The sequence below is a fragment of the Rhodococcus sp. MurmanLake-1 genome (assembly GCF_056945715.1).
Window position 1 is genome coordinate 112,230 of the sequence record NZ_JBWZNF010000011.1, and the last position, 57,671, is coordinate 169,900.

At 62.5% G+C, this 57,671-nt stretch carries 52 protein-coding genes and 1 tRNA gene (1 of these 53 only partly in view); 38 read left to right on the forward strand and 15 right to left on the reverse strand.

What is annotated here, in order from left to right:
• Nucleotides 1-32 precede the first annotated feature (32 nt).
• The 6 genes from AC2ETI_RS25740 (at nt 33) to AC2ETI_RS25765 (ending at nt 5,542) form a co-directional block, all read left to right on the forward strand.
• Entirely contained in the window at nt 33-2,246 is a 2,214-nt protein-coding gene (locus AC2ETI_RS25740) for a bifunctional DNA primase/polymerase (protein ID WP_483634594.1), read from the forward strand.
• 516 nt (nt 2,247-2,762) lie between these two features.
• The gene (locus AC2ETI_RS25745; RefSeq protein ID WP_483634595.1) at nt 2,763-3,248 is read left to right on the forward strand and encodes a hypothetical protein; all 486 of its coding nucleotides are present in this window, start codon (nt 2,763-2,765) and stop codon (nt 3,246-3,248) included.
• 241 nt (nt 3,249-3,489) lie between these two features.
• Nucleotides 3,490-3,945 carry a recombinase family protein gene (locus AC2ETI_RS25750; RefSeq protein ID WP_483634596.1) on the forward strand — a complete coding sequence of 152 codons (456 nt, stop codon included), beginning with the start codon at nt 3,490-3,492 and terminating at the stop codon, nt 3,943-3,945.
• 29 nt (nt 3,946-3,974) lie between these two features.
• The gene (locus AC2ETI_RS25755; RefSeq protein ID WP_483634597.1) at nt 3,975-4,127 is read left to right on the forward strand and encodes a recombinase family protein; all 153 of its coding nucleotides are present in this window, start codon (nt 3,975-3,977) and stop codon (nt 4,125-4,127) included.
• Nucleotide 4,128: 1 nt separating this feature from the next.
• Nucleotides 4,129-5,037, forward strand: coding sequence for a tyrosine-type recombinase/integrase (locus AC2ETI_RS25760; protein ID WP_483634598.1), 909 nt, complete (start codon nt 4,129-4,131; stop codon nt 5,035-5,037).
• The gene (locus AC2ETI_RS25765) at nt 5,021-5,542 is read left to right on the forward strand and encodes a tyrosine-type recombinase/integrase (protein WP_483634599.1); all 522 of its coding nucleotides are present in this window, start codon (nt 5,021-5,023) and stop codon (nt 5,540-5,542) included. The genes AC2ETI_RS25760 and AC2ETI_RS25765 overlap by 17 nt, the downstream gene beginning before the upstream one ends.
• Nucleotides 5,543-5,548: 6 nt before the next feature.
• Here the strand turns inward: AC2ETI_RS25765 and AC2ETI_RS25770 are convergent, their stop codons facing one another.
• Both AC2ETI_RS25770 and AC2ETI_RS25775 read right to left on the reverse strand, forming a co-directional pair.
• Complete coding sequence (locus tag AC2ETI_RS25770) at nt 5,549-6,364, reverse strand: hypothetical protein (protein WP_483634600.1); 816 nt, start codon at nt 6,362-6,364, stop codon at nt 5,549-5,551.
• A gap of 159 nt (nt 6,365-6,523) precedes the next feature.
• Nucleotides 6,524-7,792: a hypothetical protein gene (locus tag AC2ETI_RS25775; protein ID WP_483634601.1), complete on the reverse strand. Its 1,269-nt coding sequence runs from the start codon at nt 7,790-7,792 to the stop codon at nt 6,524-6,526.
• A 380-nt stretch (nt 7,793-8,172) separates the two neighbouring features.
• On the opposite strand from AC2ETI_RS25775, the gene dcm reads away from it, so the two are divergent.
• Nucleotides 8,173-9,468: a DNA (cytosine-5-)-methyltransferase gene (gene dcm, locus AC2ETI_RS25780; protein ID WP_483634602.1), complete on the forward strand. Its 1,296-nt coding sequence runs from the start codon at nt 8,173-8,175 to the stop codon at nt 9,466-9,468.
• An 82-nt stretch (nt 9,469-9,550) separates the two neighbouring features.
• Here the strand turns inward: dcm and AC2ETI_RS25785 are convergent, their stop codons facing one another.
• Both AC2ETI_RS25785 and AC2ETI_RS25790 read right to left on the reverse strand, forming a co-directional pair.
• Nucleotides 9,551-9,676 carry a hypothetical protein gene (locus AC2ETI_RS25785; RefSeq protein WP_255246884.1) on the reverse strand — a complete coding sequence of 42 codons (126 nt, stop codon included), beginning with the start codon at nt 9,674-9,676 and terminating at the stop codon, nt 9,551-9,553.
• Between the two features lie 394 nt (nt 9,677-10,070).
• Nucleotides 10,071-10,718, reverse strand: coding sequence for a TetR/AcrR family transcriptional regulator (locus AC2ETI_RS25790; RefSeq protein ID WP_046378816.1), 648 nt, complete (start codon nt 10,716-10,718; stop codon nt 10,071-10,073).
• Nucleotides 10,719-10,815: 97 nt separating this feature from the next.
• On the opposite strand from AC2ETI_RS25790, the gene AC2ETI_RS25795 reads away from it, so the two are divergent.
• Entirely contained in the window at nt 10,816-12,606 is a 1,791-nt protein-coding gene (locus AC2ETI_RS25795; protein WP_483634603.1) for an N-acyl-D-amino-acid deacylase family protein, read from the forward strand.
• A complete protein-coding gene (locus tag AC2ETI_RS25800) occupies nt 12,603-13,448 on the forward strand; it encodes an alpha/beta fold hydrolase (RefSeq protein ID WP_019749200.1) in 846 nt (281 codons plus the stop codon). Before AC2ETI_RS25795 ends, AC2ETI_RS25800 begins: the two co-directional genes overlap by 4 nt.
• 85 nt (nt 13,449-13,533) lie before the next feature.
• Here AC2ETI_RS25800 and AC2ETI_RS25805 read toward each other — a convergent pair whose 3' ends face one another.
• From AC2ETI_RS25805 to AC2ETI_RS25815, 3 genes are read right to left on the reverse strand one after another with little or no spacing between them, the layout of a single operon-like run.
• The gene (locus tag AC2ETI_RS25805; protein WP_020908307.1) at nt 13,534-14,673 is read right to left on the reverse strand and encodes a sulfotransferase family protein; all 1,140 of its coding nucleotides are present in this window, start codon (nt 14,671-14,673) and stop codon (nt 13,534-13,536) included.
• Between the two features lie 7 nt (nt 14,674-14,680).
• Nucleotides 14,681-15,463, reverse strand: coding sequence for an SDR family oxidoreductase (locus AC2ETI_RS25810; RefSeq protein ID WP_007726165.1), 783 nt, complete (start codon nt 15,461-15,463; stop codon nt 14,681-14,683).
• 2 nt (nt 15,464-15,465) lie between these two features.
• Complete coding sequence (locus AC2ETI_RS25815) at nt 15,466-16,632, reverse strand: hypothetical protein (RefSeq protein WP_483634604.1); 1,167 nt, start codon at nt 16,630-16,632, stop codon at nt 15,466-15,468.
• A 116-nt stretch (nt 16,633-16,748) separates the two neighbouring features.
• Between AC2ETI_RS25815 and AC2ETI_RS25820 the strand changes: the two genes are divergently transcribed.
• From AC2ETI_RS25820 to AC2ETI_RS25840, 5 genes are all read left to right on the forward strand, one after another.
• Nucleotides 16,749-17,684, forward strand: coding sequence for a helix-turn-helix domain-containing protein (locus AC2ETI_RS25820; RefSeq protein ID WP_256065374.1), 936 nt, complete (start codon nt 16,749-16,751; stop codon nt 17,682-17,684).
• A 143-nt stretch (nt 17,685-17,827) separates the two neighbouring features.
• A complete protein-coding gene (gene cysD, locus AC2ETI_RS25825) occupies nt 17,828-18,754 on the forward strand; it encodes a sulfate adenylyltransferase subunit CysD (protein WP_019749195.1) in 927 nt (308 codons plus the stop codon).
• A complete protein-coding gene (gene cysC, locus AC2ETI_RS25830; RefSeq protein ID WP_483634605.1) occupies nt 18,754-20,598 on the forward strand; it encodes an adenylyl-sulfate kinase in 1,845 nt (614 codons plus the stop codon). Before cysD ends, cysC begins: the two co-directional genes overlap by 1 nt.
• Nucleotides 20,595-21,749: a 3'(2'),5'-bisphosphate nucleotidase CysQ gene (locus AC2ETI_RS25835; RefSeq protein ID WP_483634606.1), complete on the forward strand. Its 1,155-nt coding sequence runs from the start codon at nt 20,595-20,597 to the stop codon at nt 21,747-21,749. The genes cysC and AC2ETI_RS25835 overlap by 4 nt, the downstream gene beginning before the upstream one ends.
• Nucleotides 21,746-22,117: a nuclear transport factor 2 family protein gene (locus tag AC2ETI_RS25840; protein WP_007726173.1), complete on the forward strand. Its 372-nt coding sequence runs from the start codon at nt 21,746-21,748 to the stop codon at nt 22,115-22,117. Before AC2ETI_RS25835 ends, AC2ETI_RS25840 begins: the two co-directional genes overlap by 4 nt.
• 9 nt (nt 22,118-22,126) lie before the next feature.
• On the opposite strand, the gene AC2ETI_RS25845 is transcribed toward AC2ETI_RS25840, so the two are convergent.
• Together AC2ETI_RS25845 and AC2ETI_RS25850 are read right to left on the reverse strand one after the other, a co-directional pair.
• Nucleotides 22,127-23,278 carry a N(5)-(carboxyethyl)ornithine synthase gene (locus tag AC2ETI_RS25845; RefSeq protein WP_019749192.1) on the reverse strand — a complete coding sequence of 384 codons (1,152 nt, stop codon included), beginning with the start codon at nt 23,276-23,278 and terminating at the stop codon, nt 22,127-22,129.
• Nucleotides 23,279-23,511: 233 nt separating this feature from the next.
• Nucleotides 23,512-23,889, reverse strand: a complete 378-nt coding sequence (locus AC2ETI_RS25850; protein WP_019749191.1) for a MarR family winged helix-turn-helix transcriptional regulator — start codon at nt 23,887-23,889, stop codon at nt 23,512-23,514.
• Between the two features lie 85 nt (nt 23,890-23,974).
• Here AC2ETI_RS25850 and AC2ETI_RS25855 point away from each other — a divergent pair, with 85 nt between their 5' ends.
• On the forward strand, nt 23,975-25,504 hold the full coding sequence (locus tag AC2ETI_RS25855; protein ID WP_483634607.1) for an MFS transporter: 1,530 nt from the start codon (nt 23,975-23,977) through the stop codon (nt 25,502-25,504).
• A gap of 73 nt (nt 25,505-25,577) precedes the next feature.
• Here AC2ETI_RS25855 and AC2ETI_RS25860 read toward each other — a convergent pair whose 3' ends face one another.
• From AC2ETI_RS25860 to AC2ETI_RS25875, 4 genes are all read right to left on the reverse strand, one after another.
• The gene (locus tag AC2ETI_RS25860; protein WP_483634617.1) at nt 25,578-27,470 is read right to left on the reverse strand and encodes an FAD-dependent monooxygenase; all 1,893 of its coding nucleotides are present in this window, start codon (nt 27,468-27,470) and stop codon (nt 25,578-25,580) included.
• A gap of 2 nt (nt 27,471-27,472) precedes the next feature.
• Nucleotides 27,473-28,801, reverse strand: a complete 1,329-nt coding sequence (locus AC2ETI_RS25865) for an MFS transporter (protein ID WP_019749188.1) — start codon at nt 28,799-28,801, stop codon at nt 27,473-27,475.
• Between the two features lie 128 nt (nt 28,802-28,929).
• Nucleotides 28,930-29,856, reverse strand: a complete 927-nt coding sequence (locus AC2ETI_RS25870) for a LysR substrate-binding domain-containing protein (RefSeq protein ID WP_046378809.1) — start codon at nt 29,854-29,856, stop codon at nt 28,930-28,932.
• A gap of 89 nt (nt 29,857-29,945) precedes the next feature.
• Nucleotides 29,946-30,021 (reverse strand) — tRNA-Arg (locus AC2ETI_RS25875).
• Between the two features lie 243 nt (nt 30,022-30,264).
• Between AC2ETI_RS25875 and AC2ETI_RS25880 the strand changes: the two genes are divergently transcribed.
• Nucleotides 30,265-32,634, forward strand: coding sequence for a phosphoketolase family protein (locus tag AC2ETI_RS25880; protein ID WP_483634608.1), 2,370 nt, complete (start codon nt 30,265-30,267; stop codon nt 32,632-32,634).
• A gap of 75 nt (nt 32,635-32,709) precedes the next feature.
• Here the strand turns inward: AC2ETI_RS25880 and AC2ETI_RS25885 are convergent, their stop codons facing one another.
• Nucleotides 32,710-33,429: a DUF305 domain-containing protein gene (locus tag AC2ETI_RS25885; protein WP_019749185.1), complete on the reverse strand. Its 720-nt coding sequence runs from the start codon at nt 33,427-33,429 to the stop codon at nt 32,710-32,712.
• Nucleotides 33,430-33,433: 4 nt separating this feature from the next.
• Nucleotides 33,434-34,261 (reverse strand): thioredoxin-like domain-containing protein, encoded by an 828-nt coding sequence (locus AC2ETI_RS25890; protein WP_020908297.1) that lies wholly within the window; start codon nt 34,259-34,261, stop codon nt 33,434-33,436.
• A gap of 216 nt (nt 34,262-34,477) precedes the next feature.
• Between AC2ETI_RS25890 and argS the strand changes: the two genes are divergently transcribed.
• The 22 genes from argS to AC2ETI_RS26000 form a co-directional block, all read left to right on the forward strand.
• Nucleotides 34,478-36,130, forward strand: coding sequence for an arginine--tRNA ligase (argS, locus tag AC2ETI_RS25895; protein WP_019749183.1), 1,653 nt, complete (start codon nt 34,478-34,480; stop codon nt 36,128-36,130).
• Nucleotides 36,127-37,548 carry a diaminopimelate decarboxylase gene (lysA, locus tag AC2ETI_RS25900; RefSeq protein ID WP_070797117.1) on the forward strand — a complete coding sequence of 474 codons (1,422 nt, stop codon included), beginning with the start codon at nt 36,127-36,129 and terminating at the stop codon, nt 37,546-37,548. The genes argS and lysA overlap by 4 nt, the downstream gene beginning before the upstream one ends.
• Complete coding sequence (locus AC2ETI_RS25905; protein WP_007726192.1) at nt 37,545-38,858, forward strand: homoserine dehydrogenase; 1,314 nt, start codon at nt 37,545-37,547, stop codon at nt 38,856-38,858. Before lysA ends, AC2ETI_RS25905 begins: the two co-directional genes overlap by 4 nt.
• On the forward strand, nt 38,855-39,937 hold the full coding sequence (thrC, locus tag AC2ETI_RS25910) for a threonine synthase (RefSeq protein WP_003941280.1): 1,083 nt from the start codon (nt 38,855-38,857) through the stop codon (nt 39,935-39,937). The genes AC2ETI_RS25905 and thrC overlap by 4 nt, the downstream gene beginning before the upstream one ends.
• Before the next feature lie 44 nt (nt 39,938-39,981).
• The gene (gene thrB, locus AC2ETI_RS25915) at nt 39,982-40,926 is read left to right on the forward strand and encodes a homoserine kinase (protein WP_007726194.1); all 945 of its coding nucleotides are present in this window, start codon (nt 39,982-39,984) and stop codon (nt 40,924-40,926) included.
• A 503-nt stretch (nt 40,927-41,429) separates the two neighbouring features.
• The gene (rho, locus tag AC2ETI_RS25920; protein WP_047889191.1) at nt 41,430-43,568 is read left to right on the forward strand and encodes a transcription termination factor Rho; all 2,139 of its coding nucleotides are present in this window, start codon (nt 41,430-41,432) and stop codon (nt 43,566-43,568) included.
• Nucleotides 43,569-43,793: 225 nt separating this feature from the next.
• Nucleotides 43,794-44,030 carry a 50S ribosomal protein L31 gene (rpmE, locus tag AC2ETI_RS25925; RefSeq protein WP_483634609.1) on the forward strand — a complete coding sequence of 79 codons (237 nt, stop codon included), beginning with the start codon at nt 43,794-43,796 and terminating at the stop codon, nt 44,028-44,030.
• 146 nt (nt 44,031-44,176) lie between these two features.
• Nucleotides 44,177-45,256: a peptide chain release factor 1 gene (prfA, locus tag AC2ETI_RS25930; protein ID WP_003941341.1), complete on the forward strand. Its 1,080-nt coding sequence runs from the start codon at nt 44,177-44,179 to the stop codon at nt 45,254-45,256.
• Nucleotides 45,257-45,333: 77 nt separating this feature from the next.
• The gene (gene prmC, locus AC2ETI_RS25935; RefSeq protein WP_483634610.1) at nt 45,334-46,266 is read left to right on the forward strand and encodes a peptide chain release factor N(5)-glutamine methyltransferase; all 933 of its coding nucleotides are present in this window, start codon (nt 45,334-45,336) and stop codon (nt 46,264-46,266) included.
• Nucleotides 46,263-46,925, forward strand: coding sequence for an L-threonylcarbamoyladenylate synthase (locus tag AC2ETI_RS25940; RefSeq protein WP_003941345.1), 663 nt, complete (start codon nt 46,263-46,265; stop codon nt 46,923-46,925). The genes prmC and AC2ETI_RS25940 overlap by 4 nt, the downstream gene beginning before the upstream one ends.
• A 2-nt stretch (nt 46,926-46,927) precedes the next feature.
• Entirely contained in the window at nt 46,928-48,253 is a 1,326-nt protein-coding gene (locus AC2ETI_RS25945) for a serine hydroxymethyltransferase (protein ID WP_483634611.1), read from the forward strand.
• Nucleotides 48,250-49,437, forward strand: a complete 1,188-nt coding sequence (locus tag AC2ETI_RS25950) for a glycosyltransferase family 4 protein (protein WP_080945689.1) — start codon at nt 48,250-48,252, stop codon at nt 49,435-49,437. The genes AC2ETI_RS25945 and AC2ETI_RS25950 overlap by 4 nt, the downstream gene beginning before the upstream one ends.
• Nucleotides 49,438-49,469: 32 nt before the next feature.
• A complete protein-coding gene (locus tag AC2ETI_RS25955; RefSeq protein WP_019749175.1) occupies nt 49,470-49,940 on the forward strand; it encodes a Cg1360 family ATP-synthase-associated protein in 471 nt (156 codons plus the stop codon).
• 280 nt (nt 49,941-50,220) lie between these two features.
• Complete coding sequence (atpB, locus tag AC2ETI_RS25960) at nt 50,221-51,048, forward strand: F0F1 ATP synthase subunit A (RefSeq protein WP_020970049.1); 828 nt, start codon at nt 50,221-50,223, stop codon at nt 51,046-51,048.
• 83 nt (nt 51,049-51,131) lie between these two features.
• Entirely contained in the window at nt 51,132-51,374 is a 243-nt protein-coding gene (locus AC2ETI_RS25965) for an ATP synthase F0 subunit C (protein WP_003941327.1), read from the forward strand.
• A gap of 7 nt (nt 51,375-51,381) precedes the next feature.
• A complete protein-coding gene (locus AC2ETI_RS25970) occupies nt 51,382-51,942 on the forward strand; it encodes a F0F1 ATP synthase subunit B (RefSeq protein ID WP_003941337.1) in 561 nt (186 codons plus the stop codon).
• A gap of 5 nt (nt 51,943-51,947) precedes the next feature.
• Nucleotides 51,948-52,772: a F0F1 ATP synthase subunit delta gene (locus AC2ETI_RS25975; RefSeq protein ID WP_003941304.1), complete on the forward strand. Its 825-nt coding sequence runs from the start codon at nt 51,948-51,950 to the stop codon at nt 52,770-52,772.
• A gap of 62 nt (nt 52,773-52,834) precedes the next feature.
• Nucleotides 52,835-54,478, forward strand: coding sequence for a F0F1 ATP synthase subunit alpha (gene atpA / locus AC2ETI_RS25980; RefSeq protein WP_019749171.1), 1,644 nt, complete (start codon nt 52,835-52,837; stop codon nt 54,476-54,478).
• Nucleotides 54,479-54,526: 48 nt separating this feature from the next.
• Entirely contained in the window at nt 54,527-55,510 is a 984-nt protein-coding gene (locus AC2ETI_RS25985; RefSeq protein WP_003941320.1) for a F0F1 ATP synthase subunit gamma, read from the forward strand.
• Nucleotides 55,511-55,513: 3 nt separating this feature from the next.
• Nucleotides 55,514-56,965 carry a F0F1 ATP synthase subunit beta gene (gene atpD, locus AC2ETI_RS25990; protein WP_003941349.1) on the forward strand — a complete coding sequence of 484 codons (1,452 nt, stop codon included), beginning with the start codon at nt 55,514-55,516 and terminating at the stop codon, nt 56,963-56,965.
• 6 nt (nt 56,966-56,971) lie between these two features.
• Nucleotides 56,972-57,340 carry a F0F1 ATP synthase subunit epsilon gene (locus AC2ETI_RS25995; RefSeq protein WP_019749170.1) on the forward strand — a complete coding sequence of 123 codons (369 nt, stop codon included), beginning with the start codon at nt 56,972-56,974 and terminating at the stop codon, nt 57,338-57,340.
• A 49-nt stretch (nt 57,341-57,389) separates the two neighbouring features.
• Nucleotides 57,390-57,671: the 5' portion of a DUF2550 domain-containing protein gene (locus tag AC2ETI_RS26000; RefSeq protein ID WP_029255703.1), read on the forward strand. Its footprint extends 141 nt past the window's final position; the window shows 282 of its 423 coding nt (coding positions 1-282); its start codon is at nt 57,390-57,392; its stop codon lies off the right edge, out of view.

The window sequence follows — 57,671 nt, forward strand, 5'->3', positions numbered from 1 at the left end:
CGAAATGACTCTGCAAGTCGCAGCCTTGGCCTATGCCAAGGCGGGTTGGTTCATTCTGCCGGTCAAACCCGGGACCAAGCACCCTGGCAGTGTCGTCGGGAACGGATGGCCGAGCCCTGTCCTCGCGCGATCCCGACCAGATTCGAAAATGGTGGTGGGACAGGAACCCGGCCTACGGAATCGCTTTGCACGCAGGGCGATCTGGGGCGGTGATCTTCGACTTAGATAACGGCGCACTAGATGAGCTGCCATCCGACCTGCGCGACGGGTTAGCTAACGGCATATGCCAGCTCAGCCGCAAAGACAACCCTGATCGTGGTCACTATCTGTTCCTCAACGATGACGGGTATGGCAACAGTGTTGGTACGTTTGCGCCGTTCGGTGATGTGCGCGGTAAGAATGGCGTCATCATCGCGGCCCCCACACCACACGTTGACGATGACGGTGACTACCGGTGGGTACGGATGGGCGAGGTTTCGACTCTGCCCGACGGATTGCGTGTGTGTCTACGTGCAGCGTCGGAGAACGAAGCGCCGCCGATGACGAACGTCGAGTTAGACGAGTTCTTCGCCGACTATGCTGCCAATCGTCGCCCTGGCGCGCTAGCAGGTGCACGAAAAGTATTCGAGCAGAATGTCGATGGAGGAATGTCCCGGCATGGGGCACTTGTGAATGCGCTGCCGATGGCCGACCGCGAGGCGATTGCCGGATGCTATCCGGCTGAACTGGCGACTGCTGAACTGCAAGAAGCGTTTATCGCGTCGTTCGTCGATCGGAGCGCTGGAAGTGGTCGCAATCGGCCGGCTCCTGACGAGTTTGCTCGCACGGCTCGGTGGGCAGCCGCTCAGGCGTTGCTGGCTGATCCGGCCGAGACACTCGCCCGCTTGAACAGCGACAATCCAGCCGCGGCCATGATCGACGACCGTGAGTTCTGGTCAGCGCGAACCGAACTGAGCAATCTGCGGGACTTTGCGCGCTCGCGCAGGGTGGGTCCGTGGTCGATGTTTGGGGTGGTGTTGGCGCGAGCAATGGCGGTGGTTCCCCCGTGTGTTGTGTTGCCGCCCTTGGTCGGTGACCACGGCAGCTTGAACCTGTTCGTTGCTATCGCCGCGAAGTCAGGCAGTGGAAAAGGCACGTCGGAAATGGCGGCGAAAGCTGCTGTGCTGACAAGTCCCGTCGTGCATTCGGCTTCACCGGGTAGCGGCGAAGGGATTCTCAAGGAGTACGCATACAAGAAGGGTCGCGAACAGGTCGATATCCGCAATTCGGTGTTGTTCAGTGTGCCGGAGATCGACTCGTTGGCGGCGCTGAAGGGCCGTAGCGGCTCCACGCTCATGCCCGAACTGCGTAAGGCGTGGATGGGTGAGCAGTTGGGCTTCAGCTACGCCGCAGACGACAAGAAGATCCTCATCAAGGATCACCGCTACCGGATGACGATGGTTGTAGGGGTGCAGCCGGGGCGGTCGCAGACGCTGTTCGGGGATGCAGACGGTGGTACACCACAGCGATTCTTGTGGTTTCCCACCACTGATCCTGACCGGCCCCGCGAGCTCCCCGAAAACCCCGAGGTACTGAAGTTGCCGCGTTGGCCCGGAGGTGAGCTGTTGACCGAGAACGCCACGGAGACTGTGCAGTCGGCTGACGGCAAAGAGACCCGCCTCCTATTCAACGTTGCACGAATGAAGCTGAGCGATGAGCCAAACCCTGACGAGTTCCAAGTGCTTGACGTTCCGCGTTCGGCGGTGGAAGCGATTGACGCCGAAGTGGCCGCCAAGCTCGACGGCCGCGACACTGACGACCTGGACAGTCATGGATTGCTTGCGCGGCTGAAAGTAGCTGCGGCACTGATGTGGTTGGCCGGACGCACCGATGCCGTGACCGAGGAAGATTGGTATCTGGCGGGCATTGTCAAGGCGATTAGCGATCGGACTCGTGCACAGGTACGGCAGACGCTTCAGGCCAAGGCTGGAGAGGCGAACCGCAGTCGCGGTCGCGCAGAAGGCGAACGCGCGGTTGCTCAAGCCGACGCAATGGAAACAGCACTGCTCGACCGGGCACTCCAGCTCACGAGAAAGCACCTACAGAAGACCGGCGAGCTGACCCGTAAGGACGGCCGGAAGGCCCTGCGAATGGAGTTGCGAGAGTACTACGACGAGACAGCCGATCGTCTTGTGGCAGCAGGCATTGCTGATCGGATCGAAGGTCAGCAAGGTAGCTATTCCCTCGTAATGAAGCCGCTGGAGTGAGCTGTCCACACTCTCTGCGCAAGGGGGGTACAGAGGGGTACACGTACCCCCCTTGTGCGCCAAAACGGTTGCCAGCGCGCTGTAAAACCCCAGGTAGATGATGAAAATACCAATCGCGGGTATAGGACATATCTGAGGGTGGGGGGTACACGTACCCCCCGTACCCCACCTGGCCGCATGGCCCACATTTAGACAATCCACCACACAAGAAGGCTGGAAGAGAATGATCGAGAACACCTCGCACACAACGGAATTGGTCGCCAATCAGAATGCGGTAGTGGAGGTTTCGGTAGAGCCGATTCCCGACGCATCAAAGGTTGGAGAGAAGGAAGGTGCTCTCGCTACGGCGTGGTCTGACGGAAGGCAGCCAGCACGACCGTGCGCTGCGCATCGCACAACGGCGAACCCTGCCGGAGGGCTGCTATCAACGGTGGGAACGTGTGCGGCACGCACGGTGGACGCAGTCCACAGGTGAAGGCGAAAGCCCGTGTCAGATTGGAACTCGCGGCGGATCGCATGGCGAAGGAGTTGCTAGGCATCGCCACCGCCACCGCCACCGCCACCGCCACCGCCACCGCCACCGCCACCGCCGCCGACGCCCCGGCAGCGGTAGAGCTCGCGGCGATCAAAGATGCGTTGGACCGTGCGGGCTTGCGTGCGAAGACTGTCGTCTCTGTTGAGGTCGGGCCAAGCAAGCCCTTTGAGGAATTGCTTACCGAAATGATGGAAGGCGGCAGTCGATCGGAAAGCCTTGCAGCGCGCGGCGTTTCAGATGTGTTGATTCCAGATTGGATCGACGCCGAGCCGGTTGACCAGGACGACAGTGACGACCGGGAAGACATTGCCTACGTGCCGAGTCGCACTGTCCGTGAACAACCGGCCCCGGCCTCTGAACCACAGAACTCCACAAGTGGTGGACTGATGCCAATGGAAGACGCACTCAACCAGCTACGGGCAACCGCCCCACCGCTGGCACCGCAGGCGCGCCGCCGTAACCGCTAATAGACCGGCCCATCCGTCGCCGCATCGGATTTGATGGGCGCGGGTGGGCAGTTGCCCGCACCGTGGGCCGTAGCAGCTCAAATCCGAAGTCGACAGTCCACCCTCGGTGTGGTGCGAATATTCCAGCGAGACAACATAACTCACCGTCATGGGCGCAACGCCCGCCGGTATGGTTGGGGTGCAGGGGGCGCAACCACCCTTGTGTTGCAACGCCCCCCAACCTGCAAGGTAGAGAAAGGGTATGAGGATCATCGGGTACGTGCGAGTGAGTACCAAAGCGCAGGGCGACGACGGATACGGACTGGCCGCGCAGCGAGATGCGATGGAGCGTTGGTGCGAAGCCAACGGCCATGACTTGCTGACGGTAACGGTGGACGTGGTCAGCGGAGCCAAGGCCGACCTGATGCACGGCAGGTCTGTCGCCATCGCCGCGCTTGAGAACTGCGTCGCTGACGTGCTGCTGGTGCGCGCGCTGGACCGAGCAACCCGCGACCAGTTGGACGCCGCCGAACTCTTCAAGCGAGCTGAGCGATACGGCTGGCGACTGATGGACTGCAACGGTGCCGACAGCGGGGACCGAGCCAGCGCCTTGTCGCAGACGTGCGCCTGGCAGTGGCCGCAGAGGGACGTCGCAAGATCGCCGAACGCACCCGCGAAGGTTTGGAAGCCCAACGGCAGCAAGGACGTGGACGGCTGATCGCTCCGGCTACCCAGCGGCGTATCCAAGTGCTCCACGCAGAAGGGTTCGGGGCGAAGGCAATTGCTTCGCGTCTCACTGACGAAGGTGTCCTCACTGCCACCGGAGGCGACACCTGGCACTACTCAACTGTCCGCAGCGCGTTGAAGCGCCTCGGCCTGACAACGAAGGCAGTGGCCTGACATGGCACACGCTCAAAAGCGGACGACGAGCAGCGGCCAGACCCGCTACGTGGTCAAGTACCGCACCCCGGACGGCAAGGGGCGGAGTAAGGGCGGGTTCACGAACAAGAAGGCTGCCGAGGACTATGCGACCGAGGTCGACTTCAACCAGAACCGGGGCACCACGTTCGACGCGAAAGCCGGAGGGGTGACGTTTCGCTCGGTGGCGGGGGATTGGCTGGCCTCGCGGGTGGACCTGAAGCCGCGCACCCGTCAGGGGTACGCCTACATTCTCAATACAGGCGCGGATCTGGACGCGACCTTCGGCGGCTACCCGCTGAAGAAGATCACCCGCCCGCTGATCGTCAGTTGGATAGCGCGCCGTGTGAGCGAAAGCAAACGCCCCAGCACAATCAAGCATCAGTATTTCATTCTCAAACAAGTTCTGGACCAAGCTGTTGCCGACGGACGGATCAGTGCCAATCCGTGTGACCACGTCACGCTGCCCACCGACAGGACTGCCGTCGCTGCCGTGCTCGATTCCGCGAAGTCAGCTAACAAGGTGACGGACGGCATTGTGGACCCAGCGCAATTCCTTGCTGCGGACCAAGTGGCCGCTCTCGTGACAGCAACGCCTTGGCCATACAACGTGACGGTGCACGTTGCCGCCTGGACTGGCCTGCGCGCCGCTGAACTGGCTGGTTTGCAGGTGTGCGACGTCAAGTTGCCTCAACCGCACAATCACACCGCTCCTGGGGCGGTTCACGTGGCGCGGACGGTGTTGGTGAAGTACGGACCGCTCGTCAATCCGGAGTCCAACGCGACGCCCGGTAAGCCGGAGATTGTCTACGACACCCCCCAAGCCGCGGGGGAGCCGGCGGAAGGTGTCACTGACCCCGGCAACGGTCGCGGTTTTGCGCGACTACCTTGAAGCGCACCCGCGAGCGGATGAGCCGTCTGCGCCGTTGTTCCCTGCCGGTGCGCTGGCGTGGCAGAAGCCCACGGGCAAGCGGGCACCCATCCACGAGAGCGGACCGCGCAAGGGTAAACGGATGACTCCCGCCGAACAATCTGCCCGCCAACCAGTCGCGGATGCTGAGGCGCGGTTGTTGCTGGACTGGGATACGCCCGTAGTCCATCGGAACTTCTACGGGCAGGTGTACCGGCCCGCTGTCCACCTTGCGAATCTGGCAGGCGCAGGACTACCCGACGACTTTCGCTTCCACAGCCTGCGGCACACGTACGCCAGTCTGTGTATTGCGGCTGGGATTCAGCCGTTTGTGTTGTCCAAGTTCATGGGCCATGCGAACACGAACGTCACGCTCGGGGTGTACGCGCACCTGTTCCAAGACGATCATTCCGATGCGATGACTGCGCTGGGTGCGCTTGGGCAATCAGCGCAGCCCGATAACGTGGTGCCTATGCGAGCGGGCTGAGGTCCATCATCGGGGCTCATCGGATGCCGGCTGCATAGTGGGTAGCTGCATGTCCATAGCTAGCTTCATCTTGCTCGCTCGATCCCATTCATCCTCGTGGAGTTCGTGATGTGGCAGGTCGTGGCGCTCCCTTAGTGGGATTACAGGCTGCAACCCAAAATTGTGACCTCCGCGATATGAACTTCCCCACCAGAACAATGCGCCTACTGGTCCACTCTGAATCTCCGCACAGAATCCGTCGAGCAGTCCGTCCTGCGGAGATTCGGGGTCGTGCATTCGGTTCGCGAACGGATAGTAACCGTCGGTTCCGGCTCGAACGAACTGGTCGAAGTTGGAGAAATCCTTGTAAAGGACGAGTATTGCGTTCGGCATGAACGGTGCGCCGTTCATGAAGTCAACTATTTGCTGAGGTACGGCGAATCCAATTTCTGCGATCCGGCAGGCGATATTCTTCATGTAGTAGCGTGCAAGATTATTGGGGCCGGATGGGTCGGACTGAAATATATCGGTCATGTCGATCCACTGTCGTGCCCGAAAGTACTCGGGGTCATCCCGGATCTTTTGAACGAAGTGGTCGTATGCATTGTCGAACGGTTGGCTGCGTGCGTTGTTGCAGTCTCGACACATGATTTTGGGGAAGAGCATCGGTTTCGCTCCTGGCCCCCTGAACTTGGTCGGGCGGCGGCCGATGCCACCGAGGATTAGATGGTCTGCATCCTGGAACATCTTCTTCAGTTCTGATGCCTTGACGCGATGTTCGCGCGAGTTGGCTAGTCCGCCGCACCACCAGCATGTAGGACTAATTGTGATATCGGAGGTCATGGTCAGTCCTGTAGGAGGCGGGGTCGGAAGTCGATGGATTGCTTGAAACAGCGAGGCGACCACGCCGACGCAACGGCTGCGCTTGAGGGCCTGGGTCAACTAGCGCAGCAGAACAACGTGGTGCCGATGCGCGCCGTATAGGAATAGGTTCGTAAGGAGCTAAAGGGTCGGAAACAGTACGTGTTTGGCGAACCATCCAATAGGTGTGAGCTTGACGATCTTTACCCTCATATCGCTTGGTGTGCCGACGGTTTCGACCAGTTTCGCATTCTCGAGAATGCGCACGCGGTAGCGAATCGCTTGGGGGTAGGTTTCTCCGTCTTCAACCAACTGTGAGGTCTTTACCGCCCCGCCGTTTGCGATTATCCGCTTGTACAGGGCCCATGGCTCAGGTGTCACGGCGTCAAAATCAGCGCGGAACTCAGCGATTTGAGACTTAATCCAGGCTGATAGTGGGTCGGGATCCGACGGCGCCTCATCTACGAACCACATGGAATAGTTCTGTGCGTGTGAGAAGGCATCTCGAAGATTTCTCCCACAAATTTGATATAGGCGCTCGAAGTCATTCTCGTCTATTGGAGGTGAAGCGGAATCATTAATTCCGTAATGATCGAGTCGGCGTCGCATCAACTCGGCAATCGTGCCGTCGGGGATCGGATCCAGGCGAATCGGCTGTGCAACTCGACCCGAAAGTCTTGGTGTCGACACGGATGAGCGGACAATTCCATTCGCGCCAACGAGGACCCATTTGACGCCTGGGATCTGGAATACTGTGTCACGCATCGTCTCCAGGCAATCGCGGGCGCTCTGTGACGTTTGGAGCAGTTCGAGGTTGTCCATGATGCCGATGATTGCTCCCCCGGTGCCTGCGGGAAAGGTCTGGTTCAGAATGTAGTCGATGTTCTCCTTCAGCCCTGACGATCGAAACCCTTCGCCTGTATTCGGCGACGATGTGTACCCTCCGCCGAAGCCGCTCAGCGTCGCGGTCTTTCCTCTGAACACGGGTGAGTTGATCCAGGTAGCAATTTCCGATATATCGGGCAGAATATGGCCGCAGTTGCTCAGTGTTGTTGCATGTGCGTGGAGAGTCTGTGCGATGGCCAGATATGCCGCCTGCTCGATTCGGTCGACGTCTTCATCGAACTGGATCACTTTGTTCAGCGGGACAACTAGATCCTTACGCTGCGCCAGACTCGTTTGCATTGCGCGGTATGTTGCGACTGCTACGAGGCTTGTCTTTCCGACGCCTGCCGGACCCTCGACGGTTGCGAGGGTCGACATGGACTTCCAATGACGTTGTAGCTTCTTGACTTCACTATCGCGTCCAACGAGCAACGCGTCACCTTCTGCGTTCGCCTCGAGTTCCTTCGTGCTGTACGGATTGCTGCTGAAGCCGAAGTCGTGCCAAATATTCTCGCCACTGCTCATGAGTCGCCTGTCCACCCCTCGGTGCCTGATCGTTGACATTTATAGTGTTCCATCCGCTTCAAGCAGGAGGTACGGCGGAGGTGCTGACTCGGCTGGCACGCTGCGATACCTTGCAGCACGGGACCACTGCCTGCATAGATTAGCCCTACGCCCCACGTCAACGGTCTTGCCTTAACCGGCCTGCAAAGCCGTTCACACGGGTTCGAGTCCCGTCATCCGCTCGTGTCGGAGACCGGCAGGCATACCGCCTGCCGGTCTTCCTTGTGAGGTCCCGGTTCACGGGGTCGGCTGCGATAGTCTGGGCTGCCGGAGCGAGCGGACCATATGAGTGAGGCACTGAATTGATTTCGGGACAGGACCTGCGATCACGGCGCTTGGACGTGGGGATCAGTCAGTTCCAGTTCGCCCGTCAAGCGGGAGTCTCGTCAGCCGTCGTCTCCGCGTGGGAACTCGACAAGGCGTATCCGAAGCCACCGGCGGAACGAGCAGTTCTCACGGCCCTCTCCGCGCTGGAAGCGGCCAAGCGTGAGGGTACGTACGCGGCCCCCCGGAAGCGATCGAGCGGCAGTACCCGTGCGCGTCGAGTGACACCGGTCAACGACCCCGCCTCGGTGGCCAGGCGTGCCGTCGCGGGGGCAGGAAGCGGCGGCCCCACCGTATTGACAGCGTTCTCGGGTTGTGGCGGTATGGCCGAAGGCTTTCGGATGGCGGGGTTTTCGGTGGAGGGATACATCGAAGTCGTGCCGGAGGCGCGTGCGACCTTCGATCGGAACTTCCCCGGCGCGAGGTGCCTCGGCGAGGACATTCGGGCGATCGACGAAGCCCGGGTGAAAGATCTTCTGGCACAAGTGGACATCGATGTGTTGGCTGGGGGACCGCCGTGTCAGGGGTTCAGCCTCGCCGGCCGGCGAGACCGCGACGATCCGCGCAACCATCTCTTCCGGAACCTGCTGCAGCTCGCCGAATTGGTGAAGCCGAAGGTCTTGGTGATGGAAAACGTGCGACTGCTGCTCAGCATGAAGGACCCGGACGGTGGGATGGTCGTCGACCGGATTCTCGGCGAGATGGCTGCATGCGGTTACGACGCGTCGGTCAACACGGTCAATGCGCAGGATTACGGCGTCCCGCAGTTCCGGGAACGAGTGTTCATGGTGGCGACCCGCCGCGACAGTAGTATCGGGCCGCTGCGTTTTCCGCCGAAGACTCACGGCGTGAATGGTGTTGCGCCGCTGAGGACTTTTCGCGATGCCACCGTCGACCTGGCCCCGCTGGAATCCGGGCAGGCTTGCGAGACGGACCCGCTGCACTGGGCCGTCGAGCATCCCGAGCACGTCTTGCGGTGGCTGCGTGATGTACCAGAAGGAATGTCGGCGCACGACAACGAAGATCCGGCCATGCGACCGTCGTCCGGGTACAACACGACGTACAAGCGCCTCCGGTGGGACGAGCCGGCGTCCACGGTCGGAACCACTTTCGGGATGATCTCGGCTTCACGCAACGTGCATCCGAAACACACGCGATCGTTGACCGTTCGAGAAGCTGCTCGCCTCCAGACCTTTCCCGACGACTACGTCTTCGAGGGTAAGTGGGGAGCGGTGCGCACGATGATCGGCAATGCGGTGCCGCCGCAGCTGGCGTCGGTACTGGCAGGAGAGATCAAGAAGGCACTCGGCTGAGATAGAGCACCTACGGAAAATGGGGCCGACAATGTCGGCCCCATTTCGAGTTACGCCCTGGCAGGGGTGTGGTGCAAGCGAATCAGCTGAGGTTGAGCTTGGCGATCAACGGCTGGACGACCTTGATGATGTCGATGACGGCGCTGAGGGTGTTGATGGAACCCATGTTTCGGTCCTCCGTGTCGTATGTACAGGTTTGTATGTACAAGGTTGTGTCTGCGTGGTGTTTCTGTACGACCTTGTGTCGCAGACACAAGTTAGCAAACTGGACGTTTGTTTTGGTCGAAATGACCACTTTGCGCTGAAGTTGCTGAAAAGTTCACGGATTGTTCAGGAGCGGAAACAAAAAACAGGCCGGACTCCCCGAAGTCCGGCCTGTCGATGACGCTTTGCGATCAGCTGAATGCCGAAAGTGCGCTGATGAGGCCGATGCCCGCAACTGCGACCTTGAGGACACTCAAGACGTCTTCGAGCTTGACACCCTCGGGCAATACGTTTTCGACAGACTCCATGTTGGATCCTTCATGTGTTGGGGTCGTGGTCCAGCGCCACTGCAAGCAAGATACCCAATCGTGACCACCTGTGAAACCCCGGCGCGAAGATCACAGTTTTGTTGCGCCGGACTCACTGGCCGTCGCAGCCATGGTGGCCGCCACTATTTGTTCCACGCTGATGCCCGCCGCCGGTAGGCAGTGGTAGAAAATTCGTTCGCAGAGGTCGACCATCTCGCCTCGTTCGAGGGTCGGCTCGTCGATCCAGTTGACGACTATTTCCTCCATGAATGCCTGCCACCCGGCGATGGTCGCCTCGACGGTCGCATTCGATTCGATGCCCAAATTTGTGAGCGCCGCGACGATCCACGTGGTGAACGTTCGGCGCATCCCGCGGTAGATCGTGCGCATCCGGACGTCGCCACTGCCGGCCATACGCATCACGGCGAGGTAAATGGTGGGGTGCTCGATAACGGCATCGACGAATGTTTCGATACCTGAACGCAGCTGGGACGTGATCGGTAGTTCGGGATCCGGTCGCATTCGATCTTCGAGGTCGGCCGAGGCGGCCTCGAGGATGGCGTTCTGGAAACCCTTCTTGTTCTTGAAGTAGTGAAACAGCAGTGGCGGCGAGACACCGGCCTCGGCTGCGACGCGATCCATCGACAGTTGGTCGAAAGGCTCGGTCCGCAACATGCGTACTGCTACCTCGAGGATTTGCCTCTGACGGTCTTCGGGGGAGCGGGGGACTGCGGCCATTCCGACATCTTATGTATTGGTTCGGAAGGCTCATTGACTTTTACTCAACGCTGTCTATAACGTGAGGTAACACATACGTGAGGCGAGGAGTCCGACAGTGTCTGCTTTCGACATCGTGGTCAACGACGGGTTGTGGTTCGACGGGACGGGGGCTCCTGGTCTGCGTCGAAATCTCGGAATTCGAGACGGCGTGGTCGCGGAGGTGTCCACGACGCGCCTGGAGATCGGGCCGGACACCGAGGTGATCGACGCGGCCGGCAAGTGGGTTCTCCCGGGCTTTGTCGACGTCCACACGCACTACGACGCCGAAGCCTTGGTCAGTCCAGGCCTTCCGGAATCGGTTCGCCACGGCGTCACTACGGTCGTGCTCGGCAATTGCTCGCTGTCGACGGTGTATTCGACCCCGCGTGAGATAGCTGACCTGTTCAGCCGGGTCGAAGCAGTTCCCCACGACGCGGTGCTGCGCATCCTCGAAGCGAACAAGACCTGGACCGGTCCCGCGGCCTACACCGCCGCACTCGAAGCCCTTCCCCTCGGACCCAATGTCGCGGCATTCATCGGCCACTCCGACATCCGCACGCACGTACTCGGATTGGGGCGCGGCACCGACAAGAAGGTCAAGCCGACCCGCTCGGAACGCGGCCGGATGGGCTCGATGCTCGAGGACGCCATCGATGCGGGGATGCTAGGCCTGTCGTCGATGACCAATGCCCTCGACAAGATCGACGGCGACGAATACCGTTCTCGCTCTTTGCCGTCGACGTATGCACGGTGGAAAGAGTTCCGATTCCTCAACCGCATCCTTCGTGATCGCGGAAAGATCTTGCAGAGCGCTCCGACCATCAACCTGCATCCGAACGTCGCGGCGTTCTTCGCCGAAAGCTCCGCCATCGGACGCAAGAAGCCGCTCAAGACGTCGCTGCTCTCCGGTGCGGATTCGAAGGCCTACCCGGTGATCGTGTACTTCATGCTCGCTGCGGCCCCACTGCTCAATCGCTTCGCGAAGACCGATTTCAAGTGGCAGCACCTTCCGGTTCCCTTCACCGTCTACGCGGATGGAATTGACCTCGTCGTGTTCGAGGAGTTCGGTGCCGGCGCCGCCGCTTTGCATCTCAAGGACCAGGTGGAGCGCAACGAACTGCTCCAGGACGAGTCGTACCGTCGCGCATTCCGTAAGGACTACGACAACAAGTTCTCACCCCGCATCTGGCATCGCAATTTCTACGATGCGGTCATCGTGGGATGCCCGGACGAGACGTTGATCGGCAAGAACTTCGGTCAGGTCGGTGACATCCGCGGAGTGCACCCGGTGGACGCGTACCTCGACCTGGTGGTGAAGTACGGGCGAGATCTTCGCTGGCGCACCACCATTGCCAATCACCGGCCCAAGTTCGCGAAGAAACTCGCCGCGAGTTCCGGTGTGCAGATGGGCTTCGGCGATGCCGGCGCACATCTGCGCAACATGGCGTTCTACAACTACCCGGTGCGACTCCTCAAGCGCGTCAAGGACGCTCAGAGTGACCGCAAGCCGTTCCTCACCATCGAGCGCGCAATCCACCGCCTGACCGGTGAACTGGCGGACTGGTACGGCATCGACGCCGGACATCTACGCCAGGGCGACCGCGCGGACTTCGTTGTCATCGATCCAGCCGGGCTCGACGAGTCGGTCGACGGCTTGTTCGAGGCAACCGTTCCCGAGTACGGCGGGATCAGTCGAATGGTCAACCGCAGCGACGATGCGGCCGTCGCGACAGTGATCAACGGCCGACTCGTCTACCGCGAAGGTGAATTCGCCCCGGGATTCGGCATCGAAAAGACAGGCCAGTTCCTGCGCGCAGGTGAAAAGGCTCCGATTACACGGGCCGCGAAGACTAGCGTGGCGCTATGACTACGCCGGCGGATCGCCTCACCTCGTACTCCCGGTCCGGGCTGACTTTCGACGTACGCGACGAAGGACCGGCAGACGGTCCGGTCGTGGTCCTCCTGCACGGATTTCCGCAGGATTCCCGCTCATGGGATCACCTCGCGCCGTTACTGCACGCCCGCGGCTTCCGCACCGTGGCGCCGGACCAGCGAGGGTACTCACCCGGTGCCCGGCCGAAAGCGCGCTGGGCCTACCGCGGGTCCGAACTCGCCGCCGACACTGTCGCGCTGATCGACACACTCGGTGTGGGGAAGGTGCACCTGGTCGGCCACGACTGGGGTGCCGCGGTCGCGTGGCAGGTGGCTGCCGAACGGCCGGATTTGCTCGATACCGTTACCACGGTGTCGGTTCCGCACCCGCTGGCCTTCATCAAGGCGATGGTGACCAGCACTCAGGGACTGAAATCGTGGTACATGGGGGCGTTCCAATTACCCTTCGTTCCTGAGAAGATTCTGGCCTCGTCATCGCTGGGCGAGAAGTTCCTGGTTTCGAGTGGGCAGACGCCGGAGAATGCGCGGCGCGATCTGAACGCCATGCTCGCTCCCGGCAGACTGCGCGGCGGTCTGAACTGGTACCGCGCGATGTGGATGACCAAGCCGAACCCGGCAGCTGCCCGGGTCACCGTGCCGACCCTGCACGTCTGGAGTGACGGCGACGCCGCCATCGGGCCCAAGGGTTCTGCCCTCACTCCCGCGTTTGTCGACGGTCCGTATCGGTTCGAAGTTCTCCGGGGTGTGAGCCACTGGATTCCCGACGAGGCGCCGACGGAGTTGGACCGGTTGCTCGGCGAGCATTTCAGCAGCTGACCGAGTTGCGTACTGAAGCCCCCGCCGTCCGGCGGGGGCTTCAGTCGTCAGCAAGGTCGTCAGCAAGGTCGTCGACCAACGGTGGTCAGCGAGTTCCGAATCGCTCCTCCACCTGTTCCTTCGTCAGGCCGAACTCCTCGAGCGTGTACTTGTGCGACGGTTTGCGAGCACCCGAGCGGCTTTCCTCGTGCATGGCCTCCATCGACTGCTGGGCGGTAGATGTCAACGGGATGTCGAAGTGCGTGTAGATGTTCTCGACGGTTCCCAGTGGATCGGTGACGAAGTCCTGATAGTCGACGTCGATGAACTGCGCGGGATTGTGGTGTGCGCGTGCACTGTCGAACTGCTCGAGCCCCCTGGCCCACAATTCGAGCTGACTTTCGCCGATCACCTTGTCGGTGAATGTGTTCGACCAACCCTCTGTCGCCTGGGCGGCCAGGCTGCACACCGACGGAATGATCGTCGTAGGGGAGCGGTGAGTCTGGATGACGAGAGCGTCGGGGTACGCCTCCATCAATTCGTCGAGCGCAAACAGGTGGCTCGGGTTCTTGAGGACCCACCGTCGATCCTGATCGGGCAGACCGATCAGCTGCAGGTTCTTCTTGTGTCGTGCATAGGCGTTCGACCACTCCTGGTCCTTCAGCCATGCGGAGTACGTGGGTAGATTTGCCAGGCACTCGTACGACACGGACTTGAACGTCTGACGCAAGAGCTGCCAACATTCTTCGACTTCGCTGGCCGACATGTAGTGCACGCCCATGAATTCGGGATGCTCGACATGGTGTTGACCGAACGTCTCCTCGATCTTGGCGAAGACCGGGTTCGATTCCCACGTATCGCGAGGCGGGCGAGGCTGAGGGAACTCGGTCAGCCACATCTCGAGGCCCTGGTGAGCCGGGTCGACCGTGAGGAGGCGGTGCAAGGCAGTGGTGCCCGTGCGTGGCAATCCGGTGACGAAGATCGGCCGCTCGATCTTGACGTCGGCGTGTTCCGGATGCTCCTTCCACGCCGATTCGCTGAGGAGACGGGCCACCAAGGCGCCGCGAAGGAATACCCGAGAGATCTTGCTGCCGAAGGGCGTCAGATCCTCGTCGCGGTCGTAAGACTCGAGGAGGACCGACAGAGCCTCGGTGTAATCGTCGACGCCGAAGTCCGTCAGGCCGGTCATCCGCGTCGCCGAGGCATGGAGATCCTCGACGGTGCCGACGTGAGTGCGTTCAGTCATGGTGCTCCTAGTGATGGAATTCGCCGCAGTTGACGTCGATGCATTGGCCGGTGATCGCGCTGGCCATCGGGGACGCCAGGAAGATCGCCGCATCGGATACTTCATCCGTCGTCGGCAGGCGCTTGAGGTCGGTGTTCGACGCAGTGTGCTCGTAGATCTGCTCGACAGTCATGCCGAACTTCTCCGCCTGGTGCGCGAAGTATCCCTTGAGGGTGTCGCCCCAGATATAGCCGGGTGCAATCGAATTGACACGAATTCCCTGCGGGCCGAGTTCGGTGGCCAGGGACTGCGACATGGCGAGCAGGGCCGACTTCGCCATCTTGTAGCTGCCGTAACGCTCTTGCGAATGCCGCAACACCATCGAATTGATGTTCACCACGGAGCCGTCCGACTCGGCAAGTGCCGGCGTGAACAGCTGAGTCAGGCGCAACGCACCCAGTACGGTCAGTTCGATGCTGTCGCGGATGTGCTGGTAATCGGTGCGAGCCAACGGTTTCATCGACGGAATCGAGAATGCGTTGTTGATCAGAGTGTCGACTTTGCCGTAGGCGGCAATGGACTCGGCCACCAGATTCTCGGCGGAAGCCTGGTCGGTGATGTCGGTGGCAACGGTGACGGCGCGCCCACCGGCATCGACTATTTCTTTCGCAACGTCGTCGAGTCGCGATTGCGTACGTGCTGCGAGAACAAGACTCGCGCCGGCCGACGCACATCGAAGGGCCAGAGCGCGGCCGAGTGCCGGGCCGACTCCGGAGATGACTACTACACGGTCTTCGAGCAAGGCGGTCATGATTACCCCAGCATTCGGTTGTCGATGGCGGCCTGGCGCTGGGCAATGCGCGCTGCCCAGTCCTCGGCGGTGATGGTGTTGGTGTCGAAATGCGGCAGGTGCTTCGCAATATCTGCGACGGCGACGATTTCGACGGTGGGACCGTCCTGCGGCGTCAGCTCGCGGGACACGCGCTGCCAACGGAACTGCAGAATGCCGCGCGGATGTCCGACGGTTTCGATCCAGTTGGTGACACCGGGGTTCCTCTCGCTGACCACCATTCGGACCATCCCGTCCGGATCGACCTGTGCCTGGCCGTTGTTGAGGGAGGTCTGATGATTGACGTAGTCCAGTGAGATGTACCAGAGGCTCCCCAGTTGGAAGCCGAGATACGGTGCGTCGGAGGCGGGAACGGTGATGATCATCGCCTGCTCGTCGGTGAGTTCGTAATGTCCCACCGACGAGTACTGCGTTGCCAGCCCGCCCGGTGTCAGGCGTGGTTCGGTCATGGTGTTGACCGTGAGCTTGAGGTAGAACCACTCCGGGAACTGGAGCCACGTCTTGACCCGCGTGACCAGTGCCTTCCCAGCCCGGGCGTAACGCTTCTCGGTCTCTTCGGCGGTGAGAGGTGGCGGCGCGATCCCGATCGAATCGGTGCGCTCGATGCGGATCACGCCGCGCTGCTGACTCCAGTCGCTGTAGACCTCGCGAACGACCAGCTGCGAGGATCCGGGGGCCAGGGTGTAGTAGTTGGCTCGGCCGTCGGCGGGGCCAGGGCCGAACCAAGCGACGAAGTTGCCGTCGTCGTCTATCTCCAGCTCGCGGTCGTCGAAGGCGATTTCGCTTCCGGGAACGTTGGAGTTGGTGTAGTTCCCACTCAACACCTGGAAGCTGAGATCGGCTGTGGTGCCGCGCTTTCCGGTGACCTTGTATTCCTTGTCGTCGTTGATACGGGCGCCGAAGTAGAGGGTGTCCGGGTTGTCGAGACCCATCTTGGTGAATGGTCCGGTGCCCTGGATGAAACTCGGATGGGTCTTTTCGCTGGCCCAGGCGGCATGCGTCGTCGCGATGATTCCGCCGGCCAGGTATTGGTATCCCTCCAGTAGATCCTGTTCGGATCTGATGTGCGGCGCAGTCTCGATCAATTTCTCGGCTTCGGCGATCGCCTCGGCAAACGGGTCCGTCAGCACGCTGGCTCCTCACAGTTCCGACTATATCGCCGGTCCAGAGCGTCGTGGTACAAATATGTACCTATTTGGTAGATGTTGGGTATTTCGACAATAGAACGCGTTCTAGGGAGTGGTCAATGGGTGGACCGGAGAAGACGCCTGAAGAGGGACGCCCGAGGGGGAGACAATCGCCTCCCACCGAACGGGTGGTTCAGGTGCTCGACTACCTCGTCGGCCGCCCTGATCAGCGGTTCGGGCTGTCGGAACTGGCCCGCGCGCTCGAGATCAGCAAGCCCACCTGCCTGGGAATCCTCACGGCGCTGGCTGATCGTGGATACCTGACTCGGGACGAGGTGTCGAAGACCTATGGGCTCGGTCCGGCCTTGATCGCAGCCGGACGTGCAGCTCAGCGGGGATTTGCCGTCGGACCCATTGCCCGCACCCATCTGGAGAAAGTGAGCACGGAGTTCGGGACGACGTGCACGGCGTCCGGTGTGATCGGTGATCAGATCAGCGTTCTCGAAGTGACCGGACCGATCGGCGCGCGTCGCGCCGCCAAGGTCGGTCAGGTGTACCCGTTCGCTCCACCGGTCGGACTGATGTACGTCCTCTGGGGTTCGGATCACGACATGGACAGTTGGCTGGGCAAAGAGCCGAGCCTGCCGGTGCGCTTGGATCGCGAGCGTCTGTGGAACGTGGTCCGCGAGTGTCGCGCTGCGGGGTATCTGGTCGAGAGTCTGGATCCCGTCGGGCAGCGCCTGCACACGCTGATGGCGGGCGTTGCGACGCACGATCTTCCGCCGGAGGTGCGTGAACTGCTCGGTGAGATGGTGTCGAGCCTGGGCGAGAGGGTGTACCTCGGGCGCGACATCAGCTCTGACGACGAGCATCCCGTCAGTCTCATCGCGGCCCCGACCTACGACGCCGAGGGACATCAGGCCCTTGTGCTGACACTTTATGTGGGCGGGGCGATTACGGGCGCCGAGATCGAGCGAAGGGCTGTGGCGCTGGTTGCGGCGGCGGATGCGGTGACGGCGGAAGTTGGTGGCCGGAGTCCGGTTCGCGGTTTGTGACGTCTGATTGCCGGTCATTGACCTTTGGGTAGAACGAGTTCTATTCTGTGATTGCGTTCAATTTAGAACCAGTCCGGTACATAAATGTACCGATGCGGAAATGGTGTTCCGCACGGAGTACGTGATGCTCAGGAGCGAAAGACATGGCAACACTCCAGACCCCGCCCGCCTACGAGTTGTCGCATTTGCGGGCACTCGAAGCGGAGGCGGTCCATATTTTCCGCGAAGTCGCAGCGACTTTCGAAAAGCCGGTCCTCCTGTTCTCCGGAGGTAAGGATTCCGTCGTGATGCTGCACGTAGCGGCCAAGGCATTCTGGCCTGCTCCATTGCCGTTCGCCGTGATGCACGTCGACACCGGTCACAATTTCGACGAGGTGATCGAGTTCCGCGACCGCACGGTCGATCGCTTCAACCTGCGTCTTGTCGTCTCCAGTGTGCAAGACGACATCGACGCCGGACGCGTCATCGAGGACACCGGAGTCGGTTCCAGTCGCAATCGCCTGCAGACGCACGCGTTGCTGCGCGGAATTCGCGACAACAAGTTCGACGCCGTGTTCGGTGGTGCTCGCCGAGACGAGGAGAAGGCGCGCGCCAAAGAGAGGGTGTTCAGCTTCCGGGACGAGTTCGGGCAGTGGGATCCCAAGGTGCAGCGACCTGAACTGTGGAACCTGTACAACGGCAAACACCGTAAGGGTGAACACATTCGGATCTTCCCGCTCTCCAACTGGACAGAGCTCGACATCTGGCAGTACATCGAGAAGGAACGGATCGACCTTCCCGGCATCTACTACGCCCATCGTCGCGAAGTCGTTCCGCGCGACGGAATGTTGTTGGCACGCACCCGCTTCCTCGAGCTTCGCGCCGGCGAGGAGTCCTACGAGGCGTTGGTGCGCTTCCGTACGGTCGGCGACGCAACGTGTACCGGATGCGTCGAATCGTCGGCCGAAACACCGGCCGCTGTCGTGGAAGAAGTTGCGGCGAGCCGTATCACGGAGCGTGGCGCAACCAGAGCTGATGACCGGATTTCCGAAGCTGGCATGGAAGATCGTAAGAAAGAGGGGTACTTCTGATGCCGCAACTGCTGAGAGTCGCTACAGCGGGGAGTGTCGACGACGGGAAATCAACACTCATCGGCCGGTTGCTCTACGACTCCAAGTCGATCTTCGAGGACCAACTCGAGGCCGTGGAGCGGAGCAGTCGGGAACGCGGCGACGAGTACGCCAACCTCGCGCTACTGACCGACGGATTGCGCGCCGAGCGTGAACAGGGCATCACGATCGACGTCGCCCACCGGTATTTCGCGACCCCTCACCGGAAGTTCATCATCGCGGACACACCCGGGCACGAGCAGTACACCCGCAACATGGTGACCGGCGCTTCGACGGCCGACCTTGCCCTGATCCTGGTGGACGCACGCAAGGGTGTGCTCGAACAGACGCGACGGCACGCTTTCTTGTCGACTCTCCTGGGGATACCCCACCTCGTGCTGTGTGTGAACAAAATGGACCTCGTGGGCTGGTCTCAGGAACGGTTCGAGGAGATCAAGGAAGAATTCCGGCAATTCGCGATCAAACTGGACGTCCACGATCTGACGTTCATTCCGGTGTCGGCGCTGTTGGGGGACAACATCGTTGCCCGGACCGAGAACATGTCCTGGTACGACGGGCCTTCTCTGCTGCACCATCTCGAGCAGGTGCACATCGCTTCGGATCGCAACTTGATCGACGCGCGTTTCCCGGTGCAGTACGTGATCCGTCCGCAGAAGCAAACGGATGCCGACCTCCACGATTTCCGTGGATACGCCGGAACGGTGGCCAGTGGCGTCTTCAAACCCGGCGACGAAATCGTGGCTTTGCCTTCAGGATTCACCTCGACGGTGAAGGCAGTCCACGGGCCGGGCGGTGACGTGATCGACGAGGCGTTTGCGCCCTCGGCCGTCTGCATCGAGCTGGTCGACGATCTCGACGTCAGCCGAGGGGACCAATTGTGTCGGCTCAACAACCGGCCGCAGGTCGGGCAGGAAATCGATGCGATGGTCTGTTGGTTGACTGAACAGACCACCCTGTCGGAGAACAACCGCTACTCGTTGCTGCACACCACGCGCTCCACGAAAGCGCAGATCGTCAAGCTCGACTATCGCCTGGACGTCAATTCTCTGCACCGCGACGAGAAGGCAGAATCTCTGTCCCTCAATGAGATCGGTCGCATCTCGATCAAAACGCAGCAGCCGTTGATGTTCGATCCCTACCGCCGCAACCGCGTGACAGGCAGCTTCATCCTCGTGGACGAGACCACGGGCAACACCGTCGCGGCCGGAATGATCAACGGTCCGACACTCAAGGAATCGCGCGTCGTCTGGCACAGTGCGGAGGTTTCTCGCGAGGAACGTGCGACTGCCGGCGCCACCGTCTGGCTCACCGGTCTCTCGGCCTCGGGCAAGTCGACGATCGCCGTGGAACTCGAACGCCGCTTGGTGGCCGCGGGTATCCCCGCGTACCGCCTCGACGGCGACAACCTCCGGCACGGATTGAACGCGGATCTGGGATTCAGTGCCGAGGACCGAGCCGAGAACGTCCGCCGAGTCGGCTCGGTGGCGCAGCTGTTCGCTGATTCAGGTGCAGTGGCAGTGGCTTGCCTGATCAGCCCGTACCGCGAAGATCGTGATCGAGTGCGGGCGGCGCACGAGGCCGCCGGGCTGAAGTTCGTCGAGGTTTACGTCGACACCCCGATCGAGCAATGTGAAGCCCGAGACCCCAAGGGGATGTACGCCAAGGCCAGGGCCGGGGAAATCAAGGGTTTCACCGGAGTCGACGATCCGTACGAGGCTCCAGCCAGTGCCGAGCTGGTGATCAGACCCGAAGACGGAACGCCTACCGAACTTGCGCTGCGAATTATGGAAGTGTTGGACCGGTGAGCGAATCCACACACAGCAGAATCGCCGACGAGGCACTCGCGGCGGAATTGGCGCAGGCCGCTGGTGCGATCCTCCTGGGGATCCGAGCCGAGGGCCTGGGTGTCGACGACGGTCGTGAGCTAGGTCGCCGGGGCGACAAGGCCGCCGATTCCTACATCCTCGACCGGTTGGCCGCCGAGCGGCCGGAGGATTCCGTGCTCTCGGAGGAGTCTGCCGATGATCGCAATCGTCTGGACGCATCCCGGGTTTGGATCATCGATCCGCTGGACGGCTCCAAGGAATACGGCTTGCCGGATCACGCGGATTGGGCAGTGCACGTGGCGCTTTGGGAGCGCGGTAGCGGAATTACCGCAGCCGCGGTTGCTCAGCCGGCGCTCGGAGCGGTGTACTCCAGTGGCGAGGAGGCCGATTCGGTTCCCGCGAATTCGCCGCTCCGCGTAGTAGTCAGCGGATCGCGACCACCCGCATTCACCGAAGCGGTGGCAGCCGAACTCGGCGCCGACGTGGTGCACATGGGATCGGCCGGCGCCAAGGCGATGGCGGTGGTGCGAGGCGAGGTCGACGCCTACCTGCACGCCGGTGGGCAGTGGGAATGGGATTCGGCTGCACCCGTCGGCGTCGCACAGGCGGCCGGGCTGCATTGCAGCCGCATCGACGGTTCACCGCTGCTCTACAACGAATCTCATCCCTACCTTCCGGATCTCGTGATCTGCCGACCGGAGTTGGCTGAGTCGATCCTGGGTGCAATTGCCAAGCACTCCACGGAGTCTGCGGTCAGTGGGCGCGTCGCCATGGCGCGTGAATACGTGAACGCATTGCTCACTCACGACGCAACGAAGGTCCGATTCGCCGCTGACGCCTGGCGGGTCGAGAACGGTCAGCGAACCGGTGACACCGGCGCTTTCATCAGCAACGAGCTCGAACAGGGGCAGCAATATCGCGGAATCGTGGCGATACGTGAACTCGCGCTGCGTGAGTGGGGCGAGAGCGTCGTCGCGCGGTATCTGCTCGACCTCGGAACACCTGGCCAGGCACCGGCCGTCACAGTTTTCGTCACCGAGTACTTCGGGATACCGGCAGGCGAGATCGAAAGCATCCTGGCAATCATCGAACCCTACGAAAACGATTCGAAAGAGGCTGGAACACAATGACATCGGACAAGCTGATCACCGATTTCTGTGCGCTGTGGGCGGACGCCGATGTTGCAAAGATCGTCGACTACTTCACCGATGACGTCGTTTATCACAACATTCCGATGGAGCCCGTGGTCGGTCGCGAGGCCGTCCGGGCGTTCATCGAGCAGTTTGTCGGTGCCTTCGGCAACATCGACTTTCAGATCAAGCGTCAGGTCGCGGACGGCAACACCGTCATGAACGAGCGCGTCGACGTCTTCACCATCAACGGCGCCGAGGTAGCGCTCCCGGTCATGGGGGTATTCGAAGTCGAGGACGGAAAGATCAAAGCCTGGCGCGACTATTTCGACATGGCACCGATCAACGCGGCAGCCGGCCAGGCCTGATCGGGGCGCCTATTCCGCGATGACAGCGTGAGGGTAGTCCGCCGAACGGTGCTGGAAACGCGTAATGGCGGGATTCACGATGACGCCGTCACGGATTTCGATGGCGCGGTCGACGGTCTCGTCTGCCTTCCAGGCCGTCTCACCTGCCATCACAGTGGGCAGGTAGGGAAGAAGTGATTCGCTGATCTCCCACGACGCGGAGTTCCACAGGTACGACGGGCTGTGATCGACGCCGTAGTAAGTGATGTTGTCGCCGACGATGAAGGTCGGATCCGCGAACGAGGTGGGACGAGCCCAGCTGAACCCCATGCCTTCGTCGCACGAGACGTCGACGATGAGGCTTCCCGGTTGGAAGTCCATGAGATCTTCCTCGGTCAAGAACGTCAGCGGGGCATCCGTGTTCTGCAGTACGCAGTTGACGACGATGTCGTGCTCGGCCAGGAAGCCCGGTACCGGCACGCTGTGGTTGTCGAGCATGACGTGGCTGCCGCGGACATCGCCGTTGTTGTTGTCGAACGAGACCATTCGCGCCGAGTGGATGGGGGAGCTGACGGCGGTGACGCCGCGCTGAGTCAGTACGTCCACTTCGTGGATACCGTGCGCCTTGAGTGCGGTGACAGCGCCGCGTGCAGTGGCACCGAAACCGATCACGGCGGCAGTGAGACGGCGGCCGTAGTCTCCGGTGGAACCGATCAACTGCAGGGCGTGCAGTACCGAGCAATAGCCGGCCAACTCGTTGTTCTTGTGGAACACGTGCAGATTGAACGATCCGTCGCTGTGCCAGAAGTTCATCGCTTCGAAGGCGATGAGAGTCAGTTTCTTGTCGATCGCGATCTGTGTCAGCTCGGTGTCCTGGACACAGTGCGGCCAGCCCCAGAGAACCTGACCCGACCGTAGTTCGGCGAGGTCACGCACCAACGGCTTCGGTAGCAGAACCACATCGGTTTCCGCCAAAATCTGCTTGCGCGTGCGGATTCCGGCCACCAGACGCGAGAGGTAGTCGTCGGAGTAGCCGAAGGGGTGGCCGTAACCCTCTTCGAGGTAGATCCGAGAACGTAGTTCGGCATCGATGCGATCGAAATGCGCGGGATGGATCGGCAACCGGCGTTCTGCCGGTTTGCTCGACTGTCCGATGACTCCAAGGGTGCGTGCGTTGTTCAATTGTGTATCTCTCGATAGGAGCAGGTAGAGATGTCAGGCAGGCGCCTGAGGGACGAGCAGAAGCCGCAGGAACGCTGGCAGATTGCCTCGGCCAGGATCGCGTGAAGGCGTGCCGGCTGCGCTGCTGTCGATCGCCGACGGCTACAGAAAGGCGCGCCGGTATGTGCTCAGTCTAGTCCTGAACGGTCCTCGCCCGGCGGCCGGGCGAGGTGCGGTGCTGCTCCGACCTAGGGCTACTGCTCGCGCAGGCGTGAATCCAGCACGGCCAGTTGAATTTTGCTGGCATCCGTGTGTACTTGACGACCTTTGTCGGTGACGTCGATGAAGACTCCGCGCCGGTCAGCCTCGCACAGTGCTCGCTGAACCAGTCCGGCCTTCTCGAGGCGGGCGACGCTGCGGGAGAGCGCACTGGGACTCAGGTACATCTCCGAAGCCAGATCCTGCATCCGTGGACGCTCACACGAGGTGTCCATGAGTCGGTCGAGGGCCTCGAAGTCGCTCATACTCAGGCCGTGCGCCGACTGCATCTGGCGATCGAGTTCGCACGCGATGTCGTTGTAGCTGGTCGACAACGAGCGCCAGGTGTTGCGCAATTCCGATTCCGACGTCACGACCGCATTCTAGTTGAAGACTCGATTATGTGCAATTGCATTAAATGCTTGTGCATTAAGTGCATGTGCATCTATTCTCGCTGACGTGACTTGCACAGACTCGACACTCAAACCATTCGATTCGCCGGAATCCCCGGGTTCTACGGAATCCACCGATCCGGCCACAGGAGAGGGCTGGTCCCTCAAGCTGTGGGGCATCCTCGCGGTGCTCTGCCTCGTGTTGTTCCTCGACGGTCTCGATGTGTCGATGGTGGGCGTCGCTCTACCGTCCATCGGCAACGAACTGGGCCTGTCCACTACTTCGCTGCAGTGGATCATCAACGGCTACGTCCTCGGATTCGGCGGCTTGTTGCTACTCGGTGGACGTACCGCCGATCTTCTCGGGCGCAGGAGGGTCTTCCTGATCGCGCTGACCGTGTTCGCAATCGCTTCGCTGGTCGGTGGCCTTGTCGACAACGGAACACTGCTGATCGCATCACGATTCGTGAAGGGACTGGCGGCGGCCTTCACTGCGCCGACTGCAATGTCCATTCTCACCACGACGTTCAAGGAGGGTCCGGCCCGTAACCGTGCGCTGTCCGTGTTCTCCGTGTTCGGCGCCAGTGGTTACTCGTCGGGCCTGATCCTGGGTGGGCTGTTGACCAGTGCCGGTTGGCGATTCACGTTCCTGATGCCGGTTCCGTTTGCCGTCATCGCGCTGATCGGTGGGTACTTCCTCATTCCGCGGGACCGTCCCGCAGATGCCGGGGGACACGACCTCGTCGGCGCCGTCACCCTGGTGACGGGAATGCTTCTGACGGTGTACACGATGGTTTCGGCTCCGACTCGTGGATGGGCACACCCGATGACTCTGGGTTCGTTCGCCGTCGCTGCCGTGCTTCTGGCGACGTTCTTCTTCGTGGAGAAGAAGGTGGCGCATCCGCTTGTGCGACTTGGGCTTCTACGCGTCGGCACCATCGTTCGTGCGAATCTGGCCATCATCGCGCTCTTCGGTTCCTACCTGAGCTTCCAGTTCATGATGACGATCTTCCTGCAGTCGGCCCTCGGCTGGTCACCCCTGAAGATGGCGATGGCACTGCTCCCCGCGGGCATCATCGTCGCCTTCGGATCACCGTTCGTCGGACGGCTGGTCGACCTGTACGGCAGTGCCAAGCTCATCATCGCGGCACTGACCTCGCTCAGCGTCGGGTACCTCTGGTTCCTCTTCGCGGGCAGCGATTCACCGTCGTACGTCGTGGCGATTCTGCCGAGCGTCATCCTGCTCGGACTCGGATTCGCGTTGGGCTACACCTCGATCATGGCCCAGGCCACCTCGGGCGTCGACGACTCGGAACAGGGTTTGGCGTCCGGGCTGGTGAACACCTCCGCTCAGGTCGGTGCGGCGCTCGTACTCGCTCTGACTACCGCCCTCGTGACCGCCGGATCGCACACCGCGTCCGGCGCCGGTACCGCCGGATTCGAACAGTTCCATCCCGGACTGATCCTGGTTACCGGAGTCGCGCTGGTGGGCTTGGCGATCACCGTCTCGCCGCTGGTACGTGGAAGGTCGCTGCGGGGAAGATCCGTGCGTGAAAGGCGCGCTGAGGAAGAAAAGGAATTGGCCGAGGTCAACTGAATACTTGCTTCATCCGCGAATGCGCTCGGCCGCGTAGGAGACAATCCTGCGCGGCCGAGTTGCTGTGTCTGAACTATCGGGTGGCAGATTTCAGGGCTGCGTCTTTCGGGGCTGCGTCTTTCAGGGCTGCGTCGAAACTCGTCGACGTAGCTTGCGAACCGAGAATCAAGGCAAGGCGCACCAACATGGCTTCGCGGTCGGACGGATCAGCCTGATCGAGTGCGTTCGACAGTGCCAACCAGACGTGCTCGCGGTGGCCCTCGTCGTCGATCACAGTCGTCGTGACGGACTGTGCCGTATCGAAGTGCGTCGGCGCAGTGCCGGCGGTGAGGTGCTTGGCCACGTCGTTCAATTGCGTGGGATCGCTGATGCGGCAGAGCGCCAATCCGTCGGGCCGAATCACGAAGATCTCGCCGACACGAGCACCGAGGGCAGATGCGAGATTGCCTTCGGCATCGCGAATCGTGGAGTCGTTAGTTCCCGCGGTGATCACCCGTACGGTTTCCGGTGCAAGGGCCTGAGCGAGAATCTCGGCTTGCGTGTCGAGTTCGGATACCAGCTCAGCTGACAGTCCGAAAGCCAGCAGGCCGAATCCAGTACCGCGCAGACTGTTCAAGGAGGTTTTCGAACCGTCCGCCGAGACCTGGACGACTCTGTCCTCCAGCGGATCCCCGGGTAGTACGCCCTCGGTGCCCGCAGCTGTGGGCCACGTCAGCGGCGAGAGACGGGCGTGCGTTGCACTCGACTGGCGCGGGTTGATGAGGTGCGCGAATTCGCTTCGCTTGGTGGCGAGTTCGAGTACGGCGTCGCGGGTGGTCCGGTATCCATGACTGCCGGGCGACATGATGAGCGTCGACTTGCCTGCATTGTCGACGTTCTGCTGCCACGCGCTGCGACGTTCCTTCGAATACGCGTCGAGGATGGCGGTATCGGCAGCTCCGTTGATGACGGCCGCCAGTTGCCACACCAGGGTCTCGGCATCTTCCATGCCAGAGTTGAGGCCACGAACACCGAAGATCGGAACGAGATGCGCGGCGTCGCCGGCAAAGAGCACACGGCCGTGAGTGAAATCTTCCAAGGCGAGTGCATGGGCGCGGTAGAAGCCGAACCATTCCAGGGTCCAGGGGATGTCGCTCTGGAGCCATTCGAGGTGACGCATGATGCGGTCACGGATGCGATCTTCTTGCGTCTCCGCTTCCGGATCGTCCGACGCGTCGAGCTGGTAGTCGATGCGCCAGATGTCCCGTGGTTGGCGGTGCATGATGATCGTGGACCCCGGATTGCTGGGTGCGTCGAACCACACCAGACGCTCGGCCGGGAGTTCCGATTCCCAATGAATGTCGGCAATGACGTAGTTGCCCTCGTAGCTGTTGCCCTGCAAGCGGATTCCGCTGAGTTCGCGCATCTTGCTGCGTCCACCGTCGGCAGCCACGACCCACGCCGCACGCAGTTCGCGGGTTCCGAAGGCGGTGTCGACGGTCAGAGTTACCTCGTCGTCACCGCCGGAGATGCCGGCGATCGACGACGACCAGTGGAAGTTCACCAGTGGGTGGGCGAGCAACTTGTCGGTCATGATCTGTTCGAACTCGGATTGCGAGACGTTGACCATGGGTCCGCGCGCGTCGTGCTCGGCGGATGCCATCCGGAACTGCAGTACTTCCTGATCGCGGTAGTAACTCCGACCACCCACCCACGGCAGAACGATGTCGTCCAGCTCGGCACCGAAACCAAGGCGTTCGGCAACTTCGAGGCTGTGCCGTGACACGCAGATCGCGCGACTGCCGAACGAGACCTGATCGGCCGCTTCGAGAATCGTGACGGCAATGCCGCGCTGCGCCAAGCCCATGGCTACGCCCATGCCGACTGGGCCGGCTCCGACGATCACGACGGGAAGTGCGTCGGCCGAAGGCGCCATGGAAGCGAAGTCCTCGGGTGCGTACTTCTTCGGATGAAAGTAGGTCGACATGGTCACGAGGCTTTCTGTGCGGCAGTGTTTTTCGGGATCAGTTGAGGTTCCGGGAGTAGCAGGATGGAAACCAAGCTGATCACGGCAATGATCACGAAGTAGACGGTGATGGCGAACGAGGTGTCGAAGGCGGCGTAGAGCGCGGTGGCGATCATCGGGGCCAGACCGCCGCCGAGGATTGCGCCGATCTGGTAGCCGAGTGACGCTCCGCTGTAGCGGATGTGTGCGGGGAACAATTCGGCGAACAGCGCCGCTTGTGGGCCGGCGCAGCAGCCGAGCGTGAAGCCGAGGGCGATCATCGATACGAGCATCACCGGGACGATCGCCGTGTCGATCAGCGGAAAGAACACCGCTGCCGCCACTACCAGGGTGATCGAACTGCGGATGTAGACGGTTCGGCGTCCGAGAGTGTCCGACTTGTGAGCGCTGAAAGCCATTCCCGCCATCCAGAACGGGCAGGATGCGATGAGGAGGAAGAGCATCGTGGTCTTGCTGAAGCCGAGTTCGGTCTCGCCGTATTTGAGCACGTAAACCATGTACGCGTACGCAATTCCGTTGGTGGCGATGAAGGTTCCACCGGCGAGGAGCACTGTCTTCCAGTGTCTGGTGAGAACCTCGAGAATCGGCATGGACTCCGCCGGTGCTTCGGACTTCGAAGCGGTGAACTCGTCACTTTCCTCGAGGCCGAGACGGATCCACATCGCAACGCCCACAAGAACTGCGCTGAGCAGGAACGGGATTCGCCATCCCCAGGAGTTGAATGCATCGTCGTCCATGAAGGCGGCGAGGGGGAGATAGACGAGATTGGCCACCAGTACGCCTGCGGGAACACCGATTTGTGGTGCGCTGCCGTACAGCCCCTTCTTGCCCTCCGGTGCGTTTTCGGTTGCGACCAGAACTGCGCCGCCCCACTCGCCGCCGACACCGAGTCCCTGAACGAATCGCAAGGTCACCAGGAGTATGGGGGCGAAGACGCCGATGGCGGCGTAGTTGGGTAGCAGGCCGATGGCAACGGTGGCGCAGCCCATCAGCATCAACGAGGTGACCAACATGGATTTGCGTCCGATGCGGTCGCCGAAGTGGCCCATCACGATTCCGCCGATGGGACGCGCGACGAATCCGACGGCGAGGGTGGCGAAGGCGGCCAGGGTGCCGGCCAGATCGGACGTGCCGGGGAAGAACTGCTTGCCGAGCACGAGCGCGGCGGCGGTGCCGTAGATGAAGAAGTCGTACCACTCGATGGCGGTGCCGACAAAGCTGCCGAGGGCGGCCTTGCGCGCCTTGACCGTCGCGGCGGTGCGCGTAGCGGTCGGTGAGGCGATGGAGGTCATGAAGTGCCTTTCGAGATGAATGTGGCTTGAAGAAACAATGACGTGCGCCACAACAATTGAAAAGCGAAAGAATTGGAGGTTCTTGCACGGAAAATCCGTGGAATCAGCTCCGCTGCCTGGTAGTGGGACTATTGGGCAGGTTCCGAGGGTGAAACGAATTCTATGAAAGCGCGTGCGACGCGGCTGAGGCGAGTGTTCTGGTGCCACGCGAGAACTACGTGCACCGACGGCACGACAGGGGAAGCGATGGTCTTGACGACTACCTCGAGCCCCTCGTACGTGACGTCCATCTTGGGGCGCTGGAGTAACAGCGTCCAGCCGAGTCCGCGTCCGACAAATGCCCGCGCCGTCTCGAAGTTCGCGGTTCTGTATGCAACCTTCGGGATGAATCCGCCTGCGCGGCAGACGTCGAGCGCGTGTTTGGTGCTCGGCGGCGCGTCGAGGAGAACCATCGGGTGTTCCGCGAGGTCCGGAAGATGGATCGGTCGCTCGGACCGCGCGAGTGGGTGTTCGGCACCCAGGACGATCAAGGGTTCGCGGATGGCCAACGGAACTGTGCGCAATTGTGGAGACAGGTCCAGGTCGTAAGCGATCGCGAGGTCCAACTCGCCGTTCTCGAGATGTGTCTGGAGCCGATTCTGAGTGTCCTCGCGGAACTCCACCTGCGCGTCAGGATTCTCACGGGTGAACCCGGCGATCATCGACGGCAATACCGTCGGCCCCAGAGCGGGATAGCAACCGATCGCGATGGGCCCCGACACGCTTCCGCCGGTTCCGAGCGCATCGGATTCGAGCTCCCCGGCTTGCTGAAGTAGCGCCCGGGCGCGCACCAGAACGGATTCACCGGTGCGGGTCAGTTGAATGCCGAATGAGCGACGGCGAACGCACAGTTGAACTTTGAGCGCGCGTTCGAGTTCGGTGAGCGACGCGGACAGGGCGGAGGGGGAGAGGTGCAAGCGCTCGGCCGCGCCGCTGATCGTCCCGGTCTCGGCTACCGCGACAAACGCAGCCAGCTGACGCATCGTGTACGTGGGAGCAGGATCGATGCGAGGCATGAGATCGACAGTAGTCGGATAGATTGCCCTGAATTGTTTGGTATGGCACCGTGAAGAGATCGACGATCAATCGCTGACCTGCGTCTTCGTGGTGCCCCCGGCAGGATTCGAACCTGCGACCTTTCGCTCCGGAGGCGAACGCTCTATCCCCTGAGCTACGGGGGCGCACCGAATGCTCGGTGTGCCGATTGGGCTGCGTTAGCGTAGCGCATCACGGGGGGACAAGACCAAACCGGCACCCGTCTCGGCATGGCGTCGTCGTGGGAGGCAGTCGAGGATGCGGCCGGGGACCATGGTCGTCGAATCATCTGTACCGACTGACTCGGATGCTTTTTACGCCTAGGCTCGGCTCTGAGCACAGGCTCGGGCGGACTGCTCGGGCACCCTCGTGAGGTACGGGAGTCGTTGATGACCGATCACCACTATTCCGAAGACCAGCTCGCGCTCGACCTGAAGTGGTGGGCAGCGGCCAACTACCTGACCGTTGCGCAGATCTATCTGAAAGACAACACGCTTCTGCGGGAACCGTTGCGAGCCGAGCACATCAAGCCTCGACTGCTCGGGCACTGGGGGACCAGCCCCGGCCTGTCGATGATCTACACGCTCCTCAATCGGCACATCGTCGCCACTGATGCTGATTGGCTGTACGTCACCGGCCCGGGGCACGGCGGCCCGGCGCTGGTCGCGTCGACGTATCTCGAGGGAACGTATTCGGAGATCTATCCGGAAGTCTCGGACGACGCCGAGGGTATCCACCGGATGTGTCGGCGGTTCTCGGCTCCCGGCGGAGTGCCCAGCCATGTGAGTGTGCAGACACCCGGAAGCATCCATGAAGGAGGCGAGCTCGGCTACGCCCTTGCACATGCGGCCGGCGCTGCCTTCGATCATCCGAACCTCGTGGTGGCCTGTGTGATCGGCGACGGCGAAGCGGAGACCGGGCCGTTGTCCGGCTCGTGGAAGCTCCCGGCGTTCCTCAATCCACGACGCGACGGCGCGGTGTTGCCGATCCTGCACGTGAACGGCGCCAAGATCGCGGGCCCGACCGTGTACGGGCGCAGCAGCGACGAGGACATTCAGGCCTACCTCGGCGGCCAGGGGTGGGCGCCGATCGTCGTCTCCGGTGACGACCCCGACGTCGTGTTTCCTCAGTTGTATCAAGCGATCTCGCAGGCACACGAGAAGATCCGCGAGATGCAGGGTGCCGCACGCCGCGGCGACGAGTGGACGGGTTCGTGGCCGGCAATAGTCTTGCGGACGCCGAAAGGATGGACCGGTCCACACGCCGTCGACGGAATCTTGGTCGAGGGCACACATCGTGCGCACCAGGTGCCGTTGTCCGGCGTGCGAACCAACGAATCGCATCTGCGGCAACTCGAAGAGTGGATGCGGTCGTACCGTCCGGACGAGTTGTTCGACGCCAACGGATCACTCGTCGCGGACCTGGCGGCGCTCTCGCCGGCGGGGGACAAGCGCATGGGGAGCACTCCCTACGCGAACGGTGGACGACTTCGAGTCGATCTCCCGATGCCGCCGCTCGAAAAGTATGCGCTTCCCATCCAATCCCCGGGTTCGACCTTCCACGAGACGACGCGAGTGCTCGGCGAGCTTCTGCGCGACATCTACGCCGCCACGGAAACCGAGGACAGCGGCGGGATCTTCCGACTCTTCTGTCCGGACGAGACGTCGAGCAATCGCCTCGGCGCCGTGTTCGAGACAACCGACCGCTGCTGGCAACTGCCGATCACCGACTACGACGACGGGCTGTCCGCGGACGGTCGTGTCATGGAGGTCCTCAGCGAGCACCTCTGCGAGGGGTGGCTCGAGGGTTATCTGTTGTCCGGTCGACACGGGATGTTCGCGAGCTACGAAGCATTTGCGATGGTGAGTGTGTCGATGCTCATCCAGCACGCCAAGTGGCTCCAACATGCCGTCGACCTGCCGTGGCGGGCGTCCGTCGCTTCGCTCAACGTGCTGCTGACCAGTACATGCTGGCGCAACGATCACAACGGATTCAGTCATCAGGGCCCCGGCATGATCGACGCCGTTATTCCCTTGGCACCCAGTGTGATCCGCGTGTGGCTGCCGCCGGATTCCAACACCTTGCTCTCGATCTCGGATCACTGCCTGCGTAGTACCGACCACGTCAACTTGATAGTCGTGGACAAGCAACCGCATCTGCAGTACCTCACGCTCGAGCAAGCGCACGAGCACTGTGCGGCGGGCGCTTCGGTCTGGGAATGGGCCGGAACCGAGGCTCGCGGACAGGAACCGGACGTGGTGCTGGCCGCTGCGGGAGATGTGCCGACGCAGGAGATCCTGGCTGCCGCGCAGTTGCTGCGCGATCACACACCCGAACTGATCACCCGCGTCGTCAACGTCGTCGATCTGATGGCCTTGCTGACGCCAACCGAGCATCCCCACGGATTCGGGGAGCGGGTCTTCCTCGATCTGTTCACCGCGCAGACCGACGTCGTGTTCGCATTCCACGGGTACTCGCGTGCGGTGCACGAACTGATTCACGGGCGTCCGAGTCCCGAGCGCTTCCACGTTCGCGGATTCAGTGAACAGGGAACAACCACAACACCGTTCGACATGGTTGTCCTCAACAAGATGAGCCGCTACCACCTGGTGATCGAGGCGCTACGACGCTCCAAGCGTCGGCCGGCCGGGGCTTCCGAGTTGGCGGAGTTCTGCCGGACACAGCTCGAAAAGCACTCGCGTTACATCGTCGAGCACCTCGAAGACATGCCGGAGGTAGAAAACTGGACCTGGTCCTGAAATTCAGGACCAGGCCCAGTTGGGTCTGAACATTCTCGGTTCAGCTCAGTGCAGTGCAGTGCAGTGCAGTGCAGCTCAGTTCATGGGCAGCGGCACTGCGCCGCGAGCCGCCAACATGTCGGTCATCAGCTTGGACTCGCTCTGCTGCGTGTTGACCATGGTCTGTGCCAGGCTGCGCACCGGACCCTCGGTGGCGTCGGCAGCTGCGTACTCCATCATCGGAAGCCCACCTTCGTGGTGACGAAGCATCAACTGCAGGAACAAGGTGTCGAGTTGCAGGCCTTCCGCCGCGCGGAGAGCCGCGAGGTCCTCGGGGGACGCCATGCCGGGCATCGTGTCGACCGGGCCGGAATGAGCCATGTCCATCGTGGCCGAAGTCCCGTGCGATCCGTGGCCGGAGCCCGAATCCGACGACATCCACTCCATGTACGGACCCACCTTGGACAGCGGCTGATCCCACATGGTCAGCCACGCCTGCATCTGACCGAGCTGGTTCTGCTGCGTGGTCAAGATGTCGAACGCCAGCGTGCGTACGTCGTTGTCCGTGGACTTCGTCAGGGCGATGGACGCCATGTCCACGGCCTGGCTGTGGTGCACGCTCATGTCCTGAGCGAAGCCCACGTCCACCGAATCCGAGGCCGGAACGGTCAGTGACGACTTCGCATCGGGTCCGAGGAGGTTGGTCAGTGCGCCGAGGGCAAAACCGACGGCGATCGCGCCGATCAGACCGATGATCAGCAGCGCGGTGCGCTGACTCGGCTTCGAAGGCTGATCGGTGGTCTCTGAACTATTCACCGGACTATCCACCGGCGGGAATCTGCTCGTCGGTGGCCGGGGTAGCGCCCGTGCCGTCCATCTGGATGGCGTCGGCGCCCGGAGGCGTCGGATCGAACGGCGACGTCGACGGGGTGAACAGCGGGTTGGTGCAGCTCGCTCCGACCTCGGGGTAGACGTTCGGGTTCTGGTTCAACGCGGTGATGAACTGATCGATGCGATCGTCGTCGGCCTTGTCGATCTCGAGGCGATGGCCCCACGACTGCAGAGAAATGGGGCTGCTCTGACCGGGGTACGGCGACATCAGCATGTAGGACTTGCCGTTGACGCGTGCGGCGAGGCTGTCGATCTGGTCCTGGTCGACGAGATCGGGGTTGTACGTGATCCAGATGGCGCCGTGCTCGAGCGAGTGGACTGCGTTCTCGGTGCGAATCGGGTCGGCGTACACGGTTCCGGTGCAGTTCGCCCAGGTGGCGTCGTGCGGGCCACCGAACGGCGGAGTCTGGTCGTACGCCACGCGCTGAGTGGAATCGACGTGCTGGCCGGCCGGGTACTCGATCTTGAGGACGCCGTCGATCTTGTCGGACGGATCCTTGTTCTCGGAGCTGTACTTGTACGGCTCGAGGGCCTGCCGCTCCTCGACCTTGGGCCACAGATTGATACCGAGCACGGCGATGAGTGCGAGCACAGCCACACCGGCGCCGATCGACAGCCAGGGGATCTGGCGGGGAGCGGGGACGCCGCCCTTACCCTTCTTGGCCGGCCGACTGTTCTTGTTGGCGGCCTTGATGGCCTTGGCTGATTTGGCCCCGGAGTTCTTGTTGGGACCGCGACTATCGGAACCGCTTGGCATCGATTGGGCTCTTTCGGTGTGTGGGCTTGAGGTGTGGCGCGCCCGCGCATGAAGGTACGCGGTGGTAGCTCGGGCATTACCACTGTACTTTCCGAGTCTGAGGGCAAACTTTGAGAGTGGCGTGCGACACGCCACAGCGGCCCCGCGCACGTTCACGGAGAGCGAGGCGTGAGGCGAGTCTCCACTTCCGGTGTGCAGGCAATAGGATGAATACCTGTGACTCCAGCTGACCTTGCCGAACTGCTCCGCGGAACCGCAGCGAGCGTCCTTGCCGATCGTGGCCTCGACGTATCCGTGCTGCCCGAAACCCTTACCGTCGAGCGACCACGCAACCCCGAGCACGGCGATTACGCCACCAACATTGCCATGCAGGTAGCCAAGAAGGTCGGCACTAATCCCCGCGAGCTGGCGGGCTGGATCGCCGAAGCCCTCACCGCTGCCGACGGAATCGAATCCGCCGAGATCGCCGGACCCGGCTTCCTCAACATTCGGTTGGACAAGGACGCCCAGGGCGCGATCGTCGTGTCGGTTCTCGAAGCCGGTGCGTCGTACGGCTCGGGCGACTCTCTCGCCGGCAAGAAGATCAACCTCGAATTCGTCTCGGCCAACCCCACCGGACCGATTCACCTCGGTGGAACCCGTTGGGCTGCAGTCGGAGACGCGCTCGGACGCATTCTGTCCGCGCAGGGTGGATTGGTCACACGTGAGTACTACTTCAACGATCACGGTGCCCAGATCGACCGCTTCTCGCGTTCGCTGATCGCTGCAGCGAAAGGTGAACCTGCTCCGGAAGACGGTTACGCCGGTGCATACATCGCCGACATCGCCGCCTCGGTTCTGAAGCAGCGTCCCGACGTCATGGAGCTGCCCGCCGACGAGCAGCAGGAAACCTTCCGCGCCATCGGCGTCGAATTGATGTTCACGCACATCAAGCAGACCCTCCACGACTTCGGCGTCGACTTCGACGTCTACTTCCACGAGAACTCGCTCTTCGAATCCGGTGCGGTCGAGAAGGCCGTCGAATCCCTCAAGGGTTCGGGCAACCTCTTCCACGAAGACGGTGCGTGGTGGCTCAAGAGCACCGACTACGGCGACGACAAGGACCGCGTCGTCATCAAGAGCGACGGCAACGCCGCCTACATCGCCGGTGACATCGCCTACTTCCAGAACAAGCGCGCCCGCGGGTTCGACCTCTGCATCTACATGCTCGGTGCCGACCATCACGGATACATCGGCCGTCTCAAGGCTGCCGCGGCCGCATTCGGCGACGATCCGGACACCGTCGAGGTGCTGATCGGCCAGATGGTCAACCTCGTCAAGGACGGCACTGCCGTCAAGATGAGCAAGCGCGCAGGCACCGTCATCACCCTCGACGACCTGGTCGAGGCAATCGGCGTCGACGCCTCGCGTTACGTCATGATCCGCTCGTCGGTCGACTCGAGCATCGACATCGATCTCGACCTGTGGACCAAGACCAGCAGCGAGAACCCCGTCTACTACGTCCAGTACGCGCATGCACGCCTCTCGGCGATCGCTCGCAACGCCGCAGACCTCGGTCTGTCCGCCGACGCGAGCAACCTCGCCCTGCTCACCGTCGAGCAGGAGGGTGACCTCATCCGCACGATCGGCGAGTACCCACGCGTCGTGTCGAGCGCGGCGAATCTGCGTGAGCCGCACCGTATTGCCCGCTACCTCGAAGAACTCGCGGGTGCGTACCACCGCTTCTACGGCGCGTGCCGCATCCTTCCGCAAGGCGACGAAGACGCCACCGACGTGCACCGCGCGCGTCTGGCTCTCTGCGCCGCCACCCGACAGGTCCTGGCCAACGGCCTCGAACTGCTCGGCGTCACCGCACCGGAGCAAATGTGAACGCGCACCCCGCCGGCCCCAAGCATGCCGAGCAGTTGCAGGCCCCCGGCTTGCCCGACCGTCCTGCCAGCCCCGAAGCCTTCGGTGAACTCTCACCGCAGGTGTGGCCGCGCAACGCTTCTCGCGGCGACGACGGTGAAGTGACCCTCGCGGGTGTCAAGGTCGGTGAACTTGCCGAGAAGTACGGCACCCCGCTGTTCGTCATCGACGAGGACGACTTCCGCTCGCGTTGCCGCGACATGGCCCGCGCCTTCGGCCCGGATGCCAAGGTGCACTACGCATCCAAGGCATTCCTCTGTGGCGAGATCGCACGCTGGGTCGCCGACGAAGGCCTCTCGCTCGACGTCTGCTCCGGCGGTGAACTGGCGATCGCGTTGCACGCGGACTTCCCGGCCGAGCGAATTGCCATGCACGGCAACAACAAGTCAGTCGCCGAACTGGCCGCTGGTGTCGCCGCGGGCGTCGGGCATGTCGTGCTCGACTCGGCGATCGAGATCGACCGACTCGATCGTGTCGCCGGTGAGGCCGGTGTCGTTCAGGACGTGTTGATCCGACTGACCGTCGGCGTCGAAGCGCATACCCACGAATTCATCTCCACCGCACATGAGGACCAGAAGTTCGGTTTCTCGCTGGCCGGGGGAGCGGCGATCGACGCGGTCCGTCGCGTCTTCGCTGCCGACAACTTGCGACTGGTCGGCCTGCACAGCCACATCGGTTCGCAGATCTTCGACGTCGACGGTTTCGAGGTGGCAGCGCACCGCGTGATCGGTTTGCTCCGCGACGTCGTCACCGAGTTCGGAGTCGAGAAGACCAAGCAGATTTCGATCATCGACCTCGGCGGCGGCATGGGGATCTCGTACATCCCCTCCGACGACCCGCCGCCCGTCGACGAACTGGCAGCAAAGCTCGGCCACATCGTGCGCAACGAGTCCGCACTGGCCGGATTGCCGGAGCCGACGCTTGCCGTCGAACCCGGCCGCGCCATCGCCGGACCTGGCACGGTGACGCTCTACGAGGTCGGCACCATCAAGGACGTCACGGTGGGTAGCTCGCTGACACGCCGCTACATCAGCGTCGACGGCGGGATGAGCGACAACATCCGCACGTCCCTCTACGGTGCGGAGTACGAAGCCAAGTTGGTTTCGCGAACTTCCGGGGCTGATCCCGTCGTTGCACGTATCGTCGGTAAGCACTGCGAGTCCGGTGACGTGGTCATTCGGGACACCTGGATGCCCGAGGACGTCGGGCCCGGTGATTTACTAGCGGTAGCAGCGACCGGTGCATACTGCTATTCGATGTCGAGCAGGTACAACCTGCTCACCCGCCCAGCCGTGGTGGCGGTGCGTGACGGAGTCTCACGCGTGATTCTGCGGAGGGAAACAGTGGAAGATCTGCTCAGCTTGGAGGTATCGCAGTGACGAGCGAATCGGCGCATCGCGCTATCGGTGTGGCCGTTCTCGGCCTCGGCAACGTCGGGAGCGAGGTCGTCCGGATCATTCGTGAGCAGGCCGAGGAACTCGAAGCTCGCGTCGGCGCCCCGTTGGAACTGCGGGGAGTTGCCGTCCGCCGTATCGGCTCGGACCGCGGAATTCCCGAGGAACTGCAGACGACGGACGCCGAGTCCCTGGTCGGTCGTGACGACGTCGACATCGTGGTCGAGGTGATCGGCGGAATCGAGCTCCCTCGCAAGCTGATTCTCTCTTCCCTCAACTCCGGTAAGTCGGTCGTGACCGCCAACAAGGCGCTGCTCGCGGACCACACCGGTGAATTGGCGGAGGCTGCAGAGGCCAACTCTGTCGACCTGTACTTCGAGGCCGCTGTTGCCGGTGCGATCCCCGTGATCCGCCCGCTCACACAGTCGTTGGCCGGAGACCGTGTCAACAAGGTCGCCGGAATCGTGAACGGCACCACCAACTTCATCCTCTCCGCGATGGACGAGACCGGCGCCGACTACGAGGAGACCCTCGCCGAAGCCGGACGCCTCGGATACGCGGAAGCCGACCCGACCGCGGACGTCGAAGGCTACGACGCCGCGGCGAAGGCTGCGATCCTCGCGTCGATCGCGTTCCACACCCGCGTCACTGCCGCGGACGTGTACCGCGAAGGAATCTCCACGATCACCTCCGCCGACCTGGCGTCGGCGAAGGCACTCGACTGCACAATCAAGTTGCTCTCGATCTGCGAGCGCATCGTCACGCCCAAGGGCAAGGAGCGGATTTCCGCTCGCGTGTACCCGGCGCTGGTTCCGCTCAGCCATCCGCTGGCCTCGGTCAACGGCGCGTTCAACGCCGTTGTCGTGGAAGCAGAGAACGCCGGCCGGCTCATGTTCTACGGCCAGGGCGCAGGCGGCGCCCCCACCGCTTCCGCGGTGATGGGTGACCTGGTGATGGCGGCGCGCAACAAGGTTCACGGCGGCCGCGGCCCCCGCGAGTCCAAGTACGCCAAGCTCAAGGTCGCCCCGATGGGCGACATCCTCACGCGCTACTACGTGAACATGGAGGTCGCGGACAAGGAAGGTGTGCTGTCCGCAGTCGCCGCCGAGTTCGCCAAGCACGGCGTGAGCATCTCCGTCGTCCGCCAGGAGGGCGCCGGCGCCGGCGCGCGTCTGGTGGTCGTCACTCATGTAGCAACCGACGCGGCTCTCTCCGAGACCGTGGCGGCCCTCAACGAACTCGAATTCGTCACCGCTGTGACCAGCGTGCTGCGACTGGAAGGCACTGAACAATGACCGGCATCGTCAACCCCGTCCACAAGGCATGGCCGGGTCTCATCGAGGCATACCGGGACCGTCTCGCGATCGGTGACAACTGGAAGACCGTCACCCTGCGCGAAGGCGGCACCCCGCTCCTGCCGGCCGGCCACCTCTCCGAGATCACCGGCTGCGACGTCTACCTCAAGGTCGAGGGTCTCAACCCCACCGGTTCCTTCAAGGACCGCGGCATGACGATGGCCGTCACCGACGCCTTGGCCCGGGGCCAGCGCGCAGTTCTGTGCGCGTCCACCGGCAACACCTCCGCCTCGGCCGCTGCGTATGCAGCCAAGGCAGGCATGACCTGCGCCGTGCTCATCCCGCAGGGCAAGATCGCCATGGGCAAGCTTGCGCAGGCAGTCATGCACGGCGCCAAGATCATTCAGGTCCAGGGCAACTTCGACGACTGCCTCGAACTGGCACGCAAGACCACGGCGGAATTCCCCACCATCGGTCTGGTCAACTCCGTCAACCCGGTGCGCATCGAAGGTCAGAAGACCGCGGCATTCGAGATCATGGACGTGCTCGGCAAGGCTCCCGACGTGCACGCTCTCCCGGTCGGAAACGCAGGAAACATCACCGCGTACTGGCGCGGATACTCCGAGTACTACGCCGACGGTCTGACCACGGTCAAGCCCCGCATGCTCGGCGTCCAGGCAGCCGGTGCGGCTCCGCTGGTCAACGGCGCACCCGTCAAGGACCCCGAAACCATCGCTACCGCAATCCGAATCGGTTCCCCCGCTTCCTGGAACGGCGCTGTCGCCGCGAAGGAAGAGTCGAACGGTGCATTCCGTGCCGCCACCGACGAGAAGATCCTCGAGGCTTACCGTCTGATCGCCGCCACCGAGGGCGTCTTCGTCGAACCGGCGTCGGCAGCCAGTGTCGCCGGCCTGCTCGCCGCACGTGCAGAGGGCTGGCTCGAGCCGGGCCTGACCGTCGTGTGCACGGTGACCGGTAACGGTCTCAAGGATCCTGACACGGCTTTGAAGGGTATGCCGAACGTCGAGCCGATCGGTGTCGATCCCGTTGCCGTCGCGGCTGCCCTCGAGCTTGCATAGTGTCCGTGGATTCATCGACCACTCCGCGGAATCCGGTGTCTGACATGACTATAACCCTGCCTATCGGCCTTTCGGTGACTGCTCGCGTCCCGGCCTCGAGTGCAAACTTGGGGCCGGGGTTCGACACCCTCGGTCTGGCGTTGGGGTTGTACGACGAAATCGTGGTCACCACAACGGATTCGGGCCTTCAGATTCGCGTCGAAGGTGAAGGCGCTGCCGACGTACCTTGGGGTCCTTCGCATCTCGTGGTTCGCGCTATCGAACGCGGTCTCGAAGCGGCCGGGGTGTGGGCAAGTGGCCTGGACGTGTTGTGCCGCAACGCGATCCCGCACTCGCGCGGGTTGGGATCCTCGGCTTCTGCGGCTGTCGGCGGACTGGCAGCAGCCAACGGTCTGGCGCGCGCACTCGATGCCGAGATCGGCTTGACGGAAGAGCAGTTGGTTCAACTCTCGTCCGAGTTCGAAGGTCACCCGGACAATGCGTCTGCCAGTGTTCTCGGTGGCGCAGTCGTCTCGTGGAGTTGCCCACCGGCCGTCGAAGGCGACGAGCCGATCTACTCTGCGGCGAAACTCGATGTCCATCCCGACATCCGTGCTGTGGCACTGGTTCCCGAGGAGCGGTCGTCCACCGCACACACTCGTGGCCTCCTGCCCGAATTGGTTCCGCACCAGGATGCCTCGTTCAACGCGAGCCGCAGCGCGCTGGCCGTCGTTGCGCTCACTGCTCGGCCCGATCTGTTGATGGCAGCCACCGAGGATCGCCTGCATCAGGCACAGCGCGCACCCGCACTTCCGCTCACGACGCGATGGATCGGGATCTTGCGCGAGGCGGGCATTGCTGCGACCGTTTCGGGAGCAGGCCCCACCGTGTTGGCGCTCAGCACAGAACCTTTCCCCGTCGAGCTCGCCGAAGCGGCGCGGGCAGACGGACTACGTGTGCTCGAATTGGACATCGCCGACGGCGTCGAAGTATCCACGACGACTGTCTGATCCCTGCCTTGGTCCTGGTGATCGCCCACTACCGATCGGTAGTGAACTGACACACCCAGTCGTCCAAATTCTTGCCGGACTCAGGTTTGGACGCTATCCTGGGCTATGTCCGTACATCGTGCGCGTCAGTCGCCGGTGCATCACCAGGGGGCAAAACTCCTTCCCAATCGGGGTCCACAGTCCTTGGCATGATTCTCGCAGGCATGATCCTCACGCTTGTACCTTCTCCGAAGGTTTGAATCCTCCGCGGATCGAACACTCAGAGGTTCCATATCTCTGGGGTTCAACACACGGGGGAGTGAATCGTCGACGAAGGCGCGTTGGGCAGGTTTGCGAGCGCATGAAAAGTTTGAGGCGAGAGTTTCCGACAATCATGTGACGGCGGACAAGCCGGCAGTTCTGGACAGCAACCACGTACGGCACCACCGAGTTCGGTATTCAATCGAACTGCGGGACGAACCCTCGACTTTGCGCAGTGCGAGTGAGGGAAGGAAAGGACCTCCGTGACCGATACGGACCTCATCGCCACTTCTGCACCCGCCGGGTCGGAATCAGGCGACAATTCTCAGGCGTCATCTTCAGCATCGAACGGTGCGGTGGCGACCTCCACGAAGCGTGCCGAGACGCGCCGTGGTGCCGGACTCTCCGGCATGGTGCTCACCGAACTCCGCACTCTTGCGGGTGAACTGGGCATCAAAGGCACTTCCGGCATGCGCAAGGGCGACCTGATCGCAGCCATCAAGGAGCGCCAGGGCGGCAGCGCAAAGGCTGCACCCGCACAGAGCGAACTCACTCTCGACGACGCACCCGTTGCGCGCACTCGTGCCAAGAGCGCCCGCGCCGCACGCACCGAAACCCCCGCAGCCGAAACGGCTCCCGCGGCAGAATCCGCTCCTGCCGAGGCAGCGCCTGCGCGTACCGAATCCGCCGAGGATTCCGATCAGAGCGCACCCCGTCGTGGACGTCAGCGTCGCGGCGCCGCTCGTCGTGCAGGTTCACCCGACCAGGGTGAACTGAGCATCGAGCAGGACACTCCTTCGGCAAAGTCCGACGCGGACACCTCGAAGGCTGTCGATACCTCGAAGGTCACCGAGACCGCCAAGGCTGAGGCTCCGGTCGAGCGTCCTGCGCGCACCGAGGGCAAGTCCGACGCTGATCAGGCTCCCGCCGAGCAGGGCAACGAGCGTCCCCGCCGCGAGCGCAACCGGGACAATCAGGGCCAGCGAGATAACCAGGGCCAGCGCGAGAACCAGGGCAACCGGGGTAACCAGGATCGCCAGGATCGCCAGGACCGTCAGGATCGCGGCAATCAGAACAACGCCGGCCAGAACAACGCCGGTCCGCGTACGGACAACCGCAACAACGGACCGGACGACGACGAAGAGGGTGGACGCGGACGCCGCGGACGCCGTTTCCGCGAGCGCCGTGGCCGTGGTCGCGACCGCGGTGAGGGTGGCGCACCCAACGATTCGCGTGAGACCGAAATCCGCGAGGACGACGTCCTTCAGCCGGTCGCCGGCATCCTCGACGTGCTCGACAATTACGCCTTCGTGCGTACGTCCGGGTACCTCGCCGGCCCCAACGACGTCTACGTCTCCATGAACCTGATCCGCAAGAACGGCCTTCGCCGTGGCGACGCCATCACCGGTGCCGTCCGCGTCTCGCGTGACGGTGAGCAGGGCAGCCAGCGTCAGAAGTTCAACCCGCTGGTCCGCATCGACACGGTCAACGGCGGCGACGTCGAGGCCGCGAAGAAGCGCCCCGAGTTCAACAAGCTCACGCCGCTGTACCCGAACCAGCGTCTGCGCCTCGAGACCGAGCAGCACATTCTCACCACGCGTGTCATCGACCTGGTGATGCCCATCGGTAAGGGCCAGCGCGCCCTCATCGTGAGCCCGCCCAAGGCCGGTAAGACCAGCGTGTTGCAGGCGATCGCGAATGCCGTCGCCACCAACAATCCTGAGTGCTACCTGATGGTCATCCTCGTGGACGAGCGTCCCGAGGAAGTGACCGACATGCAGCGCAGCGTGAAGGGTGAGGTCATTTCCTCCACCTTCGACCGCCCGCCGGGAGATCACACCGCAGTTGCCGAGCTGGCAATCGAGCGTGCGAAGCGCCTGGTCGAGATGGGTAAGGACGTCGTCGTACTGCTCGACTCCATCACGCGTCTGGGTCGTGCGTACAACAACTCCTCGCCTGCGTCCGGACGCATCCTCTCCGGTGGTGTCGACTCGACGGCGCTCTACCCGCCGAAGCGTTTCCTCGGCGCTGCCCGCAACATCGAGAACGGCGGATCGCTCACCATCATCGCCACCGCGATGGTCGAGACCGGATCCACCGGCGACACGGTGATCTTCGAAGAGTTCAAGGGCACCGGCAACGCCGAGCTCAAGCTCGATCGCAAGATCGCCGAACGCCGCGTGTTCCCGGCCGTGGACGTCAACCCGTCCAGCACGCGTAAGGACGAGCTGCTCCTGAGCCCGGACGAAGCTGCTGTGCTGCACAAGCTCCGCCGCGTCCTGTCCGGACTGGACTCGCATCAGGCCATCGATCTGCTGATCGATCGACTGAAGAAGAGCAAGAACAACCTCGAGTTCCTGATGCAGGTCTCCAAGACCGCACCGGGTGCGATCGACGACTGATCGACTCGACGTCAAAGGCCCACAACCAGCTGGTTGTGGGCCTTTTGCGTGGGCGGAACAAAACCGAGGGGCAGTGCGTTGACAACTTCGTACAGCCACCCCGAGGCGTGCGAGACGCGGATTATCTGGTGAGGTACCGCATCTGGCATACTGAACGGCCGAGTCCGGTTCCGGTTCACGATGTCGATTGGCGACGTCGACCCGGCGACCATTGAAAGGGACACCATGAAGGCAGGAATCCACCCATCCTACGTAGCGACCACCGTCGTCTGCGGTTGCGGTAACACGTTCGAGACCCACAGCACCAAGGAGTCCGGACGCATCAACGTCGAGGTTTGCTCGCAGTGCCACCCGTTCTACACGGGCAAGCAGAAGATTCTCGACACCGGTGGACGCGTCGCTCGCTTCGAGGCTCGCTACGGCAAGCGCGCAGACAGCAAGGTCCCGGCCACCGAGTCCTAGCTGTTCCGCCGACGCCCGATCTGCCATGCGCAGATCGGGCGTCGGCTTTTTTGTGCCTGCACTCGGTTTGCGCGTTTCCCGGGTCCCGGCGTCGAAATACCTTCAAGCGCGCACCGTAGGAATCGAAACTCAGAGCGGAGCGAACCATGGCAGGCGCAACCCAGCCCTCGGCCATCGACGACATCTTGGCGGAGCACGCCGGTCTCGAAGCGCAGATGTCCGATCCGGCGCTGCACAACGACCCTGCCGCTGCCAGGCGCGTCGGTAAGCGGTTCTCCGAGCTCTCGCCGATCATGTCGACGTACAACAAGCTCACGGCTGCGCAGGACGATCTGGAAGCTGCGCGCGAACTCGCCGCCGACGATTCCAGCTTCGCCGCCGAGATCCCCGATCTCGAAGCCGAGGTCGCGCAGCTCGAGCAGACGCTGACCGATCAGTTGGCGCCGCGTGATCCGCATGACGGCGACGACATCGTCCTCGAAGTGAAGTCCGGTGAGGGCGGCGAAGAATCCGCGCTCTTCGCCTCGGACCTGGCCCGCATGTACGTCCGCTACGCGGAACGGCACGGCTGGCGCGTCGAGATCCTCGACGCGACGGTCTCCGATCTCGGCGGATACAAGGAAGCAACGCTGTCGATCAAGAGCAAGTCAGACACCCCGGACGGAGTGTGGGCGCGGCTGAAGTTCGAGGGCGGGGTTCACCGCGTCCAGCGAGTGCCCGTCACCGAATCCCAGGGACGCGTTCACACTTCGGCCGCCGGCGTTCTGGTCTACCCGGAGCCCGAAGAGGTCGAGCAAGTCCAGATCGACGAGAGTGACCTGCGTATCGACGTCTACCGTTCGTCCGGCAAGGGCGGTCAGGGCGTCAACACCACCGACTCCGCGGTTCGAATCACGCACCTTCCGACCGGCATCGTCGTCACCTGCCAGAACGAGCGCTCGCAGCTCCAGAACAAGGCGCGTGCCATGCAGGTGCTTGCAGCCCGTTTGCAGGTAGTCGCCGAGGAAGCCGCGGACGCAGAAGCGTCGGCAGGTCGCCAGAGTCAGGTTCGGACGGTGGACCGTTCGGAGCGCATCCGCACCTACAACTTCCCTGAGAACCGCATCACCGATCACCGCATCGGATTCAAGTCGCACAACCTCGACGCAGTGCTCGACGGTGAGCTCGACGCACTTCTCGACGCATTGGGCAAGGCGGACCGAGAGGCGCGTCTCGCGGCCGAGTAGATGCAGACCATGACTGACCTCCGTCCCGCCGGGAACTCGGTGAACCGCGTGTCGGTTGAGCGTGGCAGGCTGTACCCGTGAGTCGACTTCCACTTCGTTTGGCGCTGATCGAAGCTGCAAAACAGCTCGACGCCGCAGGTGTGCCCAACCCACGCACCGACGCCGAGTTGTTGGCATCCCACCTGCTCGGCGTCGAACGCACGCGTCTCGGGCTGATTCCGTTGGTCGATCCCGAGGTCATCGCGGCGTTCGACGAGTTGGTTGCGCAACGCGTGAAGCGGATTCCGTTGCAGCACATCATCGGAGTCGCATCGATGGGCAACATCGACGTCGCTGTCGGTCCGGGTGTCTTCATTCCGCGGCCCGAAACCGAATTGCTCATGGGTTGGGCGCTCTCGTTCCTCGAAGGTTGCGGAAGTAAGCCGCCGGTAGTTCTGGACCTGTGCACGGGATCGGGTGTACTCGCGCTGTCCATCGCCGAGGCCCGTCCAGACGCCGTCGTTCACGCCGTGGAGAAAGAGCCCGCCGCGTTGGCGTGGGCGCGTCGTAATGCTGCCGACCGCGAGGCCGCCGGTGATACACCGATCCATCTGCATCAGGGTGATGTCACCGATCGGAACCTGTTGCCAGGGCTCGAGGGCGGCGTCGATCTGGTCGTGTCCAATCCGCCGTACATCCCCGAAGGCGCGCAATTGCAGCCTGAGGTCATGGATTACGACCCGCACACCGCGTTGTTCGGTGGCGCCGACGGTCTGTCCGTCATCAAACCCATGATCAGCAACATCGCGAGGTGGCTTCGAATCGGCGGCGCGGCAGGCATCGAGCACGACGACACCAACGGCGACGGCGTCGCTGCGCTGTTCTCGGCGCGTCGGGTGTTCGGCGACGTTGCACAGCATCCCGATCTTGCCGGTCGTCCGCGTTTCGTCGTCGCCAGACGTGTCGCCACCGACGTGGAAGCGCAGCGGAATCGAACGCCCGAAGTGCAGAGTGAAAGGATGGCTGAGTGAGCACCGTGTACGACTGCAGTCAGACAGATTCCCGAACCGCAGGCTTGGCCGCCGCGAAGAACGCGCTCAAGGCCGGCCGACTCGTAGTTCTCCCTACCGACACCCTTTACGGACTCGCCGCGGACGCGTTCGACAGCGAAGCTGTCACGAGTCTGTTGCGCGCCAAGGGACGCGGGCGAGACATGCCCGTCCCGGTACTGGTCGGATCGTGGAACACCATCGACGGGCTCGTCTACAGCGTGCGCCCCCAGGCGCGGGATCTGATCCGCGCGTTCTGGCCCGGCGGACTGAGCTTGGTCGTCGAGCAGGCGCCTTCACTTGCCTGGGACCTCGGTGATACCCGCGGAACCGTCATGCTCCGCATGCCGCTGCACCCGGTTGCCCTCGAACTGTTGCGCGATGTCGGACCGCTTGCCGTCTCGAGCGCCAACATTTCGGGGCGTCCGCCGGCAACTACCGTCGAGGAAGCCCGAGATCAGCTCGGCGGATCTGCCAGCGTGTATCTCGACGGAGGCAAGGCCGAACACGCCGTTGCTTCCACGATCGTCGACCTGACCGGCAATTCACCGCGTATCTTGCGAGTGGGTGCCGTCTCGGCAGAATCCATCGCCGAGGTATTGGGCACCAGTCCGGAAAGCCTCGTAGAGGGAGTTTCGTAACGATGGTCGGCGCCGGCGGCGAGCGCGCGGGGGAATCCACGTATTGGGGACCGGATTTCGGTGAGCTTGCCACGGCGGACCCCGAGATCGCGGCTGTTGCGCTGGCCGAACTCGAGCGTCAGCGCGGCGGGCTTCAACTCATCGCGAGCGAGAACTTCACCAGCCCCTCGGTACTGGCTGCCTTGGGTTCGACCCTGAGCAACAAGTACGCCGAGGGCTATCCGGGTCGGCGTTACTACGGCGGGTGCGAGTACGTCGACGTAGCCGAGAATCTGGCGATCGACCGGGCAAAGGCACTGTTCGGCGCCGAGCACGTCAACGTCCAGCCGCATTCGGGGGCCACCGCGAATCTCGCGGTGTACGCCGCATTCGCCAAGCCCGGCGACACCGTATTGGCGATGAGTTTGCCGCACGGTGGGCATCTGACTCACGGGTCTCGGGTCAGCTTTTCGGGGCAGTGGTTCACCACCGTTCCCTATCACGTCGATTCGGCCACCGAATTGATCGACTACGACGAGGTTCGCACCCTGGCTCTGGCGCACAAGCCGAAAATCATCGTCGCCGGCGCGACCGCGTACTCCCGAACCATCGACTTCGCAGCCTTCCGGTCGATCGCGGACGAGGTCGGTGCTTTCCTGTGGGTCGATGCCGCCCACTTCATCGGACTCGTGGCAGGCCGGGCGATACCGTCGTGTGTTCCGTATGCCGACGTGGTCTCCGCGACGACGCACAAGGTCCTCAGAGGCCCGCGCGGCGGAATGATCTTGTGCCGCAGCGAGCATGCCTCTGCTGTCGATCGCGCGGTGTTCCCCTTCATTCAAGGCGGCCCGATGATGCATGCGATCGCTGCGAAGGCGGTTGCCTTCAAAGAAGCGTCGACGCCGGAATATCGTTGGTATGCACAGGAAGTGGTTGCCAATGCGTCGGCGCTCGCGCAGTCGTTGGAAGCTCGCGGCCTGCGCACCGTTTCCGGTGGAACCGACACGCATCTGGCGCTTCTCGATCTGCGCGCAAGCGGTGTCACCGGAGTCGACGCCGAGCGTAGGTGCGGACTGGCTTCGATCACGCTCAACAAGAACGCGATTCCGTTCGATCCGCAGTCGCCGGCCGTCACGTCCGGAATCCGCGTCGGATCCGCGGCCGTGACGACACAGGGGTTCAACACGTCCGACATGAGCGTCGTGGGGGAGTTGATCGCGCGCGCAGTTGTCGCGGATCCAGCCACCACGTCAGGGGAGGCCGAGTTGGCATCAGTTGCCGACGGCGTTCGCGAACTGGTACGGGCAAAACCTGCCTATCCCCGCCAGACGGGTGATCTCGCGCAGTGATCACTTCGTACGAGGCGACCACATATCTGGCACAGGGCGGCGGGGGAGCGGGTGTGCCCATCCGTGAACTGTTGCTCGTGCTGTGTACGGCGGCGGTAGTGACATACCTGGCGACTGGCGCAGTCCGGTTGTTGGCGCTGCGGTTCGGCGCCGTCGCCATACCGCGTGATCGGGACGTTCACGTCGAGCCGATTCCGCGCCTCGGTGGCGTCGGAATGTATATCGGCATGGTTGTCGGTCTGCTGTTCGCGCAGCAATTACCGGCGCTCACAAGAGGTTTCGGCTTCGGTAGTCCAGATGTACACGCTGCGCTCGTAGCGGGCGCCGTCATCGTCCTCGTAGGCGTGATCGACGACAGGTGGGGCCTCGACGCTCTCACCAAGTTCGTGGGTCAGGTGACTGCTGCCGGAGTTCTCGTGGTGATGGGCGTCAGTTGGTTCATCATCTACAACCCTTTCGGTGGTAACGGTGGGTCCACGATCATCCTCGATCAGATTCAATCGGGACTGTTCACGGTGGCTATCGCCGTGGCGACTATCAACGCGATGAACTTCGTCGACGGTCTCGACGGATTGGCCGCCGGTTTGGGCCTCATCGCGGCGTTGGCGATCCTCATCTTCTCGATCGGTCTGCTCCACGATCAGGGCGGCGACGCGAGTGTCTACCCGCCGGCGATGATCGCGGCGGCCTTGGCAGGCGCTTGTCTCGGTTTTCTTCCGCACAACTTCAATCCAGCGCGCATTTTCATGGGCGATTCCGGGTCGATGTTGATCGGTCTCATGCTTGCCGCGATCTCCACCAGTGCATCCGGTCGTATTCCGCTCACTGCCTACGGAACCCGCGACCTCGTCGGCCTTCTCGCGCCGTTGTTGCTGGTCGGAGCTGTGATGTTCATCCCCATGCTGGACATGCTCCTGGCCGTGATCCGCCGGACGAAAGCGGGCGTCAGTCCGTTCAGTCCGGACAAGATGCACCTGCATCATCGCCTCCTGCAAATCGGACACACGCACCGACGGGTTGTGCTGGTCATCTACCTGTGGGTCAGCGTTCTGGCTTTCGGCGCCGTCGGATCCTCGCTGCTCAATCGACAGCTGGTTGTCGTTCTGGTTGCGGCCGGGTTGGTCATCGCCTTGTTCTTCACCGCGGTGCCGTCCCTGATCGATCGCAAGCAACAGCGTCGCTAGCCAAGTTTCCCGATCCATTACCCTTGGGCATCGTGACGAACACGCCGCAGCCTGTACCTGCCTCGCAACCCATCCCTGATTCGACCGCCGCCATGAAGTCGGCCGTGAAGTGGGGTGTGATGGGGCTGATCGCGCTGGCCGTGGTCGGCGCGCTCCTGGGCGGGCTCTTCGCCGGCAAGGAAGGCGTCTACGGCGCTTTGATCGGCGCAGCCGTCGGCGGCGGGTTCATCCTGTTCACGGCGCTGGGCGTGCTGCTCACAGCGAAGTTGCCTGCGCTCACGGCCGGTGCAGTTCTTCTCGGCACGTGGCTGCTGAAGATGATTCTCGCGATGGTTGTTCTCTTTGTCCTCTCGGACATGGATTTCTACAACAAGACCGCTCTCGTCCTGGTCATCATCATGTCGCTGGTCGTCGTGCTCGGTGCGGAGACATACGGCGTTCTCGGAACCAAAACTCCGTACGTCGATCCCACTCCCAGCAGCAACGTCGACGACGACGAGTAGTACTACAAGAGGTAACTAATCGGACTTCCAGGTACCCCATCTACACAATGTCGTAGATGACTTGATAAGGTTCGGTTCAAGCGAGAGCAATGGTGGGCCGAGTAACACTCAGCCGACGATGCCATGTGCTCGCAGGTGGTCGAAATTCTGACCACTGAGTCGACGAGAGTCGCCGACACCGACAGACGCCAGGCCCCTCTGGGGTTCTCCAGCTGCTGACGAATGCGCGAGTCGAACTTGTCGACTTGTAGATCGTCAATGTCCGATCGAACCGCAGTCAATGATGGCTGCGGACCGACTACGGGAGAGAACGCTGAGCGTCACCACCCTGGCCGCGGATGAATTCCATGCGCCGTCACTAGACGATTTTTTCCCGCCCTCCGTGTTGATTCACGCGGGCCCCTTCGAGCTCGACCGTCTGATGCTGATTCGTCTGCTGATGTCGGTGCTGGTCGCAGCCTTCTTCGTGATCGCGATGCGCAGCCCTCGATTGGTTCCCCGTGGGATGCAGAACGCCGCTGAGCTTGCGCTCGACTTCGTTCGTATCAACATCGCCGAGGAGATCCTGGGCAAGGAACAGGGCAAGCGCTTCCTGCCGGTCATCACGACGATCTTCTTCATCGTGGTCGCCAGCAACCTGGCCAGCATCATTCCTTTCCTGAACATCTCGCCGAACGCACGAATCGGTATGCCCCTGGTACTCGCGGCGCTCGCCTACATCGTGTTCAACTACGTCGGAATCAAGAAGTACGGCTTCTTCAAGTACGTCAAGAGCAGCATCGTCGTTCCCGGCGTTCCGCTGCCCCTGCACTTCTTGTTGGTGCCCATCGAGTTCATCTCGACCTTCATCCTGCGCCCGTTCACGCTGATGGTTCGTCTCATGGCCAACATGTTGGCCGGCCACATCCTGCTGGTGCTGTTCTTCAGCGCGACGAACTACTTCTTCTTCGTGTCCGGCGGATTCCAGGCGATCTTCGGCGTTCCGTCGATCATCGCCGGTATCGCATTCACGTTCTTCGAGCTGCTGGTCATCTTCCTGCAGGCTTACGTGTTCGCGTTGCTGACCGCGGTGTACATCGATCTGGCGCTCCACGCCGACGAGCACTGACCTTTTACCTCCTCACCAGCTACACCAAGAACTGAGCCTCTTGCCGAATCCGGCGGAGGTCAACAGAAAGGGAATGGAACACCATGAGCATCGCTTACCTCGCTCAGGAAGTTGTCGAGACCAAGTCGCGCGGCTACGGAGCCATCGGCTACGGCCTCGCAGCAATCGGCCCCGGCATCGGCGTGGGCATCGTTGTGGGCAAGGCAATCGAAGGCATGGTCCGCCAGCCCGAGATGGCCGGCCAGGTTCGTACCACCATGTTCCTCGGTATTGCATTCACCGAGGCCCTCGCGCTGATCGGCCTCGTCGCCGGCTTCATCTTCTAAGACCGACATGGCAGCCACCATCGCAATTCTCGCGGCGGAGGGGACGACTGAACACAATCCCCTCATTCCCGAGACATACGACATCGTGTGGTCCGCGGTCGCGCTCGTAGTAGTTGGTTTCGTCTTCTGGAAGCTCGTTCTTCCGAAGTTCCAGAAGGTCTTGGCCGAACGCACCGAGCAGATCGAGGGCGGCATCAAGAAAGCCGAAGACGCACAGGCGGAGGCAGCAGCAGCGCTCGAGCAGTACCGCGCGCAGCTCGCCGAAGCTCGTACCGAGGCAGCGCAGATCCGTGAGGAAGCGCGTACCCAGGGTCAGCAGATCATCGCTGACATGAAGGTTCAGGCGCAGGACGAGAGCGACCGCATCGTGGCCGCAGGCCACAGCCAGCTCGTCGCCCAGCGTCAGCAGATCGTCGCTGAGCTCCGCTCGGATCTCGGCAAGACCGCTGTAGACCTGGCCGAGAAGGTCATCGGGGAGTCTCTCGCCGACGACGTGAAGCGCGCCGGAACGGTTGATCGTTTCCTCAACGAGCTCGACACCGTCAGCGCTGATTCAGCCAGGAAGTGAGCAACATGTACGCAGCGAGCCGTGAAGCCTTGGCGCAGACTCGTTCTGCGCTGAGCAGTGCCCTGGGCGCCGTCTCTGCAGGAGCGGCAACTGCTGCTTCTGCTCAGGCTGGGTCCGAGCTCTTCTCGGTGGTCGAGGTACTCGACGGCCAGCGCGCTCTTCGCAGCGCGCTGGCTGACGCTTCGGCACCGGCCGCTGGTCGCCAGGCTTTGGCAGAGCAGTTGTTCTCCGGAAAGGTCGGCGCCGAGGCGCTCGCCACCGTGAAGGCAGCTGCAGGCCAGGACTGGTCTGCGGCCCGCGACTTGGTCAACTCGCTCGAACTGCTCGGACGCGAAGCTCTGCTCCGCGCCGCAGCCGATCAGAGCCAGTTGGACACCGTTGAGGACGAGCTCTTCCGTCTCGGTCGCATCGTGGCAGGGGATCCCAGCCTGGAGCAGACGCTCTCGGATCTGTCGGTTCCCGCAGCCCGCAAGCGTGAGTTCCTCTCCCGCTTGCTCTACGGCAAGGTCACTGCGGTCACCGAGGCACTCGCCGGACAGGCCGTCGGCCGGTTGAAGTCTGCACCCGCAGACACTTTCGATCAGCTGTCGAATCTTGCCGCAGCGCAGCGCGATACCACCGTTGCTCACGTTCGCAGCGCCTCGGCGTTGAGCTCGGAGCAGTCGGATCGCTTGGCCAGCACTCTTACCCGCACCTACGGGAAGCCGGTAGCAGTACACGTCGAGGTTGATCCAGAACTCCTCAGCGGCTTGGTCGTCCGGGTGGGCGACGAGGTTATCGACGGCAGCGCAGCGGGTCGACTCGCAGCACTGCGGAAGAACCTCAAGTAGTCCTTCAGCCGAACACATACTCCAGATCTTTTCGAAGACCAGACACCGAGAGCAGGAAAAACATGGCGGAGCTGACGATCTCCTCCGACGAGATCCGTAGCGCGATCGACAACTACACCGCGAGCTACTCCCCGGAGGCCTCCCGTGAGGAGGTCGGCACAGTGACCGACACCAGTGACGGCATTGCGCACGTCTCTGGCCTGCCTTCGGCTATGTCCAACGAGCTGTTGGAGTTCCCCGGTGGAATCGTCGGCGTCGCGCTCAACCTGGATGCCACCGAAATCGGTGCCGTCATCCTTGGCGATTACCAGAACATTCAAGAAGGCCAGGAAGTAAAGCGCACGGGCGACGTTCTGTCGGTTCCCGTCGGCGATGCTTTCCTCGGCCGCGTCATCGACCCGCTGGGTGCGCCCATCGACGGCCTCGGCGAGATCGAGAGCACCGAGAACCGTGCACTCGAGCTCCAGGCCGCTTCGGTGCTCGAGCGCCAGCCGGTCGAAGAGCCGCTCCAGACCGGTATCAAGGCTATCGACGCCATGACGCCGATCGGCCGCGGCCAGCGCCAGCTCATCATCGGCGACCGCAAGACCGGCAAGACCGCGGTCTGCATCGACGCCATCCTGAACCAGAAGGCCAACTGGGATTCCGGCGATGTCAACAAGCAGGTGCGCTGCATCTACGTTGCCATCGGTCAGAAGGGTTCCACCATCGCGGGCGTCAAGGCTGCCCTCGAGGAGAAGGGCGCGATGGAGTACACCACCATCGTTGCTGCTCCGGCCTCTGATTCCGCAGGCTTCAAGTGGCTCGCACCGTACACCGGCTCGGCCATCGGCCAGCACTGGATGTACCAGGGCAAGCACGTTCTGGTCGTGTTCGACGACCTGACCAAGCAGGCAGAGGCGTACCGCGCCATCTCGCTGCTGCTGCGTCGCCCGCCGGGACGCGAGGCTTACCCCGGTGACGTCTTCTACTTGCACTCCCGTCTGCTGGAGCGTTCGGCGAAGCTGTCCGACGCACTCGGCGGTGGCTCGCTGACGGCTCTGCCGATCATCGAGACCAAGGCGAACGACGTCTCGGCGTACATCCCGACCAACGTCATCTCCATCACCGACGGTCAGGTGTTCCTCGAGTCCGACCTGTTCAACAAGGGCGTTCGCCCCGCGATCAACGTCGGTATCTCGGTCTCCCGCGTCGGTGGCGCTGCACAGACCAAGGGCATGAAGAAGGTTTCCGGTTCGCTGCGTCTGGAACTGGCTCAGTTCCGTGAGCTCGAAGCGTTCTCCGCTTTCGCATCCGACCTCGACGCTGCCTCCAAGGCTCAGCTCGAGCGCGGTGCCCGTCTGGTCGAGCTGCTCAAGCAGGATCAGTACAGCCCGATCCCTGTCGAGGACCAGATCGTCTCGATCTACCTCGCCGGCGAAGGCATCTTCGACAGCGTTCCGATCGGTGACGTCCGTCGCTTCGAGAAGGAACTGCTCGAAGACCTCAAGCACTCGGCTGCTGGCGTCTACTCCAGCATCAACGGCGGTAAGGCACTCGATGCCGACAACGCTGCTGCGCTGATCGCTGCAACGAACAAGTTCAAGGAAGGCTTCATCGCATCCGACGGAAGCCGGGTCGTGAACGAGGCCGAGGCTGACGCTTTGGGCGCCGACGAGGTCGAGAACGAGCAGATCAACGTCAAGCGCAAGACCGTCAGCAAGTGACGTACGCGCCCATGACACTGCGAATTCCGAAGGGAGAGTGATTGATCGATGGCGAGCATTCTCGAATTGCGGTCTCGTATCAAGTCGGTCAACTCGACCAAGAAGATCACCAAGGCACAGGAACTGATCGCGACTTCGCGTATCACCAAGGCTCAGATTCGCGTCGCCGCGTCCAAGCCGTATGCCGAGGAGATCACGAAGGTACTCACCGAATTGGCGAGTGCGTCTGCTTCGCTCGATCACCCGTTGCTCAACGAGCGCCCGGAGCCCAAGCGGGCTGCGGTCCTCGTTGTCACCAGTGACCGCGGCATGTGTGGTGGCTACAACTCCAACGTCCTCAAGCAGGCAGAAGAGCTCATGGCTCTCCTCCGCAGCGAGGGCAAGGAGCCGGTCGTGTACGTGCTCGGTTCCAAGGGACTCGGCTACTACACGTTCCGCGGCCGCGACATCGGTGCTGCGTGGACGGGCTTCTCGCAGGATCCGGGTTACTCGGATGCAGCGAAGGCCAGCCGCCACCTGGTGGAGCTGTTCATGGCTGGTTCGGGTAACCAGGTTGCCGCTCCGAACGGTGAAGGCACGATCGAGGGCGTCGACGAACTCCATATCGTCTACACCCGCTTCGTGTCGATGCTGACGCAGACTCCCGAGGTTCGCCGTATGGCTCCTCTCGAGGTCTTCGTGTCGGAAGAGCGCATCGAACTCGGTGACGACATGCTGACCAACGGCCACGACGACGACCATGACAATGGCCCCGTCGCGGACTTCAGCTTCGAGCCCGAGCCCGAGAAGCTTCTCGGTGCTCTTCTCCCGAAGTACGTCAGCACTCGTATCTTCTCGTCGCTTCTCGATGCTGCGGCATCGGAGTCGGCAGCCCGTCGTACCGCCATGAAGGCCGCGACGGACAACGCAAACGAACTGGTGAACACGTTGAGCCGCCAGGCCAACCAGGCTCGCCAGGCCCAGATCACCCAGGAAATCAGCGAGATCGTCGGCGGCGCCAACGCGCTCGCCTCGAGCGCAGGAAGTGACTAGCACATGACCGCAGCAGTAACCGAAAACAACGGGGCAGGTTCGGCTTCGGCCGTAGCCGGCCGCGTCGTGCGGGTCATCGGTCCCGTCGTGGACGTTGAATTCCCGCGTGGCGCTGTTCCTGAACTGTTCAACGCCCTGAACGCCGAGATCACGCTTCCCTCGGTCGCCAAGACGCTGACGCTCGAGGTTGCACAGCACCTCGGTGACAACCTGGTCCGCACCGTCTCCATGCAGCCCACCGACGGCCTCGTCCGCGGCACTGCAGTGACCGACTCGGGCAAGCCGATCTCGGTTCCCGTCGGTGACGTCGTCAAGGGCCACGTGTTCAACGCCCTGGGCGATTGCCTCGACACCCCCGGCCTCGGCCGCGACGGCGAGCAGTGGGGCATCCACCGCAAGCCACCAGCCTTCGATCAGCTCGAAGGTAAGACCGAGATCCTCGAGACCGGCATCAAGGTCATCGACCTTCTCACCCCGTACGTCAAGGGTGGAAAGATCGGCCTGTTCGGTGGCGCCGGCGTCGGCAAGACCGTTCTGATCCAGGAAATGATCACGCGTATCGCTCGCGAGTTCTCGGGCACCTCGGTGTTCGCAGGCGTCGGTGAGCGTACCCGTGAGGGCACCGACCTCCACCTGGAAATGGAAGAGATGGGCGTCCTCCAGGACACCGCCCTTGTCTTCGGCCAGATGGATGAGCCGCCCGGAACGCGTATGCGCGTCGCCCTGTCCGCACTGACGATGGCGGAGTACTTCCGCGACGTTCAGGGCCAGGACGTCCTGCTGTTCATCGACAACATCTTCCGCTTCACGCAGGCAGGTTCCGAGGTTTCCACCCTCCTCGGCCGTATGCCTTCGGCAGTGGGCTACCAGCCCACGCTGGCGGACGAGATGGGTGAGCTCCAGGAGCGCATCACCTCGACCCGCGGTCGCTCGATCACCTCGCTGCAGGCTATTTACGTGCCCGCCGACGACTACACCGACCCCGCGCCGGCTACTACGTTCGCGCACCTCGATGCCACCACCGAGCTCTCGCGCCCGATTTCGCAGATGGGTATCTACCCCGCTGTGGATCCGCTGAGCTCGACCTCCCGCATCCTGGAGCCCGGCATCGTCGGTGCCGAGCACTTCCGCGTTGCCAACGAGGTCAAGCGCATCCTGCAGAAGTACAAGGAACTGCAGGACATCATCGCGATCCTCGGTATGGACGAGCTTCAGGAAGAGGACAAGGTCCTCGTCGGCCGCGCCCGTCGTATCCAGAAGTTCCTCGGCCAGAACTTCATCGTTGCCGAGAAGTTCACCGGTGAGCCCGGCTCCGTCGTGCCGCTCCGCGACACGATCGAAGCCTTCGACCGCGTCTGCAAGGGCGAGTTCGATCACCTGCCCGAGCAGGCATTCAACAGCTGCGGTGGACTCGACGACGTCGAAGCTGCAGCCAAGAAGATGGCCGGGAAGTAGTCCACGATGGCTGAGATGACCGTAGAACTCGTTGCCGTCGAGCAGCGCTTGTGGTCTGGTTCGGCGACGCTGGTCAGCGCTCAGACCACCGAGGGCGAAATCGGCATCATGCCCGGGCATGAGCCGGTCCTCGGCCAGCTGATCGAGGGCGGAACCGTGTCGATCACCCCGGTCGACGGCGAGCGTATCGTTGCTGCAGTACACGGAGGGTTCCTCTCCGTCACTGCGACGACGGTGACGATTCTTGCCGAGTCCGCGGACATGGCACAGGACATCGACGTCGAGGCAGCCAAGGCTGTCTTGGCCGAGAATTCGGGCGACCTCGAAGCGATTGCGGTCGCCAAGGGTCAGCTCCGGGCCGTCGAGCGCGCGTAAGTTACTCGAGTAAAGCCGCGACGGGAGCCGACGAACAGTGACATTCGGAATGACTGTGTTGATCATTCTGGTTGTGTTGCTCGCGGTTCTCGTCGCGGCTTTTCTGTATCGTCTGCTGGTTCTACGTCGCGGCGGTACCGCTGCACTGCTTCGTGTTCTGCCATCCCCGGGGGACAGCGGGTGGCGTCACGGAATCATTCGCTACGGCGAAAGCACCTTCGTCTTTTTCAAACTGTCGAGTCTGCGGCCGGGCCCGGACTCCAGGATTGATCGTCAAGGAATCGAGGTCGAGAGCCGTCGCTCTCCCTCAGGTACCGAATTCGACATCATG

Excerpts from the sequence above, each read along its gene's own strand:
- AC2ETI_RS25740 (WP_483634594.1), top strand. The coding sequence starts at position 33 with ATGCCAAGGCGGGTTGGTTCATTCTGCCGGTCAAACCCGGGACCAAGC.
- AC2ETI_RS25775 (WP_483634601.1), bottom strand. The coding sequence starts at position 7,792 with ATGAGCAGTGGCGAGAATATTTGGCACGACTTCGGCTTCAGCAGCAAT.
- AC2ETI_RS25750 (WP_483634596.1), top strand. The coding sequence starts at position 3,490 with ATGAGGATCATCGGGTACGTGCGAGTGAGTACCAAAGCGCAGGGCGAC.
- AC2ETI_RS25890 (WP_020908297.1), bottom strand. The coding sequence starts at position 34,261 with ATGCCAAGCGGTTCCGATAGTCGCGGTCCCAACAAGAACTCCGGGGCC.
- rpmE (WP_483634609.1), top strand. The coding sequence starts at position 43,794 with ATGAAGGCAGGAATCCACCCATCCTACGTAGCGACCACCGTCGTCTGC.
- thrC (WP_003941280.1), top strand. The coding sequence starts at position 38,855 with ATGACCGGCATCGTCAACCCCGTCCACAAGGCATGGCCGGGTCTCATC.
- atpA (WP_019749171.1), top strand. The coding sequence starts at position 52,835 with ATGGCGGAGCTGACGATCTCCTCCGACGAGATCCGTAGCGCGATCGAC.
- AC2ETI_RS25810 (WP_007726165.1), bottom strand. The coding sequence starts at position 15,463 with ATGACCGCCTTGCTCGAAGACCGTGTAGTAGTCATCTCCGGAGTCGGC.
- AC2ETI_RS25995 (WP_019749170.1), top strand. The coding sequence starts at position 56,972 with ATGGCTGAGATGACCGTAGAACTCGTTGCCGTCGAGCAGCGCTTGTGG.
- cysD (WP_019749195.1), top strand. The coding sequence starts at position 17,828 with ATGGCAACACTCCAGACCCCGCCCGCCTACGAGTTGTCGCATTTGCGG.
- AC2ETI_RS25860 (WP_483634617.1), bottom strand. The coding sequence starts at position 27,470 with ATGTCGACCTACTTTCATCCGAAGAAGTACGCACCCGAGGACTTCGCT.
- AC2ETI_RS25865 (WP_019749188.1), bottom strand. The coding sequence starts at position 28,801 with ATGACCTCCATCGCCTCACCGACCGCTACGCGCACCGCCGCGACGGTC.
- AC2ETI_RS25820 (WP_256065374.1), top strand. The coding sequence starts at position 16,749 with ATGGGTGGACCGGAGAAGACGCCTGAAGAGGGACGCCCGAGGGGGAGA.
- AC2ETI_RS25770 (WP_483634600.1), bottom strand. The coding sequence starts at position 6,364 with ATGACCTCCGATATCACAATTAGTCCTACATGCTGGTGGTGCGGCGGA.
- AC2ETI_RS25760 (WP_483634598.1), top strand. The coding sequence starts at position 4,129 with ATGGCACACGCTCAAAAGCGGACGACGAGCAGCGGCCAGACCCGCTAC.
- atpB (WP_020970049.1), top strand. The coding sequence starts at position 50,221 with ATGATGGCTGCGGACCGACTACGGGAGAGAACGCTGAGCGTCACCACC.
- AC2ETI_RS25800 (WP_019749200.1), top strand. The coding sequence starts at position 12,603 with ATGACTACGCCGGCGGATCGCCTCACCTCGTACTCCCGGTCCGGGCTG.
- AC2ETI_RS25975 (WP_003941304.1), top strand. The coding sequence starts at position 51,948 with ATGTACGCAGCGAGCCGTGAAGCCTTGGCGCAGACTCGTTCTGCGCTG.
- thrB (WP_007726194.1), top strand. The coding sequence starts at position 39,982 with ATGACTATAACCCTGCCTATCGGCCTTTCGGTGACTGCTCGCGTCCCG.
- AC2ETI_RS25985 (WP_003941320.1), top strand. The coding sequence starts at position 54,527 with ATGGCGAGCATTCTCGAATTGCGGTCTCGTATCAAGTCGGTCAACTCG.
- AC2ETI_RS25965 (WP_003941327.1), top strand. The coding sequence starts at position 51,132 with ATGAGCATCGCTTACCTCGCTCAGGAAGTTGTCGAGACCAAGTCGCGC.
- atpD (WP_003941349.1), top strand. The coding sequence starts at position 55,514 with ATGACCGCAGCAGTAACCGAAAACAACGGGGCAGGTTCGGCTTCGGCC.
- AC2ETI_RS25805 (WP_020908307.1), bottom strand. The coding sequence starts at position 14,673 with ATGACTGAACGCACTCACGTCGGCACCGTCGAGGATCTCCATGCCTCG.
- AC2ETI_RS25870 (WP_046378809.1), bottom strand. The coding sequence starts at position 29,856 with ATGCCTCGCATCGATCCTGCTCCCACGTACACGATGCGTCAGCTGGCT.
- AC2ETI_RS25880 (WP_483634608.1), top strand. The coding sequence starts at position 30,265 with ATGACCGATCACCACTATTCCGAAGACCAGCTCGCGCTCGACCTGAAG.
- cysC (WP_483634605.1), top strand. The coding sequence starts at position 18,754 with ATGCCGCAACTGCTGAGAGTCGCTACAGCGGGGAGTGTCGACGACGGG.
- AC2ETI_RS25790 (WP_046378816.1), bottom strand. The coding sequence starts at position 10,718 with ATGGCCGCAGTCCCCCGCTCCCCCGAAGACCGTCAGAGGCAAATCCTC.
- prfA (WP_003941341.1), top strand. The coding sequence starts at position 44,177 with ATGGCAGGCGCAACCCAGCCCTCGGCCATCGACGACATCTTGGCGGAG.
- AC2ETI_RS25745 (WP_483634595.1), top strand. The coding sequence starts at position 2,763 with ATGGCGAAGGAGTTGCTAGGCATCGCCACCGCCACCGCCACCGCCACC.
- AC2ETI_RS25945 (WP_483634611.1), top strand. The coding sequence starts at position 46,928 with ATGGTCGGCGCCGGCGGCGAGCGCGCGGGGGAATCCACGTATTGGGGA.
- AC2ETI_RS25840 (WP_007726173.1), top strand. The coding sequence starts at position 21,746 with ATGACATCGGACAAGCTGATCACCGATTTCTGTGCGCTGTGGGCGGAC.
- AC2ETI_RS25970 (WP_003941337.1), top strand. The coding sequence starts at position 51,382 with ATGGCAGCCACCATCGCAATTCTCGCGGCGGAGGGGACGACTGAACAC.